The sequence below is a fragment of the Pseudomonas sp. LAMO17WK12:I1 genome, from assembly GCF_900177315.1.
Classification (GTDB): Bacteria; Pseudomonadota; Gammaproteobacteria; order Pseudomonadales; family Pseudomonadaceae; genus Aquipseudomonas; species Aquipseudomonas marginalis.
This window is the reverse complement of the sequence record NZ_FWZV01000006.1, coordinates 171,707-229,377: the sequence shown is the minus strand read 5'-3', so window position 1 is coordinate 229,377 and position 57,671 is coordinate 171,707. Positions and strand designations below refer to the sequence as shown.

Annotated in this window: 47 protein-coding genes and 1 pseudogene (2 of these 48 running past the window's edge); 16 read left to right on the top strand and 32 right to left on the bottom strand. The window is 62.9% G+C overall.

The window, feature by feature from the left end; translation table 11 throughout:
* The 19 genes from B9N88_RS13415 to B9N88_RS13325 form a co-directional block, all read right to left on the bottom strand.
* Positions 1 to 132, bottom strand: the start of a protein-coding gene (locus B9N88_RS13415; RefSeq protein WP_027604993.1) for a beta-ketoacyl-ACP synthase. It extends 1,095 nt beyond the left edge of the window; 132 of the gene's 1,227 nt are visible here — the first part of the coding sequence; the start codon lies at positions 130 to 132; the stop codon falls past the left edge of the window.
* A complete protein-coding gene (gene fabG / locus B9N88_RS13410) occupies positions 132 to 860 on the bottom strand; it encodes a 3-oxoacyl-ACP reductase FabG (protein ID WP_027604992.1) in 729 nt (242 codons plus the stop codon). Before fabG ends, B9N88_RS13415 begins: the two co-directional genes overlap by 1 nt.
* Entirely contained in the window at positions 857 to 1,318 is a 462-nt protein-coding gene (locus B9N88_RS13405) for a hotdog family protein (protein ID WP_027604991.1), read from the bottom strand. The genes fabG and B9N88_RS13405 overlap by 4 nt, the downstream gene beginning before the upstream one ends.
* Entirely contained in the window at positions 1,315 to 2,481 is a 1,167-nt protein-coding gene (locus B9N88_RS13400) for a beta-ketoacyl-[acyl-carrier-protein] synthase family protein (RefSeq protein ID WP_027604990.1), read from the bottom strand. Before B9N88_RS13400 ends, B9N88_RS13405 begins: the two co-directional genes overlap by 4 nt.
* Entirely contained in the window at positions 2,478 to 2,960 is a 483-nt protein-coding gene (locus tag B9N88_RS13395; RefSeq protein ID WP_027604989.1) for a hypothetical protein, read from the bottom strand. Before B9N88_RS13395 ends, B9N88_RS13400 begins: the two co-directional genes overlap by 4 nt.
* Positions 2,957 to 3,691 (bottom strand): class I SAM-dependent methyltransferase, encoded by a 735-nt coding sequence (locus tag B9N88_RS13390; RefSeq protein WP_027604988.1) that lies wholly within the window; start codon positions 3,689 to 3,691, stop codon positions 2,957 to 2,959. The genes B9N88_RS13395 and B9N88_RS13390 overlap by 4 nt, the downstream gene beginning before the upstream one ends.
* A complete protein-coding gene (locus B9N88_RS13385; protein WP_027604987.1) occupies positions 3,688 to 4,935 on the bottom strand; it encodes an NAD(P)/FAD-dependent oxidoreductase in 1,248 nt (415 codons plus the stop codon). The genes B9N88_RS13390 and B9N88_RS13385 overlap by 4 nt, the downstream gene beginning before the upstream one ends.
* A 33-nt stretch (positions 4,936 to 4,968) precedes the next feature.
* Positions 4,969 to 7,281, bottom strand: a complete 2,313-nt coding sequence (locus B9N88_RS13380; protein ID WP_027604986.1) for an MMPL family transporter — start codon at positions 7,279 to 7,281, stop codon at positions 4,969 to 4,971.
* The gene (locus B9N88_RS13375; protein ID WP_027604985.1) at positions 7,271 to 7,861 is read right to left on the bottom strand and encodes an outer membrane lipoprotein carrier protein LolA; all 591 of its coding nucleotides are present in this window, start codon (positions 7,859 to 7,861) and stop codon (positions 7,271 to 7,273) included. The genes B9N88_RS13380 and B9N88_RS13375 overlap by 11 nt, the downstream gene beginning before the upstream one ends.
* Positions 7,858 to 8,283: an acyl-CoA thioesterase gene (locus tag B9N88_RS13370; protein ID WP_027604984.1), complete on the bottom strand. Its 426-nt coding sequence runs from the start codon at positions 8,281 to 8,283 to the stop codon at positions 7,858 to 7,860. The genes B9N88_RS13375 and B9N88_RS13370 overlap by 4 nt, the downstream gene beginning before the upstream one ends.
* Complete coding sequence (hutH, locus tag B9N88_RS13365) at positions 8,276 to 9,817, bottom strand: HAL/PAL/TAL family ammonia-lyase (protein WP_027604983.1); 1,542 nt, start codon at positions 9,815 to 9,817, stop codon at positions 8,276 to 8,278. Before hutH ends, B9N88_RS13370 begins: the two co-directional genes overlap by 8 nt.
* Positions 9,801 to 10,736 (bottom strand): LpxL/LpxP family acyltransferase, encoded by a 936-nt coding sequence (locus B9N88_RS13360; protein ID WP_027604982.1) that lies wholly within the window; start codon positions 10,734 to 10,736, stop codon positions 9,801 to 9,803. The genes hutH and B9N88_RS13360 overlap by 17 nt, the downstream gene beginning before the upstream one ends.
* Positions 10,733 to 11,467 (bottom strand): glycosyltransferase family 2 protein, encoded by a 735-nt coding sequence (locus B9N88_RS13355; RefSeq protein ID WP_027604981.1) that lies wholly within the window; start codon positions 11,465 to 11,467, stop codon positions 10,733 to 10,735. Before B9N88_RS13355 ends, B9N88_RS13360 begins: the two co-directional genes overlap by 4 nt.
* Positions 11,468 to 11,688: 221 nt before the next feature.
* Complete coding sequence (locus B9N88_RS13350) at positions 11,689 to 13,359, bottom strand: acyl-CoA synthetase family protein (RefSeq protein ID WP_027604980.1); 1,671 nt, start codon at positions 13,357 to 13,359, stop codon at positions 11,689 to 11,691.
* Positions 13,356 to 13,901 (bottom strand): COG4648 family protein, encoded by a 546-nt coding sequence (locus tag B9N88_RS13345; protein WP_027604979.1) that lies wholly within the window; start codon positions 13,899 to 13,901, stop codon positions 13,356 to 13,358. Before B9N88_RS13345 ends, B9N88_RS13350 begins: the two co-directional genes overlap by 4 nt.
* Positions 13,898 to 14,152: an acyl carrier protein gene (locus B9N88_RS13340; RefSeq protein ID WP_003187949.1), complete on the bottom strand. Its 255-nt coding sequence runs from the start codon at positions 14,150 to 14,152 to the stop codon at positions 13,898 to 13,900. Before B9N88_RS13340 ends, B9N88_RS13345 begins: the two co-directional genes overlap by 4 nt.
* A gap of 9 nt (positions 14,153 to 14,161) precedes the next feature.
* On the bottom strand, positions 14,162 to 14,431 hold the full coding sequence (locus B9N88_RS13335; protein WP_027604978.1) for a phosphopantetheine-binding protein: 270 nt from the start codon (positions 14,429 to 14,431) through the stop codon (positions 14,162 to 14,164).
* Positions 14,409 to 15,221, bottom strand: a complete 813-nt coding sequence (locus tag B9N88_RS13330) for a lysophospholipid acyltransferase family protein (RefSeq protein WP_027604977.1) — start codon at positions 15,219 to 15,221, stop codon at positions 14,409 to 14,411. Before B9N88_RS13330 ends, B9N88_RS13335 begins: the two co-directional genes overlap by 23 nt.
* Positions 15,197 to 15,916 (bottom strand): beta-ketoacyl synthase chain length factor, encoded by a 720-nt coding sequence (locus B9N88_RS13325; RefSeq protein WP_027604976.1) that lies wholly within the window; start codon positions 15,914 to 15,916, stop codon positions 15,197 to 15,199. The genes B9N88_RS13330 and B9N88_RS13325 overlap by 25 nt, the downstream gene beginning before the upstream one ends.
* A gap of 337 nt (positions 15,917 to 16,253) precedes the next feature.
* On the opposite strand from B9N88_RS13325, the gene B9N88_RS13320 reads away from it, so the two are divergent.
* Positions 16,254 to 17,024, top strand: coding sequence for a ParA family protein (locus tag B9N88_RS13320; protein WP_027604975.1), 771 nt, complete (start codon positions 16,254 to 16,256; stop codon positions 17,022 to 17,024).
* Positions 17,025 to 17,101: 77 nt separating this feature from the next.
* On the opposite strand, the gene trxC is transcribed toward B9N88_RS13320, so the two are convergent.
* On the bottom strand, positions 17,102 to 17,536 hold the full coding sequence (gene trxC / locus B9N88_RS13315) for a thioredoxin TrxC (protein WP_027604974.1): 435 nt from the start codon (positions 17,534 to 17,536) through the stop codon (positions 17,102 to 17,104).
* Between the two features lie 235 nt (positions 17,537 to 17,771).
* On the opposite strand from trxC, the gene B9N88_RS13310 reads away from it, so the two are divergent.
* Both B9N88_RS13310 and B9N88_RS13305 read left to right on the top strand, forming a co-directional pair.
* Complete coding sequence (locus B9N88_RS13310) at positions 17,772 to 18,059, top strand: type II toxin-antitoxin system HigB family toxin (RefSeq protein WP_027604973.1); 288 nt, start codon at positions 17,772 to 17,774, stop codon at positions 18,057 to 18,059.
* Between the two features lie 6 nt (positions 18,060 to 18,065).
* Positions 18,066 to 18,467, top strand: coding sequence for a helix-turn-helix domain-containing protein (locus B9N88_RS13305; protein ID WP_027604972.1), 402 nt, complete (start codon positions 18,066 to 18,068; stop codon positions 18,465 to 18,467).
* 18 nt (positions 18,468 to 18,485) lie between these two features.
* On the opposite strand, the gene selO is transcribed toward B9N88_RS13305, so the two are convergent.
* The 5 genes and pseudogenes from selO to B9N88_RS33260 all read right to left on the bottom strand — a co-directional run.
* Entirely contained in the window at positions 18,486 to 19,949 is a 1,464-nt protein-coding gene (selO, locus tag B9N88_RS13300; RefSeq protein WP_027604971.1) for a protein adenylyltransferase SelO, read from the bottom strand.
* 48 nt (positions 19,950 to 19,997) lie between these two features.
* Entirely contained in the window at positions 19,998 to 23,381 is a 3,384-nt protein-coding gene (gene mscK, locus B9N88_RS13295) for a mechanosensitive channel MscK (RefSeq protein WP_027604970.1), read from the bottom strand.
* 52 nt (positions 23,382 to 23,433) lie between these two features.
* On the bottom strand, positions 23,434 to 25,176 hold the full coding sequence (locus tag B9N88_RS13290; protein WP_027604969.1) for a potassium/proton antiporter: 1,743 nt from the start codon (positions 25,174 to 25,176) through the stop codon (positions 23,434 to 23,436).
* 233 nt (positions 25,177 to 25,409) lie between these two features.
* Complete coding sequence (locus B9N88_RS33265) at positions 25,410 to 26,273, bottom strand: methyl-accepting chemotaxis protein (protein WP_371263357.1); 864 nt, start codon at positions 26,271 to 26,273, stop codon at positions 25,410 to 25,412.
* Positions 26,265 to 27,020 (bottom strand): annotated as a pseudogene (locus B9N88_RS33260) (MCP four helix bundle domain-containing protein); the annotation flags it as partial. The pseudogene B9N88_RS33260 and the gene B9N88_RS33265, both read right to left, overlap by 9 nt.
* A gap of 290 nt (positions 27,021 to 27,310) precedes the next feature.
* On the opposite strand from B9N88_RS33260, the gene B9N88_RS13280 reads away from it, so the two are divergent.
* Both B9N88_RS13280 and B9N88_RS13275 read left to right on the top strand, forming a co-directional pair.
* Positions 27,311 to 27,541, top strand: coding sequence for a hypothetical protein (locus B9N88_RS13280; protein ID WP_003187970.1), 231 nt, complete (start codon positions 27,311 to 27,313; stop codon positions 27,539 to 27,541).
* Positions 27,538 to 27,828, top strand: a complete 291-nt coding sequence (locus tag B9N88_RS13275) for a cell division protein ZapA (protein ID WP_017526490.1) — start codon at positions 27,538 to 27,540, stop codon at positions 27,826 to 27,828. The genes B9N88_RS13280 and B9N88_RS13275 overlap by 4 nt, the downstream gene beginning before the upstream one ends.
* Here B9N88_RS13275 and B9N88_RS13270 read toward each other — a convergent pair.
* Together B9N88_RS13270 and putA are read right to left on the bottom strand one after the other, a co-directional pair.
* Entirely contained in the window at positions 27,825 to 29,627 is a 1,803-nt protein-coding gene (locus B9N88_RS13270) for an acyl-CoA dehydrogenase (protein ID WP_027604967.1), read from the bottom strand. The two genes, B9N88_RS13275 and B9N88_RS13270, sit on opposite strands and share 4 nt — an antisense overlap.
* A gap of 153 nt (positions 29,628 to 29,780) precedes the next feature.
* Positions 29,781 to 33,734, bottom strand: a complete 3,954-nt coding sequence (gene putA, locus B9N88_RS13265) for a trifunctional transcriptional regulator/proline dehydrogenase/L-glutamate gamma-semialdehyde dehydrogenase (RefSeq protein ID WP_027604966.1) — start codon at positions 33,732 to 33,734, stop codon at positions 29,781 to 29,783.
* A 460-nt stretch (positions 33,735 to 34,194) separates the two neighbouring features.
* Between putA and putP the strand changes: the two genes are divergently transcribed.
* From putP to B9N88_RS13250, 3 genes are all read left to right on the top strand, one after another.
* Entirely contained in the window at positions 34,195 to 35,679 is a 1,485-nt protein-coding gene (gene putP, locus B9N88_RS13260) for a sodium/proline symporter PutP (RefSeq protein WP_027604965.1), read from the top strand.
* A gap of 203 nt (positions 35,680 to 35,882) precedes the next feature.
* Entirely contained in the window at positions 35,883 to 37,937 is a 2,055-nt protein-coding gene (locus B9N88_RS13255; RefSeq protein WP_051429331.1) for a type VI secretion system Vgr family protein, read from the top strand.
* A complete protein-coding gene (locus B9N88_RS13250) occupies positions 37,912 to 38,637 on the top strand; it encodes a DUF4123 domain-containing protein (RefSeq protein ID WP_027604964.1) in 726 nt (241 codons plus the stop codon). Before B9N88_RS13255 ends, B9N88_RS13250 begins: the two co-directional genes overlap by 26 nt.
* On the opposite strand, the gene B9N88_RS13245 is transcribed toward B9N88_RS13250, so the two are convergent.
* Positions 38,623 to 39,900, bottom strand: coding sequence for an O-acetylhomoserine aminocarboxypropyltransferase/cysteine synthase family protein (locus tag B9N88_RS13245; RefSeq protein WP_027604963.1), 1,278 nt, complete (start codon positions 39,898 to 39,900; stop codon positions 38,623 to 38,625). The genes B9N88_RS13250 and B9N88_RS13245 overlap by 15 nt on opposite strands.
* A 175-nt stretch (positions 39,901 to 40,075) precedes the next feature.
* Here B9N88_RS13245 and B9N88_RS13240 point away from each other — a divergent pair, with 175 nt between their 5' ends.
* Positions 40,076 to 40,912 carry a 23S rRNA (adenine(2030)-N(6))-methyltransferase RlmJ gene (locus B9N88_RS13240; protein ID WP_027604962.1) on the top strand — a complete coding sequence of 279 codons (837 nt, stop codon included), beginning with the start codon at positions 40,076 to 40,078 and terminating at the stop codon, positions 40,910 to 40,912.
* Positions 40,913 to 41,002: 90 nt separating this feature from the next.
* Here the strand turns inward: B9N88_RS13240 and msrA are convergent, their stop codons facing one another.
* The 4 genes from msrA to aceE form a co-directional block, all read right to left on the bottom strand.
* Positions 41,003 to 41,650: a peptide-methionine (S)-S-oxide reductase MsrA gene (gene msrA / locus B9N88_RS13235; RefSeq protein WP_027604961.1), complete on the bottom strand. Its 648-nt coding sequence runs from the start codon at positions 41,648 to 41,650 to the stop codon at positions 41,003 to 41,005.
* Positions 41,651 to 41,722: 72 nt separating this feature from the next.
* The gene (locus tag B9N88_RS13230) at positions 41,723 to 44,416 is read right to left on the bottom strand and encodes a putative bifunctional diguanylate cyclase/phosphodiesterase (RefSeq protein WP_027604960.1); all 2,694 of its coding nucleotides are present in this window, start codon (positions 44,414 to 44,416) and stop codon (positions 41,723 to 41,725) included.
* A gap of 303 nt (positions 44,417 to 44,719) precedes the next feature.
* The gene (gene aceF / locus B9N88_RS13225) at positions 44,720 to 46,369 is read right to left on the bottom strand and encodes a dihydrolipoyllysine-residue acetyltransferase (protein ID WP_027604959.1); all 1,650 of its coding nucleotides are present in this window, start codon (positions 46,367 to 46,369) and stop codon (positions 44,720 to 44,722) included.
* 11 nt (positions 46,370 to 46,380) lie between these two features.
* Entirely contained in the window at positions 46,381 to 49,026 is a 2,646-nt protein-coding gene (aceE, locus tag B9N88_RS13220) for a pyruvate dehydrogenase (acetyl-transferring), homodimeric type (protein WP_027604958.1), read from the bottom strand.
* A gap of 383 nt (positions 49,027 to 49,409) precedes the next feature.
* Between aceE and glnE the strand changes: the two genes are divergently transcribed.
* The 7 genes in view from glnE to B9N88_RS13185 are tightly spaced (at most 54 nt apart) and all read left to right on the top strand, a layout consistent with a single transcriptional unit that may run on beyond the window.
* Positions 49,410 to 52,349 carry a bifunctional [glutamate--ammonia ligase]-adenylyl-L-tyrosine phosphorylase/[glutamate--ammonia-ligase] adenylyltransferase gene (glnE, locus tag B9N88_RS13215; protein ID WP_027604957.1) on the top strand — a complete coding sequence of 980 codons (2,940 nt, stop codon included), beginning with the start codon at positions 49,410 to 49,412 and terminating at the stop codon, positions 52,347 to 52,349.
* A 54-nt stretch (positions 52,350 to 52,403) separates the two neighbouring features.
* Complete coding sequence (gene waaF / locus B9N88_RS13210) at positions 52,404 to 53,438, top strand: lipopolysaccharide heptosyltransferase II (protein WP_027604956.1); 1,035 nt, start codon at positions 52,404 to 52,406, stop codon at positions 53,436 to 53,438.
* Between the two features lies 1 nt (position 53,439).
* Complete coding sequence (waaC, locus tag B9N88_RS13205; protein WP_027604955.1) at positions 53,440 to 54,501, top strand: lipopolysaccharide heptosyltransferase I; 1,062 nt, start codon at positions 53,440 to 53,442, stop codon at positions 54,499 to 54,501.
* Complete coding sequence (locus B9N88_RS13200) at positions 54,501 to 55,625, top strand: glycosyltransferase family 4 protein (RefSeq protein WP_027604954.1); 1,125 nt, start codon at positions 54,501 to 54,503, stop codon at positions 55,623 to 55,625. Before waaC ends, B9N88_RS13200 begins: the two co-directional genes overlap by 1 nt.
* On the top strand, positions 55,622 to 56,428 hold the full coding sequence (gene rfaP / locus B9N88_RS13195; protein ID WP_027604953.1) for a lipopolysaccharide core heptose(I) kinase RfaP: 807 nt from the start codon (positions 55,622 to 55,624) through the stop codon (positions 56,426 to 56,428). Before B9N88_RS13200 ends, rfaP begins: the two co-directional genes overlap by 4 nt.
* Positions 56,428 to 57,162, top strand: a complete 735-nt coding sequence (locus tag B9N88_RS13190; RefSeq protein WP_027604952.1) for a lipopolysaccharide kinase InaA family protein — start codon at positions 56,428 to 56,430, stop codon at positions 57,160 to 57,162. The genes rfaP and B9N88_RS13190 overlap by 1 nt, the downstream gene beginning before the upstream one ends.
* A protein-coding gene (locus B9N88_RS13185) for a lipopolysaccharide kinase InaA family protein (RefSeq protein ID WP_027604951.1) crosses the window boundary here: on the top strand, positions 57,159 to 57,671 show its 5' portion. 240 nt of this gene lie beyond the right edge of the window; the window shows 513 of its 753 coding nt (coding positions 1-513); the start codon lies at positions 57,159 to 57,161; its stop codon lies off the right edge, out of view. Before B9N88_RS13190 ends, B9N88_RS13185 begins: the two co-directional genes overlap by 4 nt.

Genomic DNA, 57,671 nt, shown 5'->3' with positions numbered 1-57,671 from the left:
CTCGGTAAAACGCTCCCACTCGTCCATGCGTCGGATGCCGCTGCGGTTGGCGCGGAAGTTGGCGGCGATGGTGTCCCAGTCGCTGCCCAGGGAGGTCACGCCGGCCATGCCGGTGACGACGACGCGTTTCATCAGCACAGGCCTCCATTCACGGCCAGGACCTGGCGCGTGATATAGCCGGCTTCGGCCGACATGAGGAAATTCACCGCACCGGCGACTTCTTCCGGGGTGCCCATGCGTTGCGCCGGGATCATCTTCATCAGTTCTTCCACCGGTACGTTTTCATCCAGCATGGCGGTGTCGATCAGGCCGGGGGCGACGCAGTTGACGGTGATCCTGCGCTTGCCCAGTTCGATGGCGAGGGCCTTGGCCGCACCGATCAGGCCGGCCTTGGAGGCGCTGTAGTTGACCTGGCCACGGTTGCCGATCAACCCGGAGACCGAGGTGATGCACACGATACGCCCGGCTGCGCGACGACGAATCATCGGCATCATCACCGGGTGCAGCACGTTGTAGAAACCATCCAGGTTGGTGCGCATCACCACGTCCCAATCGTCTTCCGACAGGGCCGGGAAGGCACCGTCGCGGGTCAGGCCGGCGTTGAGCACCACGCCGTAATAAGCACCGTGTTGCTCAACATCGGCTTCAAGGATCTGCTTGCACGCGGCGCGGTCCGCCACATCGAATTGCAGCACCCGCGCCTGGCGGCCCAAGGCCTCGATCTCGACCTGTACCGCGCAGGCTTCGGCGTGACCGCTGCGGCAATGCAGCACGATGTCATGCCCGGCCTGGGCCAGGCGCAGGGCAATGGCGCGGCCGATGCCACGGCTGGAGCCGGTGACCAGTACGGGTTCAGTCATGGCGTTTCGTCCTTCGATTCATCTAAATAGTTGGCCGCCTGGGGCGGTCGAAATACATTCAGGCGCGCACTGGCCTGGATACCGCTACCGGTGAGGTGGCATTCGAACACACCCATGCCGTTGTCGTCTTCCAGGGAACGCAGGCCGTGGATGTTCAACTCGGCGCCGGCCGGGAAGTGTTCCACGTTGCACTCGAACTTGCGTGTGCCGAGCAGGAAGCCCAGTTCCACCGCTTCACCCTTTTGACGGGCACGGCAGCCGGCGTAGGCGGCGACGCTCTGCGCCATCAACTCGACGCCGACCCAGGCCGGCAGGCTGCCGTCAGGACGGTTGAACAGGCCGCCGGGCTTGACGGTGAGGCGGGTGTGAATCTGCTCTTCATCGAACGACAGCACCTGGTCGATCAGGATCATGTCGCCCGCGTGGGGCAGCAGTTCGGCGAGTGGCCAATCGGTCATGGGGCCTCTCCGATTATCAGGCTGACATTGTTGCCACCGAAGGCAAACGAGTTGCTCATCAGGCGGGGTTTTTCCAAGGTGTCCCCCGCCTGCGCCCATTGCAGGGCGGGCAGCGCGGGGTCGGCCTGGCCGTCCCACACATGGGGCGGCACCCGGCCGTGGGCCAGGCTCAGCCAGCAGAACGCGGCTTCCAGCGCGCCGGCCGCGCCCAGGGTGTGGCCGCTCATGGGTTTGGTCGACGAGCAGGCCACGCCGTCGGGGAACAGGCTGGCGACGGCCAGGCTTTCCATGGCGTCGTTGTGTTGGGTGGCGGTGCCGTGCAGGTTCAGGTAGCCGATCTGCCCGGGCTGCACTTTTGCGCTGGCCAGGGCCTTGCGCATCGCCTGCAACGCGCCTTTGCCGGTGGGTTCCGGCGCGGAAATATGGTGCGCATCGCAACTCGCACCGCTGCCGAGCAGGGCGATCGCCGCAGGCGTTTTAGTCATCAGGAACAGCACCGCCGCTTCGCCGATATTGATGCCGTTGCGGTTCACCGAAAACGGGTTGCAGCGTTCGTTGGACACCGCTTCCAACGCGCCGAACCCATTGAGGGTCAGCTTGCACAGGCTGTCGACGCCGCCGCAGAGCACCGCGTCGCACACTCCCAGGTCGAGCAGGCGTTGTGCGCTCATCAAGGCCCGGGCGCTGGAGGTGCAGGCGGTGGAAATCACATAGGCCGGGCCGCTCAGTTGCAGCCAGTCGGCGAGAAAATTCGCCGGGGCGCTGAGTTCCTGTTGCTGGTAGTCGTAGTCGCTGGGGAAGTGCTGATCGCGCAGGTACTGGGCGATTCCACGGCTGGCTTCGTCGATGCCGGAGGTGCTGGTGCCGAGCACCACCCCGACCCGCGAGGCGCCATAGCGGTGGATCGCCTGGCGAATCTCGCCCTCGATCTGCAGCGCCGCCTCCAGCAGCAGTTGGTTATTGCGGCTGCTTTGCTGGCCGAGCTCTGTCGGAATGGTCGCCAGCTCGCCGTGCACACTGCCTACCGGCAGCGTGCGCTCCGGCACCCAGCCGCTTTCGGCACGCATTCCCGAGCAGTCGCCGGCAAACAGGCTGCGACTGACGGCGGCCTGGCCACGGCCAAGGGCGCAAATCACGCCGAGGGCATTGAGGTAGGCGCTCATCGGGCGGCACCGAGTGGCGTGATGCGGTAGCTCAAGGGCTGGTCGCTCATGTTCACACTGAAGACTTCTGACGATTGGTAGACGATCTGCCAATGGCCCGGCAGGGTCCGCGTGAGGTCCATCGCCTGGGCGCCGGGGTAGAGCGCGCGTACGTCATCGGCCGAGGCCAAGGCAAACAACAGTGCGGCAAACAGCTCGCGCGCCTGGGGATTGGGCGGCAACAGACCGTCGGCCTGCCACTGGCCATCGATCAGTTTTTGCCGGGCCTGGGGAATGCCCAGGGGGTCCATCATCGACCAGCGGATTGCGCCGCCTTCGCGTTGGATCACCAGCAGCCAGTCCTGGCTCTGGCCGTCCGCCAGGCGCTGCACATGCAGCTGTAGCGGCAAGGCCAGGGCCGGGGTTTTTTCAGGCAGCGGCGCCTGGCTGGCGCAGGCGCTCAGCAGCAACAGGCAACCGATCAACAGGCTGCGCATCATGGTGTGGCGCTCGCCAGGGGTTTGCGCGCCACGCAGTTGACCAGGGTTTCCTCACGCTGGCCCACCGGCGGCGGGGTACGCAGGCCCCAGCGCTCCAGCAGGCCGAAGTCGCGGGAACGGCTCCACCACAGGTAGGGGTACGAAACGTTCTGCGGGCCGAACTCAAAGCCCTGCTCGCGGAGCATCTGCAGGTACTCTTCGGCGCTTTTCTGCACATGCATGGGATGGCGGAACAACCAGCGAATGACCCATGTGTCGATATAGGCTTCGGTGGATTCGGCAAACAGCAAGTAACCGCCCGGCTTGAGCACCCGGTAGAACTCCTTGAGTGCGCGATGCTGTTCAACCAGGTGATGGAAGGTCTGGTGGCAGAACAGGATGTCGACGCTGGCGTCCGGCACATCGAGGGTGGCGCAGTCGCTGCCGATCAATTCGATGGCCAGGCCCTGGCGCGCGGCTTCGGCCTTGCTCAGCTCCAGGCTGTGGGGGTCGGCATCCAGGCCGATCAGGCGCGCGGGGGCAAACACCTGTTGCAAGTACTGGAATGACTTGCCCTGGCCGCAACCGGCGTCCAGCAGCACCGGCGCCTCGGGCAACGGGTCGGTGAACAGGCTGCGCAGGTCGTTGATTGCCACGCGCAATACATGGTGCTGCCAGGTATGGCTGCGCAGGAACCAGAAGCCGAAGCGGGTTTCTTCGACGTAGTTTTTACTCAGGTATTGAGACGTCATACCGGTTCACTCGCACAAATTTCCGACAACATCCGCAAACGTCGCTTGGGCTCGCTGACAAACGGGTTGCGTTCGTCCCACGCGTAACCTGCGAGGATCGAACTGATCATCCGGCGAATGTCCGGTGAGCTGCCGGGGTGGAAAATCACATCTTGGAAGGTGCCTGCATACCAGCCCTCGACGTAGCAGCGGAAGGTGTCGACACCGCGCTTGAGCGGCTCGGCAAACTCGGTTTGCCAGTCCACGGTCTCGCCTTTGAGCTGACGATGCAGCACGCCGGCGGCCATGCTCGCCGAGCGCACGGCGATGGTCACGCCGGAGGAGAACACCGGGTCGAGGAATTCCGCCGCATTGCCCAGCAGCGCAAAGCCGGGGCCGTGCAGGGTTTTGACGTTGGCCGAGTAGCCGCCGATGGTGCGCGCCGGTGTGTCCCATACGGCGTTGTCCAGCACGCCGGACAAGCTCGGGGTTTCGTCGATAAAACCGCGCAGGCAGGCGTCGAGGTCCGCATCGCGCGCGTCGAAATGCTCCTTGGCCGCGACCACACCCACCGAGCAGCGACCGTTGCTGAACGGGATGGTCCAGAACCAGATGTCGCGTTTCGTAGGGTGCGTGGTGACCAGGATCTTGGTGCGGTCGAAGCCTGGGTGTTCGATGCGGTCTTCAACGTGGGTGAACACCGCCTGGCGCAGCGGGAAATTCGACGGCGCCTCCAGGTCGAGCAGGCGCGGCAGCACGCGGCCGTAGCCGCTGGCATCGAGCACGAACTTGGCCTTGATGTGGTACTCGCTGCCGTTCTCGCGGCGCACATGCAGGTAGCGGCACTCACCGGAGAAATCCACGCCGACGATGGTTTCGCCGTAGCGGATGTCGACGCCTTGCTGGGCGGCCTGATCGGCCAGCAACTTGTCGAACTCGCCGCGCTGCACCTGGAAGGTAGTGGGCTTGCCGTTGCTGAAGGTGTCACCGAAATCGAACGCGCTGTAACGCTCGCCCCAGGCAAACGCGGCACCGGTTTTTACCTGGAATCCCGCCGCCTGCACGGCGTCGAGCATGCCGGCCTCTTCGATGAAATCGATGCAGTGCGACAGCAGGCTTTCTCCGATCGAGAAGCGCGGGAAATGCTGGCGCTCGATGATCAATACATCATGCCCTTTGCGTTTGAGCAGTGCGGCGGCAATCGCGCCGGATGGCCCGGCACCAATCACCACCACTTGGCGACGTTCCATTTCAACTATGGGCACGAGGGCTCCTTGCCGCTTTGGCGATAACTACATTCATGAGGCGTGTTTCCGTTGGCCGGCCCAGGGGGCCAGCATAAAGCTGAATGCCAGGCCCAGGCTGACCGACAGGCCGAAATTACTCACTGCCGGGGTACTGGACACCGCCAGCAGGCCGAACGACAACCAGGTCGTCAGCGCTGCCAGCAGCGTCCCTAGAAGGCTGACAGCGGGGCCGCCGATCTGTTCGCGCATCAAAATCGCATAGTCGACACTGATGGCCGTGACCAGCAGCAACCCGAACAGGCTGAACAGGGTCAGCGGCTGGCCCAGCCAACCCAGGCTGGCCAGGCTGCACAGTGCAGCCAGCAACGGCAGGGCGACGATGCGCAAGGCCCCGCCGAAACCGAACGGCAGGATCAGTAACAGCACGATCAGCACGCACGACATCAACTTCAATTCGGCGGCGCTGATCTGCGTGTCGGCGAATACACGGTTCAAATCCCCGAGACGATCCACCAACTGCACGCCGGGCAGGTCCACGGCCTGCACCCGCAGCAGCGCCGGGTTGTTCAAGCCCTGCAGGCTGACCATGGCCGCCACGCCGCCGTCCACCGGGCCCAGCCACAGCGTGCGCCAGGGTTCGGCCAAGGGGCCCACCAGCGCAGCGTCGATGTCTTCGGTGGGCAGCGCTTGCAGTTGCGCGACTTCGGCGTGCAGGGCGCCGGCGGGCACGCCGAGGTCCAGCAGCGGCTGCCAATGCTGTGGAAGTGTGCTCAGGGCATCGCGCAGTTGCTGCTGTTCGGCGGGCAGGCTGACCAGTTGGTTGAGCGCCAGGTAACCCTGGAGCTTGTCCATATTCACCAGTTGGTCCAGGCGTTGGCCCAGGGCGGCTTGCCGCTCCAGCAACTGCGGCTGGTTGTCGGCCCGTATCAGGAAAAACTGGCTGGTGGGCTGGAAACCGGTAATGCGCGCCACGGCCTGTGCCTCTTGCAGCAGTTGCGGCGGCGCACCGATCCACTGGCGAATATCGTTTTTGCTGTCCAGCTGCCAAAGGCCGCCGGCGCAGAACAGCAGCACCCACACCAGCAGCACCGGACTGGGCACACGCTTGAGCAAGGTGGCCCGCACCCGCCACAGGCATTCGGCGACGCGCAGCGGCCATTGGGCCGGGCGCAGTTCGACACCCTTGAGCAGTGCCGGCAGCAGGCACACCGCTGACAGGTAGGCGCCGACCAGGCCCGCGGCGGAGAACACCGCGATTTGCGTCAAGGCCGGGAAGGGCGTCCAGGCCAGCGCCAGGTAGCCGATGCAGCTGGTGGCCAGGCTCAGGCTCAGCCCTGGCAGCGTCAGGCGCAATGCCGGCCAACTGCGCCAGGGGTTCATGCTCCAGCTTTTCGACAGGTAGTGCAGCGGGTAATCCACCGCGACGCCGATCAGGCTGGAGCCGAGCACCAGGGTCATCACATGCATATGGCCGAACAGCGCCACGCAAGCGACGGCACCAAACAGCATGCCCACCAGCACCGGTACAAACGCCAGCAGCACTCGCCAGCGGCGGAACGCCAGCAACAGCAGCAGCAGAATGCCGACGGTGGCGCCGCCGCCGACCCAGGTGATTTCCCGCGTGGCCTGCTGCTGGCCATTGGCGGCGTAAAGCAAACCGCTGGCGGCGAGCAATTGCGCGCCGTGTTCGCCGGCCTGCGTGCGGCTGGCCTGGAGCAGATCCGCCACCTGCAGCGGCAGTTTCATGTCGAAGGCATTGCCGGTGGTGCGCGCCCGCAGCAGCACCCAGCTCTTGCCGTCGGCATCGGCGATCAAGGCGCCGCTGCCGATGTCCAGTTGCACCGAGCCGCGTTGCGGCTGGCTGTTCTGGATGCGCCCGGTCAGGCCCAGCCAGTCGTCCTGGCTCGGCACCAGGCTGAAGCCGGTGAAGGGGTCGAACAGCGACTGCACCCGTTGCTGGATGAACGCGTCCGGGTGGTCGATCAGTTGTTCGCGGTCCTTGGTCGAGAGCATCGCCAGCCGCCCGCGCAGCAACTGTTCACGCAGTGCCGGCAGGTCGGCTTGCAGGTTCCATTGGACCTTCTCGAACAAGCCGCTGGCCTGCCAGCGCTCGCCCAATTGCTGGGCCACGGCCACCGCTTGCTGGCGATCGGCGTGCCCCACCAACACCAGCATTTCGCGGTTGAGCGGCTCCTGCATGCGCTGTTCGGCTTGCAGTTCCAGGGCGTCCGGCGTACTGCCCGGCACCAGCTCCATCAGGTTGGCCGACAGCGGTGCACCATCGCGCCACTGCCAGCCGGCCAGGGCCAGCACGGCCACCAGCAGGATCAGGAACAGGCGGGGCAGCAGGCGCTCACTGGGCAAAATCGTGTTGCTCCGCGTCGCTCAATGGCTGGCCGGCGCTGCTGTCCTGCATGCGCAGCACAGTGCTGTCGCCTTGGGTTTCCAGCAGTTCGATCTTCTGCACCAGTTCACCGCCGTCGATATTGATCTGGGTGAATACCTGCTTGAGCAGCAGTGAACGCGGGATCAGCGTGAGCTTCCATTGCCGGGCTTCGCCTTGCAGTTGCAGCTCGAAGTCGCGCTGCAAGCCGCTGCTGTCGCCCTGGAGCACGGCGAGGAACAGACGGTTCTGTTCGGCGCCGGCGCTCTTGTTCGGCAGCAGTTGCCAGCCGTTGGCGTCACGCCGGGCAATGCCTTGGGCGCTGATGCGGTAGTCCTGTTGCAGCGGGGTTTTCAGCAGCCACAGCAGGCCGTGGTCCTTGGCCAGGACGAAGGTGCCCTTGCTGACCAACGGCTGCGGCAGCGCACGCAGGTGTTTTTCCTGGATAAAGCTGCCGTGGATCACAGAGGGTTTGGCCAACTGGTCGCTGAGTTGTTGCAGGTCGAAGGCCTGGGCTTGAAGCGACAGCAGCAACGCGCCGAGGAAGGTGATCAGTTTCATGACAAGGCCCTGTCGACGGCGTCGGTGAATACTTTGGGGGACGCCAGCTGCATCTCGCGAGTGGCGATGTCCACCGCCACCTGCACAGTGCTGGCGCGGGTCAGGCGCTCGCCGCTGGCCAGGTCGGTGATCAGGTAATTGACCTTCAAGCGGTTCTCCCACTCCACCAGGCTGGCGCGCACGTTGATCGTCTGGCCGAACACCGCACCGCGCACATAGCGCAGTTGCATGTCGATCACCGGCCAGGCGTAGCCGGCTTCGAGCATCGCCGTGTAGTTATGGCCGATCTTGTCCAGCAGCGCGCAGCGTGCGACTTCCAGGTACTTCACGTAATGCCCGTGCCAGACGACGTGCATGGTGTCGACGTCAAAAAACGGCACCAGGATTTCGGTGTCGCTGTGCAATACGCCAGGGCTACGCATGCAGCCTCCAGTGTTGCTCGGCGATGCGTTGCAGGCACAGGCGCAGTTCGCCTTCGAGAGCACGGTCTTCGATGACCGGCGGGAAGTCCTGGGCCAGCTCTGCATGCATGGCCGCCAGCGCCGGCGGCAACGGGCGTGCGTCGTCGGCCTGGGCGCGCAGCCACACACCCTGGTTGGCGGCGAGCAGGGTGGCGGCGGCGACCTGTTCGGTCAGCTCCAGCACGCGGATCGCATCGCGGGCGGCGATGGTGCCCATGCTCACCTTGTCCTGGTTGTGGCACTCGGTGGAGCGCGAGAACACGCTGGCCGGCATGGTGTTTTTCAGTGCTTCGGCGGTCCAGGCGCTGGTGCCGATCTGCACCGCCTTGAAACCGTGGTTGATCATCGCGCGGTCCGCCGGTGCGCCGGACAGGTTGCTCGGCAGGCCGTGGTTGTAGCGCACGTCCACCAGCAGGGCGAGCTGGCGGTCAAGCAGGTCGGCGACGTTGGCCACCAGGGTCTTGAGGCTGTCCATGGCAAAGGCGATATGCCCGCCGTAGAAGTGCCCGCCATGCAGCACGCGTTCTTCTTCGGCGTCGATGATCGGGTTGTCGTTGGCGCTGTTCAGCTCGATCTCGATAAACGAACGCAGCCAGTTCAGGCTGTCGGCCAGCACGCCGAGGACGTGGGGCGCGCAGCGCAGCGAGTAGCGATCCTGCAGGCGATGCAGCGGCGCGGTCGGCGCGTCGATCGCCAGATCCTCGCGTAGCCAGGCTGCGACTTGCATCTGCCCCGGATGTGGCTTGGCGGCGAACAGGCGCTCGTCGAAGTGTTCCGGGTTGCCTTGCAGCGCCACCACGTTCAGCGCGGTGATACGGGTGGCCAGTTGCAGCAGGTAATCGGCGCGGGCGAAGGCCAGGCAAGCGATGCCGGTCATCACCGCGGTGCCGTTCATCAGTGCCAGGGCTTCCTTGGGGCGCAGTACCAGCGGCTCCCAGCCGAGTTCGCGATGCACGTCGGCTGCCTGGCGACGCTCGCCACGGAACAGCACTTCACGCTCGCCGGACAGGGTCGCGGCCACGTAGGACAGCGGGGTCAGGTCACCGCTGGCGCCCACCGAGCCTTCTTCCGGGATCAGCGGCAGCACGTCGTGTTCGAGGAACCCATGCAGGCGCTCCAGCAGTTCCACGCGCACCCCGGAGACACCGTGGCACAGCGACTGCAAGCGCGCCGCCAGCACCGCACGGGTGGCCTGGGCGTCGAGCAACTTGCCCAGGCCGCAACCGTGGAAGGTGTACAGGTGACGGGGCAGGGCCTCCACGTGTTGCAACGGCACCGCGACCACGCAGGAGTCACCGTAGCCGGTGGTCACGCCGTAGATCACGCCTTCCTTGTCCAGCAGCGAGTCGAGGAACTGCGCGCCCTTGGCAATGCGTTGGCGATACGCAGCATCGCCTTGCAGCTGGGTAGGCACCTGACGGTTGGCCAGGGCCAGCACGTCTTCGATGCGCAGGGGGCGTTCGCCAAAGGTTACCGGCTCAAGATGCGTCGTCATCGGTCTTCCAGAAAGGGTAAAAGTTGAACCATTGTTGGGGCGCTTCCAGGCAGAACCGGCCCAGGCGTGCGGCGTAGCGCGCAGTCCACAGGGCGATGACCTGCTCGCGGGTGCTGCGTTTCCATTCGATCAATTGCGCGAAGGGCTCGATGGTCAGGCGATAGCGGCCCTGGTGTTTCAGGCACATCAGCAGGTTGACCGGGCACTTCAGCAGGCCCGCCAGCAGCCACGGGCCTTGGGGGAACGCGGCGTCATGGCCGAGGAAATCCACGCGCACCGTGCGCCCGCCATGCAAGGGCACGCGGTCGCCGGCAATCGCCAGCCACTCGCCGTCGTCCAGGCGCTGGCTGAGCAGCAGCATGGTGGCCGGGTCCAGCTCGCTGACCTGGATCAGGCGCAAGTGGGTGGCACCGGCTTCGCCCAGCAGGCGGTTGAAGCGTTCGGCGTGCTTGGTGTGCACCAGCACGTTCATGGTGACCTGTTCGCCGATTTCCGCCAGCGCGCGGCACACTTCGAGGTTGCCCAGGTGGGCGCCCACCAGCATCTGCCCGCGCCCGGCGCGCAGTTGCCCGCGCAGTTTCGCCGGGTCGTTGATCTCGATCTGTTCCAGGCGCAGCTTGCCGTTCCACACGTCGAGTTTGTCGAGCAGGGCATCGGCGAAGGCCATGAACTGGGCAAAGACTCTGCGCTGGCTGGGGCGCAGTTCATCGCGCCCGCTCCAGTCGGCCAGGCGCTGCTGGTATTGCCAGGCGCTCTGGCGCGCGGTGCGGCCGAACAGGAAGAAGTACAGCACGATGCCGTACAGCACCGGGCTCAGCAGGCGGCGGCCGAGGACCTTGGCGGCGAGGGCGGTGAATTTCATCAGCCAGTAGCTGCCGCGTTCTTCGCGGTCGGCCCAGTGCTTGGTGCTGTCGCTCATGCCTGCCACCGTCGCCACAGGATCAGCGGCGCACGCACCAACATGCCGAAGAACAGGCGGGTGTGCATGGCACTGATGCGTACGTTGTCGCGGAACAGGCGGAAGTGCGACAGGCCGTCGGCGGGGTAATGCACCTGGGTCGGCAGCCAGCGCATCGGCTGGTTGCGCCAGGCCAGGCGCACCAGGATGTCGGAGTCGAAGTCCATGTGCGTGCCGATATAGGCCGAGTCCATCAGCGCCAGCACCGGTGCCAGCGGGTACACGCGAAAGCCGCACATCGAGTCGCGGATCTGCAGTGACAGGGTGTTGATCCACACCCACACATGGGTCAGGTAACGCGCATACAAACGGCCCTTGGGCACGCTTTCGTCGTATTCGGGGTAGCCGCAGATGATTGCGTGGGGCTGCCTGCGGGACGCGTCGATAAACGTTTCGACTTCACGCAGGTCGTGCTGGCCGTCGGCATCGACCTGCAACGCGTGGCTGAAGCCCAGGCGCGCCGCTTCGCGAAAGCCCGCCATCACTGCGCCGCCCTTGCCCTGATTGGTCGGCAGGGTCAGCAGGGTGACATTGTCCAGCCGCGCCAGTTGCGCCAGCACCGCTGCGCAGGCCGGGCTGCTGCCATCGTCCACCAACAGGCACGGCAGGCCACTGTTCAACAGGCTGTGGACCACGGCGGGCACGGCGGCTTCGTGGTTGTAGACCGGGATCAGGGCGCAGGGGTTATGCATGGTATCCCTCACCGTCTGGTAAATAACCTGTGGTGAGCGGGCTTGTTGTAGTGAACCGGCTTGTCGTGGCGAGCGGGCTTGTTGTGGTGAGCGGGCTTGCCCCGCGTTGGGCCGCGGAGCGGCCCCAGTAAGGTAACCGAGACGTGTCAGACAGACCTCCGGCGCAGGTTTTGGGGCCGCTACGCAGCCCAACGCGGGGCAAGCCCGCTCGCCACAAAAGCTTATGCATGGGCCGCTTCCAATTGGATGCGGCCGCTGGAGCAGGCGGCGACGCCGTTGCGGTAGGCGAAATACAACTTGCCGCGTTCCTGGTCAAAGCGCAGGTGCAGTTCGATACGGTCGCCGGGGCGCACCAGTTGCTGGAACTTGAGCACTTCCATGCCGGCAAAGGTGGCGGGCAGATCGAGCAGTTGTTGGCCGAGGTTGAACGCCCACTCCACCTGGACCACGCCGGGCAATACCGGAGTGACCGGGAAGTGGCCGCTGAAATAGGCCAGGTCTGGCGGCACGCTCAGTTGCAAGGTCCATTCGCCATCGACTTCGACTTGCTCCAGCACTTCCGGCGCCTTGGGCCGGGGCGCCAGCAGCAGCGCGGCCACATCGGCCTGGGGCAGTTTGCCCTGGGCATTCAGCGGCAGCTGGCGCAGCAGCCGCCAGCGACGTGGCAGCGCCAGGGCTTCGCAATGCTGGCTCAAATGCTGGCGCAGGGTCTGGGTGACAGTCCGTCGGCCCTGGTTGCGCAAGGCGTGCAGGCCGTCGGCACTGAGCACCACCAGCGCGCCGAGGGAGGCGCGGTTTTCCTGCACCACCCCCAGGCGCGTTTCGGCGACCCACGGGTGGGCCATCAGCGCCTGCTCAAGCATGGGCAGGGAGATGCGTTTTTCTTCCAGCTTGACGATACGGTCCAGGCGCCCGAGCAGTTCGAAGCGACCATCGGCATGGATGCGCGCCGCGTCAGCGGTTTGTTCTATGTGCCCGACCGGCAAGTACGGCGAGGCGATGCGCAGGGCACCGTCGGCGTCCTGGCTCAGGTGTACATCGGCGAACGGCTGCCAGGGTTGCGCCCCCTGGCGCCAGGCGATGCCGCCGGTTTCCGAGCTGCCGAGGATCTCGGTCGGCCATTGCTGCAAGCGCTCGTATAGACTGCCGGCCGCCTCGATGGGCAGGGCGCCGCCCGACGAGAACACCCGCGATACCTGGCTCAGCGCCGGCCAATCGAGGTTGTCGCCCATGCGCTTGAGCAGCGCCGGGCTGGCGACCCAGGCGAATTGCGGGTGTTCGCGGCTGGCGCGTTGCATGTCTTCCGGAAACGCCAGCTGGCGGCGCACAAAGCTGCGACCGGCGCACAGCGGCCACAGCACACGGAACAGCAAACCGTAGATGTGCTGGGTGGCGACACTGCCGATGATGCAGGCGTCTTTCAGGTCGGCGCCCCACAGGGCTTCCAGGGCCTGGACTTCATTGGCCAACTGGCGCAGGGTCTTGTCGATACGCTTGGGTTCGCCGCTGGAGCCGGAGGTGCACAGGCTCAGTTGGCAGGTGTCCAGGTCGAGGGCGGCCGGGCTCAACGGTGCTTGATACAGCGCGTCCAGGTCTGCCGCTTCAGTCAGCCAGGCGTCGACAACCGCGTCCCAGCGTTGGCGGGTCTGGGGTTGCAGATCGGCGGGCAGCAGTACGCTGGCCCCGGCGCGCCAGGCGCCCAGCAGTGCAATCGCCAGCAGGCCGGCGTCTTCCAGGTGCAGGGCCAGGCGCTGGATGCCACGGGCTTGCAGCCCGGCGGCCAGGCTCAGGGAGTGCTCCCACAGCTGGGCGTGATTCATCGCAGGTTCGGTGGTCACCAAACGCTGTTCCAGCGGCTCGAGCAACAGGTGCTCAAGATTCAACCCATTCATACGCGGCCTCGAACCCTTTGTCGTACCAGCCATTCCACGGCAAACAACAGCCCCATCAGCCCGTAGGCAATCAAGCCGTTGTACAACGTCCACCAGCTCAACGGCGCCCATAGGGTGAGGGCGGCGGCGAGCAGGCCATTACACAGAAAAAACACGCACCACACCACGGTGACCTGGCGCGTATACACGATCGCGTGCGGCGGCAGCACCGGGTCGGTCATGCGCGCCAGACGCTCCACCATCGGCGGGCCGTATTTCAGGCTCAGGCCGAACAGCGCCAACATGAACGCACTGACCAGGCTCGGGTACCAGCGCAACAGGTGCGGGTTGTCGAACCAGGCCAGGGCCAGGCAAAACACGATCACCGCCAACGCTATCCAGCGGCTGCCGGGGCGCGCCGCACCCGTGACCGCGCGCAGCAGCCACAGGCTGCCCAGCAGCAGGCCGAATTGCCAGGGCGCAAAGTGCTCGGTGCCGTAATACACCGCAAACGGGTACAACAGCCCCGCCAATAACAGGCCAAGGCCGATCAGCCGGCTCATGCGGCAGGCTGGACCAGACGGTACACCGCCTCAACCACGTCGTTGACGGTGCGCACGGCCTTGAACTCTTCGGCGGCGATCTTCTTGCCGGTCTGGCGCTTGATATGGTCGATCAGGTCCACGGCATCGATGCTGTCGATCTCCAGGTCCTGATACAGGTTGGCGTCGAGGGTGACGCGCTCCGGGGGCAGTTCAAACAGTTCCACCAAGGCATCGCGCAGGGTGTTGAAAATATCGTCACGAGTTTGCATGGTCCGGTCTCAAGCTGCCTGTCTGGCCGTGACGAACGCCGCAAGGCTGGCCACGTTGGTGAAGTGATTGCGGGTGTCCTTGGCGTCGGCATCGATCTTGATGCCGTACGTTTTCTGGATCGCCAGGCCCAATTCCAGGGCGTCTACCGAATCCAGGCCCAGGCCTTCGCCGAACAGGGTTTGGTCGCTGCCGATGTCATCGGCGCTGATGTCTTCCAGGCCCAGGGCCTCGATGATCAACAGCTTTATATCGTGCTCAAGGCGGTGTTGGTCGCTCATCTTCGGCGAGCTCCTTAATGAAATAATGGTGCAGGTAATCGTTGAGCTTGCGTGAGGCCTGGGGCGCGGGCCCCAGTGTTGCGAACGCCTGTGGTTCTATATCGGCCCCCACGCGCAAACTGAAGTGAAAACGGCATTTAGGGATGCGATACCAGGGTTCTGCCTTGGTCAGAGTGGTGGGGCTGACCTTGATCACTACCGGGGTGATGATTGTCGCACCGCGCAGGGCAATGGCGGCGGCCCCGCGATGAAAGGCGGGCGCCACGCCGGGGGTGGTGCGGGTGCCTTCGGGAAAGATGATCAGCGTCTGGCCGTTGCGCAGGGCGTCAGCGGCGGCGTCGAGCATGTCTGCGCTGCCGTCGTTGCTTATGTAACCCGCGTCGCGCACCGGGCCACGGGTGAACGGGTTTTGAAACAGGCTCTGCTTGATCACGCAATTGGTCTGGCGCATCAGGCCGATCAGGAACACCACGTCGATCAGCGAAGGGTGGTTGGCGATGATCATCTGGCCCGGCTGGCCGAGCCTTTCGGCGCCTTCGACGCTGTAGGTCAGCACGCCGGCGCGTTGCATCAGGCGGATAAAGAACCAGAACAGCTTGCTGATGGTATGGCGGGCGCGGCGCTGGTGCCTTTCTACGTTGCCCGGCAGGCAGCTGAGCAGGGGAAAGACCAGCAAACGCAGGCACAACCCGCCGACGCCGAACACGAAGAAGCTCGCGGCAGTGGCGAACAGGCGCCAGTAGTAGGCATCCCGTGGCTTATCGTTCACGACTTGCGTTGCCAGTTCCATACACGGTTCTTCCAGGCATGTTGGCAGGCGCCCTGTTCGGTAAGCAGGGTGCGCAGCAGGTTCAGGGCGTGGGGCCACTGGGTTTGAGTGGGTTGGACAGTGCCGGCGCTGAGTTCCAGTTGCCACTCGTCGCCTGGCGTCAGCAGCAGGCCGAGGGCGTAGGGAAACGGCACGTCAACGATCCAACTGGCGTAGGCCTCGGGCGGCTGTTCTTCGGTGATGACCAGCAATACCGCCGGAGCGCCTTCGTTGAGCAGGGCCGCGGCTTCGAGCATGCCGTGCTCCAGGCCATCGCCGGCGGCGGCGAGGGCTGTCATTTCGCTGGTTTCATTGCGCAGGATCGACCACAGGCCAATCACCGCGTTGTGCACCGACAGGCTGAATTGGGTCGGCGACAGCGGCTGGTCGTTGGCCAGGTCGCTGAGGATGTCGAGGGTGCGCGGGGTTTCGCCATGCCGGGAAACAAACACCAGCGGCAGGTCTTGCAGGCCGTCGGCCAGCGGCCAGCCTACGCTGAACGCCATGCGCGCCAGGCGGCTCAGGCGGCGGCGCTGCATGGCCGGCAGGAACGACACGTCGGGCGAGGCATCGCTGGCAGGCAGCAACACCGGGGCCTGGCACCAGGCGTGCCAGTCGTCCGCGCTTTCCAGGCCGGGGGCCCAGGCGCGCCATTGGGCGATGTTGAAGTTGATCACTGAGAAGTTATCCCGCCCCTGCGGGCTTCCATGTGCGGCTTTTGGCCCCGAATACCGGGACAAGGAGCAATCGCCGAGTGGCGCGCATTATCCCGGTGCTGCGGGGTTCTAGCAAACTTTGGTAAAGAATTGTGCAAGGCCGATTACAAATAAGTCGGGAAGGTTTACAGATTGTCCTTCAACGAGGGGCAACTTGGATCGTCGGACACTTCCTTTTCATTTGTACGCGACATATGACAGACCCGATGCAATGCAGCAATGCATCGATGAACGAGGTAGCTAACAGGCGCTTTTGCCCTCTACACTCGGACATTCATTGATACACGGAGGTTTTTCCATGCGGCGCGTGGTGTTCAATCAAAAAGGCGGTGTTGGCAAGTCGAGCATCGCCTGCAACCTGGCGGCGGTCAGCGCCAGCGAAGGCTATCGAACCCTGTTGGTGGACCTCGATGCACAGGCCAATTCAACCCAATACCTGACGGGGCTGACTGGCGACGACATCCCCATGGGGATCGCGGACTTTTTCAAGCAAACCCTGTCTTCCGGGCCGTTTTCGAAGAAGAACAAGGTCGATATCTACGAAACCCCCTTCGACAACCTGCACGTCATTACCGCCACCGCCGAACTCGCGGACCTGCAGCCCAAGCTTGAGGCCAAGCACAAGATCAACAAGCTGCGAAAGCTGCTCGATGAGCTGGGCGAAGATTACGACCGGATCTACCTGGATACCCCGCCAGCCCTGAACTTTTATGCGGTTTCTGCGCTGATTGCCGCTGATCGTGTGTTGATCCCCTTCGATTGCGACAGCTTCTCGCGCCAGGCCCTGTATGGCCTGCTGGCTGAAATCGAAGAATTGAAGGAAGACCACAACGAAGGCCTCGAAGTGGAAGGCATCGTGGTCAACCAGTTCCAGGCGCGGGCGAGCCTGCCGCAGCAAATGCTCGATGAGTTGATTGCCGAGGGCTTGCCGGTGTTGCCGGTGTACCTGGCCAGCTCGGTGCGCATGCGCGAGTCGCACCAGGAGAACAAGCCGCTGATCCACCTGGATCCACGGCACAAGCTCACACTGCAATTTGTGGAGCTGCATAACCTGCTGGAAAACGCCTGATTTTGCTGGCGACACAAAACCTCTGTGGGAGGGGACAAGCCCCTCCCACACTGTCCAGCATTGTTCTCCAGGTCCGATTACACCCCCTGGCTACGCAACCAGCTCATCAGCTGCGGCAACGGAAACGCTCCGCTCTGGCGCGCCACTTCGCGGCCGTTCTTGAACAGAATCAGACTGGGGATCGAACGAATCCCCAATTGTGCCGACAGCTGCTGATTGGCCTCGCTGTCCAGCTTGGCCAGCCTGCACTTGCCTTCCAGCTGCCCGGCCGCCTGTTCAAACACCGGCGCGAACGACTTGCACGGCCCGCACCAATCGGCCCACACATCCACCAGCAGCGGCAGGTCGCCCTTGATCTGACTGGCGTAGTCACCTTGTTTCAGCTCGAAAGGCTTGCCCAGTAGAACCGGTTGCTTGCAGCGCCCGCACTTGGGCGTATCACCCAGGCGTTCTGCGGGGATGCGGTTGAGGCCGTTGCAATGGGGGCAGGGGATAACGAGAGGTTCGGACATGGTGGGCTCCGTGGATGTGGCCAATGCTCCCTATCTGGAGTCAGGCATCAGCTTTATCAAGCTCGGGGGTGGCGACGCATGTGCTAACAGATTCGCAAATGTCGATTGGCGCATGCCTATCTAGGCTGGAAGTGCTTGTTCGAAATAGCACCATTGGTCCGTTCGGTGCCATAGCAAATTGCGATAGTCGGCGTTCGGGTTTAACCTTCATAGCAATATGCGATAGGGATGTTGCATGCGTGTAATCAGTGCGAAACAAATCCGAAGTGCCAAGTTGAAGTGGCCTCATTCAGCCACTGCTTTGGATGAGTGGTATCGGAAAGTCAAAGTCCTCAATCCCGAAGACTTCGCGGCGTTGAAATTGATTTTTCCTGCAGTGGATAAGGTGGGGGCATTACACGTCTTCAACATCGGTGGTAACAAGCTACGGCTCATTGCGATTGTGCGCTACCGAATGCAGCGGCTTTATATTCGGCATGTGCTGGACCATCGGGAATACGACAAGGGTAAATGGAAGGAGTGATTGAAAATGAGTGTGCTGATTGAGCAGGTGGCCGAGCATTGGCAATTCGTATCACCGCTGCTGCGCAAGCCCAAAACCGAGGCTGACTACGATGTGTTGGTGGAGGCGCTCGACGAATTACTGGATATCGTCGGGGATGACGAAGCCCATCCGTTGATGGGCGTTGTCGATATCATCGGTGACTGGGTCGAGGCTTATGACCTGGAGCATTGGCCGATGCCTGAGGCGAGCGGTGTCGACGTACTGCGATCAATGATGCAGGAGCATGGCCTGACTCAGAGTGATTTGCCGGGTGTTGGCGCTCAATCGGTGGTCTCGGAAATCCTCAGTGGAAAACGCCAGCTGAACGTGCGACAGATTCGTTGGCTGGCGGATTTTTTCAAGGTGCCGGTCGACCTGTTCATCTAACCGTGGGCATGGCGCGTATCACGACGAACAACTGATCTCCAAATGCTTGCCCCAATCCGGCGGTCGTTGCGCGTACTGTTCCATCCCCGCTTGCTCCTCGAACGGCTTGGAAAGCACCTCATGCAGTCGCTGCACTTCGCTGTAGTCGCCTGATTCGGCGGCGGCGATAGCGTTCTGTGCGAGGTAGTTGCGCAGGATGTACAGCGGGTTCACTGCATGCATCCGCTCACGGCGCTGCTCTTCGCTGTAATCCCCATCCCGCGCAACACGGGCCGTGTACAGCTCGGCCCAGGCATCGAACCCGGCGAGGTCGACAAAGTCATCGCGCAGCTTCGCCACCGCCAGCGCTGCCGATTCATCCCCAAGTCGCCGGAAGAACAGCGTGTAATCCACGCCGCTGTTCTGCATCAGCTTCAGCAACCGCTCCACCAGCTTCTGGTCGTCGTCTTCGGCAGTGGACAGCCCCAGTCGGCGGCGCATCAGGTCCAGGTAGTGGGCCTGGTACAGCGGCAGGTACAGGCCAAGGGCTTCTTTCAAGGCATCGACGCTGATAAATGGCGTGAGCGCCTGGGCCAGCGCGCTGAGGTTCCACTGGCCGATGGGCACCTGGTTGCTGAAGGAGTAACGTCCTTCATGGTCCGAGTGATTGCAGATGAAGTGCGCGTCAAAGTCGTCGAGAAACGCAAACGGCCCGAAGTCGAAGGTGATGCCGAGGATCGACATGTTGTCGGTGTTCATCACGCCGTGGCAGAAACCATAGGCCTGCCATTTGGCGATCATCTCGGCATTGCGCTCGACGATTTCGCGGAACATCGCCAGGTAGGGCTCGGGCTGTTCGCGGCACTCGGGGTAATGCAGGTTCAGCACGTGTTCGGCCAGCTCGGCCTGCTGTTCGGGCTTTTTGGTGTAGTAGAAGTACTCGAAATGACCAAAGCGGATATGGCTGGGCGCCAGGCGCAGCACCATCGCCCCACGTTCCTGCTTCTCACGCCAGACCGGCGTGCTGGAGCCGATCACGCACAACGCACGGCTGCTGGGGATGCCCAGTGCATGCAGCGCTTCGGAGGCCAGGAACTCCCGAATCGACGAGCGCAGCACCGCGCGGCCATCGCCCATGCGCGAGTAGGGCGTCATCCCTGCACCCTTGAGGTGCAGGTCCCAATGCTCGCCGGCCTCGTTGTATACCTCGCCCAGCAGCAATCCCCGACCATCGCCCAGCTGCGGGGTGTAGCCGCCGAACTGGTGCCCGGAGTAGACCATTGCCCGCGGCTCGGCTTCGGCCCACAGCTTATGGCCGCTGAACAGCTCGGCGAACACCGGCGTTTGCGCCACGGCAGGGTCGAGGTCGAGCAGGGCCATGGCGGCATTGCTTGCCACCACCAGGCGCGGTTCGTCGAGGGGCTCGGGCAATACGTGGGTTGAGAACGCGTCGCCCAGGCGTGCGAAGCGGTTGTCGAAGGTCAGTTCGTCGAGGGCTTTCACCGGCCATCTCCAGCAGAATGTCCGAGCATTCTGCTGGGGATAGGGCGTTTAGTCGAGTTTGCTGGGCGGTGGCTCGGGTGCATCCGCCACTTTGCCGTCCGGCGGCTCCGGCACATCTGGCGCCTCGGTCGGTCCGACGATGGTTCTCTTCTCGTCCTCCACCGGCACCAGCTTGTACTCCTGGCCGTGGAGGTTTTTCAGGTACACCTCCATCTGCCGGAACGAGATGTTGATGTGGTGGTTCTTGAACTCGCGGTTGATAAAGCGGTTCACTTCGTCGATCACCGGGTTGCGGTCACCGAGGTCGCGCACGTGCATGCGCAGTTCGTGGTCCAGCGTACTTTCGCCGAAGTTGAGGAAGTACACATGGGGTTCCGGTTCCTTCAACACCCTTGGGTTTTCTCGCGCAGCCTTGAGCAACAATTCCTTCACCAGGTCCAGGTCGGAGCCGTAGTCCACGCCCAGCTTGAGGGTCACGCGGGTGATGGTGTCGGTCAGGGACCAGTTGATCAGTTGCCCGGTGATGAACGTCTTGTTCGGGACGATGATGTCCTTGCGGTCGAAGTCGGTGATGGTGGTGGCGCGGATGCGGATCTTGCTCACCGTGCCCGACAGGTTGCCGATGGTGATGGTGTCGCCGATGCGCACCGGGCGCTCGAACAGGATCATGATGCCGGAGATAAAGTTGGCGAAGATCTCCTGCATGCCGAAGCCCAACCCCACCGACAGCGCGGCCACCAGCCATTGCAACTTGTCCCAGCTCACGCCGAGGGTGGACAGGGTCGAGACAAAGCCCACGCCGGCAATGATGTAGGACAGCAAGGTGGTCGTGGCGTAGGCACTGCCCTGGGCCAGGTCAAGCTTGGACAGCACCAGCACTTCCAGCAGGCCGGGCAGGTTGCGCGCCAGGGCAAAGGTGATGCCGATGATAATCAGCGCGCCGAGCAGGTCGCCGATGCTGATCGGCACCATGCTGATATTGGCACCGGTGCCGCTGGTGTATTCGTACAGGGTGACGTTGTCCAGGTAGGAAAATACCGAGATCAGGTCCGACCATACCCAGTACAGCGCCGCGATAAAGCCGCCGAGCAGCGCCAGGCGGATCAGGCGCATCGATTGTTCGTTGACCTGTTCGATATCCAGGGTCGGCTCTTCGATCACCGCTTCGCCTTCGCCGGCTTCCTTGGCGGCCTGGCGTTTGGCCAGGGCGCGGGAATAGGCCAGGCGTCGGGCGGCAACGCCCAGGCCGCGGACGAAGGTGGCTTCGATGACCAGCCAGAACATCAGCAGGTACAGGGTGTTGATCAGCCGATCGCTGAGCTTGAGGGCGGTGTAGTAGTAGCCAAAGCACACGGCAATGAACAGCGCGATAGGCAGGGCGGTAAACAGCAGGCCCACGGCTTTGCGGAACAGCGAGGCTTTTTCGTGGGTCGGGCTGTGCAGCAGCAGGCGTCCCAGCAGCCAGGCCATCAGGGCGTAGCAGGTCAGGACCACCCCAATGCCCAGCACGTCGTCGGCCAGCGCCGCCGGTTGATGCTCGGCAATCGCCACCACGGCCACCAGGGCCAGCACCACCAGCCCGAGCTTGCGCACCCAGCCCTGGAGGAATTCGACCTGGGGCTTTTCCCAGCGGAAGTGCAACTCGGCCACGCCACCCGGCGCCAGGATGCGGTAGGCGGTGTAGAACACCAGCCACGCCTGGGCAATCTGCAACAGGGCCGCGCCGAGGTTGGCGTTTTGTCCACGGGCATCTATTTGCAGTGCGTAGCCGCACAGCGCCAGGCCCAGTGCTACCGGCATCGCCAACAGGATATTCACCAGGATCGCCTGGGGCGTGTGCCATTGGCTGTCGCGTTTGAAGTGGCCGATGTCCAGATGGACTCTTTTCAGGCGCGCGTACAGCGCGTTGCGGCGCCACAACAGGGCACCGATCAGCAGCAGCAACGGCAAAAACAGCAGCGGACGCTGGGTCAGGCCGTCGTACAGCTCGCTGACGCTGGAGGCCCAGGGCAGGGTGGTGACCTGCTTGCTCAGGTGCGCCGGCACGGTTTCCAGCCACTCGGTGTCCAGCGGCTTGTTGCTGGGGATCCAGAACATCTGTTCATCGAGCGTCGCGCGCAGGGTGGTGGCGGTGCTGAGCAGTTGTTTCTGGTTCAGTTGCAGGGTGATGGATTCGTTGAGCAGCGCGCTCAGCTCGCGGCTCAGGCGCTCCAGCAGGTCGCTGCGGGTGATCGCCAGTTCCAGCAGGGTGCGCCGCAGTTGCGGGGTGACGTCGGCCGGCGGCTGGTTGGCCAGCAGGTTATCCACATAGGTGCTGGGGGAGCTGATCAGCTCGCGCTGTTGGTTGACCTCGAACTGGTACAGGCGAATGTTGGCGATATCGTCCGCCAGGTCGCGGTCCACCGTCAGGCGGGGCAACGCTTGTTTCTGCTTATACAGAATCTTCGACAGGAGCAGGCTGCCCTTGAGCACATTGATCTGCTCGTCCAGGGCCGAATCGCTCTGGGTCACGGTGTCCAGCTGTTGCTTGGTCTGCAGGTTCTTCTGGGTCAGGTCGTTGAGGCGGTCGGTGCTCTTGAGCAGGTAGTCGGACAGTTTCAGGTTGGCCGCGCTTTCCGTGGCCAGCAGGCTGCTGCCGCCGGCTTTCTGCGCTTCGATGGACTGTTGGGTGACGGTCTGCTGGGACTGGGCCAGGCGCTTCTGGTTGATCAGGGTTTGCAGGTCCTGGATCTCCTGTTCCAGGCGCGCGGTTTTTTCCTGGATCAGGTCGTGCTGGCTGTTGCCCAGGTCCTGCAGCTGGCTGTTGCCGGCCAGCTCCTGGCGGCGCAGGGGGATCAGGGCATTCAGGGAAGCCAGTTCGGCATTCAGTTGGTTGCGCTGGTCGCCGCTGAGGGCTTTGCCATTGTCCTTGCCGGCCTTGAGGGTGGCATTGATCTGCTGGATACGCGTCTGGCTGCTGCTGATTTCGGTCTGGGCGCGCTCGGGACGGGTCTGGGCGGCGATGGTCAGGCTGTTGGCGTCGGCCAGTTCCTTTTGCAGGTCGCCTTGCTGGGTGCTGCGCTGCACCAGCAGTTGCTCAAGCTGCGGCACCGGCAGGGTGGCGTAGCGTTGGGCCACCGGAATGACCTTGGTGGCCTTGAGTCGGGTCAGTTCGCGCTGGTTCTCGCTGGTCTGGCGCGGCGCGTCTTCCAGCTGGCGCTTGAGGTCGACCAGGCGCTGCTCGTAATCCTGCTTGTTGCCCAGGTAGGTCAGGGTCTGTTGCAGGATCGACTGCAGCGCCTTCATGTCGGCGTCGGGCAGTTTGCGATCCGGCAGCTTGTCCAGGGTTTGCTGGATGGCGTCGGCGCTGGGCGGGTCGGCGGCGTAGACGCTGCCGACACAAAGGGTCAGGCCCAGCAGGGCAGTGGCGAGAAAAGTGCGCAGGGTTGGCATAGAGACCGATCGAGCAAGGTGAAGAATCGGGGGCGTGCTGTCGCCCCGCAGTTTAGAGGAAGAGTCCGGGGCCCGGGCGACTTCCTTCGGGGAATCTGACGCCGACTTTGCCAATCTTGTTCCCGTCCATGACCGCGACGGTCCAGATGGTGTTGTTCCACTCCACCTGGTCGCCCACTACCGGCGCGCCGCCGACTTTCTGGGTGATGAAGCGGCTCAGCGGCATGTCCGGGTCGATCCCTTCGAGCTTGAGGCCATACAGCGCCGAAACCGCGCCCAGCTGGGCGTCGCCTTCGAGGACGAAGTCGCCGAAGAAGCGCAAATCGAGGCCGCGTTGCGGTGCCTGGCTGAACAGTTTGCCCAGGGCCGGCAGGTTGTGTTCATGGCCGATCACACAGAGCAGATCGCCGACTTCCAGCACCGTACTACCCGACGGATGGAGCAGTTGCTGGCCACGGAACAGGGCCGCGATGCGCGTGCCTTCGGGCATTTTCAGCTCACGCAGGGCCGCGCCGATGCACCATTTTTCTGCGCCGAGGCGGTAGACGAACAGCTCCCACTCGCTGGTGACGTGCACTTCCAGCGCTGCGCGGGAGATCGGCGCCGGGTCCGGCGGAACGGTCACTTTGAGCAGCTTGGCCACCCACGGCAGGCTGGTGCCCTGTACCAGCAGCGACACCAGCACGATAAAGAACGCCAGGTTGAAGTACAGCTGCGCATGGGGCAGGCCGGCCATCAACGGGAACACTGCCAGGATGATCGGCACCGCGCCGCGCAGGCCGACCCAGGCGATAAAGGCCTTTTCGCGGCCATGGAAGGCTTTGAACGGCAGCAGGCCGACCATCACCGACAGCGGCCGCGCAAACAGGATCATCCACAGCGCCAGGCCCAGGGCCGGCAGGGCAATCGGCAGCAAATCATGGGGCGTGACCAGCAGGCCCAGCACCAGGAACATACCGATCTGCGCGAGCCAGGCCATGCCGTCGAGCATATGCAAAATGCCATGACGGCTACGCACCGGGCGATTGCCGATCACCAGGCCGCACAGGTACACGGCGAGGAAGCCGCTGCCATGGAAGGCGTTGGTCAGGGCGAACACGAACAGGCCGCCGGCGATCACCAGGATCGGGTACAGGCCGGTGGCCAGGTTGATGCGGTTGACCATCTGCAGCATCAGCCAGCCGCCGCCGAGGCCTACGATGCCACCGATGCCGAACTCGCGCACCAGGTGGGTCAGCAGGCTCCAGTGCAGGCCGGTCTGGCCGCTGGCGAGCATGTCGATCAGGGTGACGGTGAGGAACACCGCCATCGGGTCGTTACTGCCGGATTCGATCTCGAGGCTGGCGGTCACCCGTTCGTTCAGGCCCTTGCCGCCCAGCAGCGAGAACACCGCTGCGGCGTCGGTCGAGCCGACAATCGCACCGATCAGCAGGCCTTGGATAATATTCAGGTCAAACAGCCAGGCCGCCGCCATGCCGGTGAGGCCGGTGGTAATCAACACCCCCACGGTGGCCAGGGACAATGCCGGCCAGAGTGCCACGCGGAAACTCGCCACCCGTGTACGCAAACCGCCGTCGAGCAGGATCACTGCCAGCGCGAGGTTGCCCACCAGGTAGGCAGTCGGGTAATTGTCGAAAATGATGCCGCCGCCATCGACGCCGGCCACCATGCCCACGGCCAGGATGATCACCAGGATCGGGATACCCAGGCGCGAGGAAAGAGAACTCACCAGAATGCTCGCACTCACCAGCAACGCGCCGATCAAGAACAGGCTGTTGATGGTCGTCGCATTCAAAGGCAGTACTCCATGGGCAAACAAGACGGGACGCAAACTGACCATGCAGTCTGCGTGCCAGGGATTCTAACCTGTTGAATTGCGGTGCTGTCAAAAAGCTTTTAACGTCGGGCGCAGATCTGAATGTGGGAGGGGGCTTGCCCCCGATGGCGGTATGTCAGTCAGCTTGTCTTTAACTGATCCACCGCTATCGGGAGCAAGCCCCCTCCCACATTTCAAGCCAGTGCAGGGCGTTAGAGGCGGAAGCGGCCTACCATCCCGTTCAGGTCTACCGCCAGGCGTGACAATTCGCTGCTCGCGGCGCTGGTCTGACTGGCGCCCGTAGCGGATTGCACCGACAGATCACGAATGTTCACCAGGTTGCGGTCCACTTCCCGCGCCACCTGCGCCTGTTCTTCCGCCGCGCTGGCGATCACCAGGTTGCGCTCGTTGATCTCGACAATCGCCATGTTGATGGTGTCCAGCGACATCCCGGCGCCTTTGGCGATGTTCAGCGTCGACTCCGCCCGTTCGGTACTGTTGCGCATCGAGTCCACCGCGTGCTCGGTGCCGGCCTGGATACTGCCGATCATCCGCTCGATCTCGCTGGTGGACTGCTGGGTGCGATGGGCCAGGGCCCGCACTTCATCGGCGACCACCGCGAACCCGCGACCGGCTTCACCGGCGCGTGCGGCTTCAATCGCCGCGTTCAGGGCCAGCAAATTGGTCTGGTCGGCCAGGCCGCGAATCACGTCCAGCACTTTGCCGATATCGCGCGACTCATTGGCCAGTTCGCCGATCAGGGTGGCGGTAGCCTGCACATCGCCGCTCATGCGCTCGATGGCGCTGACGGTTTCCTGCACCAGGTCGCGGCCGTCGCCAGCAGACGTGGTGGCGTTGCGCGAGGCTTCCGAGGTGCTCACCGCATTGCGTGCGACTTCTTCCACGGCGCTGGTCATCTCGTTGACGGCGGTGGCGGCTTGCTCGATTTCGTTGTTTTGCCGGGTCAGGCCACGGGCACTTTCGTCGGTGACGGCGTTCAGTTCCTCGGCGGCGGAAGCCAGTTGGGTGGCGGAGCCGGCGATGCGTTGCAGGGTGTCGCGCAGTTTGTCCTGCATCTTGGCCATGGCGGCGAGCAGGCGCCCGGCTTCATCGTTGCCGTCGACTTTGATCGGCCGTGTCAGGTTGCCTTCGGCGACTTCTTCCGCCGCTTCCAGTGCCTGTGAAATCGGCAGGGTGATGCTGCGGGTCAGCAGCCAGGCAAACAGCAGGGTCAGCAGCGTGGCGATCACCAGCAGGCCCACGACCAGGTTGAAGGCCGCGTTGTACTGGTCTTCGGCCTCCTGATTGGTGGCCAGGGCCATCTTGTTATTGAGGTCCAGCAGGCGCGTCAGCACGGCGTTGACCTGCTCGGAGTTGCTCAGCAATTCGGTGTTAAGCAGGCTGCGCAGCTCATCCACCTGGTTGGCCCGTGACAGGCTCTTCATGCGCTCTTCAATCTGATGGTACTGGCCCAGCAGGCTTACATATTCGTTGTAGGTGCTACGTTCTTCGCTGCTTTCGATCAGTTTCTCGTAGACGCCCTGGGCGGCGCGAATCTGCTGGTTGCGCAGTTCGAAGGCTTCCAGGGTCTTTTGCTGCACATCCGGCTCGCGGTTGGTCAGCAAGCGGTAAGACAGCACGCGCAGGCGCAGGGTCAGTTGGGTGAACTCATCCAGGGCACGGATGCTTGGCACGCTGGACAGGGTGATGTCTTCGGTGGCGCCACGGATCTTGCTCATCTGGTTCAGGGCGAACACGCCTAGAAACAACATCAACGCGCCAATAAACGCGAAGCCGAGGAAGGCCCTCGGAGCGATATTCATATTACGAAGCGACATGCGGAAATCCTGGGAGAGGCGCAATCCGTGCGGTCATGAGACGGGGTGTGCCTCTCTATCGGGCGTACGACTAAAGTCTAGAGGGGGCTGTGCGTTTTTGTCGCATCTGACGAGGGGTTGCGCGGATTCAGGAACCAGATGGGGGAAATGCAGTCACTAAGGCTCGAAAGCGTGGCCCGGCCCTTGAAAACGGGCTGCGCGCCAGGGATAACCCTGGCATCCGAGGTGAATTTTCTTTATCGTCACCGCCCTTTGAAAAAGCCCGAGAAATCAAAATGTTAGAAGCATCCCTCAGCCAACTGGAACAACTGGTCAGCGACCTGGTACAGCAGAATCAGGAGCTACTGGGCAGCAACGAATCCCTCAAGGCCGAACTGGCTCGCGCCAAGGATGAGAACGACAGCCTGCAACTGAACCTGATGGAGCAGGAAGAAAAGCACGGCGCCACCGCAGCGCGGATCCAGGCGCTGGTTGAGCGCGTGAGCGCAGGCCCTGTCAGCGCATGAATGAAGGCATAAAGGTCGTTTCGATTCTCGGAGAGGATTACTCGATCAAGGCCCCGGCCGGGGAAGATAAAACTCTGATGCACGCCGTGACCATGCTCAAGGCCTCCCTGGCCACCACCAAGAAAAAGTACCCGACCCTGATCGGTGACAAGCTACTGGTGCTGGCGGCGCTGAACCTGTGCGCCGAGCAGATCGAAATGCAGCAGGCTCACCAGCAGGAACTCGACCGTTACCAAGAGCAAGTCAGCGCCACGGTCGAGGTGATTTCCAAGGCGATCCAGCCCTAGAACCACTCATCCTGCATCCCCAGGCACGTATCATCCCGTGCCTCCAGAATCGCCAGTTCATGATGGCAGCCCGGAATCTCCCAAGTCAGGAAGTACCGGGCAGCCTGGAGCTTGCCTTTATAGAAGGCGACATCGGCCACATTGCCCTTGGCCAGCCCTTCTTCGGCGCGAATCGCCTGTTCCAGCCAGCGCCAGCCAATCACCGTATGCCCGAATACCTTCAGGTACAGCGCCGAGTTCGCCAGGCTGCTGTTGACCTTGCCCTGGGCGAGATCCGTCAGCAGGCCGATGGTCACGCTTTGCAGGCGGCTGACCAGGTGCTCCAGCGGCTCTCTCAATGCCGTCAGGCCTGGATATTCCTGTGCCCGTGCGCCCGTGTCGGCGATCAGCCGGATCAGTTGCTTCAGGCCCGCGCCGCCGTTCTGCGCCAGCTTGCGCCCCAGCAGGTCCAGGGACTGGATGCCATGGGTGCCCTCGTGGATCGGGTTCAGGCGGTTGTCGCGGTAGTACTGCTCCACCGGGTATTCGCGGGTATAACCGTGGCCGCCGAGGATCTGGATCGCCAGTTCGTTGGCCTTGAGGCAGAACTCCGAGGGCCAGGATTTGACGATGGGGGTGAGCAGGTCCAGCAGTTCATGGGCCTGTTTGCGTTCGGCCTCGGTTTCCAGTGTGGTGGTGTCATCGAACAGCCGCGCGGCGTACAACCCCAGGTCGAAGGCACCTTCGACGTAGGCTTTTTGCGTCAGCAGCATGCGCTTGATATCGGCGTGCTGGATGATCGAGACCGGCGCGGTGCCTGGGTCCTTGCTGTCGGGCAAGCGGCCTTGCGGGCGTTCGCGGGCGTATTCCAGCGAATAGAGATAGCCGGCGTAACCGAGCATCACCGCGCCCATGCCGACACCGATGCGTGCCTCGTTCATCATCTGGAACATGCAGCTCAGGCCTTGGTGCGGTTTACCCACCAGATAGCCGACGCAGTTGCCGTTATCGCCGAAATTCAGTGCCGTGGAAGTGGTGCCACGCCAGCCCATCTTATGAAACAGCCCGGCCAGCAGCACGTCGTTGCGCGCGCCGAGGCTGCCGTCGTCGTTGACCAGGAACTTGGGCACGATAAACAGCGAAATGCCCTTCACCCCGGCGGGCGCGTCCGGCAGCTTGGCCAGCACCATGTGCACGATGTTTTCCGACAGCGGGTGGTCGCCGCCGGAGATGAAGATCTTGTTGCCTTTGAGGCGATAGCTGCCGTCAGCCACGGGCTCCGCGCGGGTACGAATATCCGACAGCGATGAGCCGGCATGGGGCTCGGTCAGGGCCATGGTGCCGAAGAAGCGGCCTTCGATCATCGGTTGCAGGAAGCGCTGTTTTTGTTCCTCGGTGCCGAAGCTTTCGATCAGGTTGGCGGCGCCCATGGTCAGGAACGGGTAGGACGTCGAGGCCGCGTTGGCAGATTGGAAATGAGCGAAGCAGGCTTGAGAGAGCAGGGTCGGCAACTGCATGCCACCGGCTTCGAAGCTGCGGGCCGCATTGAGGAAGCCGGCTTCCAGGAACGCATCCACCGCCGGTTTGACTTCCGGAATCAGGATGGCTGCGCCGTTTTCGTAGCGCGGTTCGTTTTCGTCGTTCTTACGGTTGTGGGGGGCGAAGTGCTTTTCGGCGATGCTGCGCGCCGTGCTGATCGCGGCATCGAACGTTTCGCGATTGTGCTCGGCAAACCGCTCGCGCTGGGTCAGGCCCTCGGCATCGAGGACTTCATACAGCTCGAAAGCCAGATTGCGGGAACTGAGCAGCGTCTCGGACATGGCGGCTTACCTTTGGAGGAATTGGCCTGAGTCTAAGTGCGCGAATAAAGACTGGATAGCAAGATTGATCTGGGTGATGAAGAGGCAGAACGCGGGGAGGGGAATTGAAATGCGATCAAATGTGGGAGGGGGCAAGCCCCCTCCCACATTCAGTTAGCCGATGGTCATCAGGCTGGCATTACCGCCTGCCGCTGCGGTGTTAACGCTCAACGCACGCTCGATCACCAGCCGCTCCAAGGCAATTGTGGTCTCGCCTTGGGACAAACCATGCACCCCGACAATCGCCCCGCCACGCTGCGCCACTTGCTGGCACACCCCACGCAGTTGGTCGGAATCGCCGTGGTGCAGGACGGCGTCAAACACCACCTCGTCCTTGGTCCAGTCGGCCACGCGCTTGATTTTCGCCTGAATCTCCTTCGGCAGGCGTGGGAACACGGCCTTGGTCAGGTCGGTTTCCGGCCATACCGCCGAACCGCCGACGGCCAATACCGCCGCCAGTTGAGTCAACAGATCGCCTTCCACGTCCGCCAGGCACAGTACGTGCTCGCGGGGCAGGATGGCGTAGCTGTTGCGCTCGCCGGTCGGGCCGGCCAACTGACGGGTGATACCGCTTTGGGATTGCGCGGCGAACTGGCTGCACAGCGCACTCAGTTCGCTGAACTTATTGCTGTTGGCCCAGGTTTTCAGGGCGGTCAGCGGTTGGCTCATGGCGTCGCGCAGGCGTACATCCGGTGCCGCCAGCTTGTCGCCACGTACGAAGGATTGCTCGATCGCATCGGTAGGACGGGTCGACAGCAAGCGGTACAGGTACAGCGGGCCACCGGCTTTCGGGCCTGTGCCCGACAGGCCTTCGCCGCCGAACGGCTGCACGCCGACCACGGCACCGACAATGTTGCGGTTGACGTAGACGTTACCGGCATTGACGTTGTCGATCACCTTGGCGATGGTCTCGTCGATACGGGTGTGTACGCCCAGGGTCAGGCCATAGCCGGAAGCGTTGATCTGGCCGATAAGCTGGTCGATCTCCTTGCGCTTGTAGCGCACCACGTGCAGCACCGGGCCGAAGATCTCCCGTTGCAGTTCGTCGAAGCTTTCCAGCTCGATCAGGGTGGGCATCACGAAGGTGCCGCGCTTGATTTCTTCACCGTCGGCAATCGCCACCTGGTACACATTGCGGCCTTTGTCGCGCATGGCCTGGATGTGTTTCTCGATGCCGGCCTTGGCTTCGGCGTCGATTACCGGGCCGATGTCCACCGACAGGCGCTCCGGGTTGCCCAGGCGGCATTCAGCCATGGCGCCCTTGAGCATTTCGATCACGCGGTCTGCCGAATCTTCCTGCAGGCACAACACGCGCAGGGCCGAGCAACGTTGACCGGCGCTGTCGAAGGCCGAGGACACCACGTCGATGACCACCTGTTCGGTGAGTGCCGAGGAGTCGACGATCATTGCGTTCTGGCCGCCGGTTTCGGCGATCAGCGGGATCGGACGGCCCTGGGCATCCAGGCGTCCGGCGACATTGCGTTGCAGCAGGCGCGCGACTTCTGTGGAGCCGGTGAACATCACGCCCTTGACGCGATCATCACCCACCAGGCGCGCACCGACGCTTTCACCCTGGCCCGGCAGCAATTGCAGCACGCCTTGGGGAATACCGGCTTCGAGCAGGATGCGCACGGCTTGTGCAGCCACCAGCGGGGTTTGTTCGGCTGGCTTGGCCAGTACCGGGTTACCGGCGGCCAGTGCGGCAGCCACTTGCCCACTGAAAATCGCCAGCGGGAAGTTCCACGGGCTGATGCACACCACCGGGCCCAGTGGGCGGTGGGCGTCATTGGTGAAGTCGTTGCGTGCCTGCACCGCGTAGTAGCGCAGGAAGTCCACGGCCTCACGCACTTCGGCGATGGCGTTGGCGAAGGTCTTGCCGGCTTCGCGGGCCAGCAGGCCCATCAGCGGCTGGATCTCGCCTTCCATCAGGTCGGCGGCACGTTCCAGGATCGCGGCGCGTTCGGCGGGCGGGGTGGCCTGCCAGATCGGGCCGGCGCTGATGGCGCACTGGATCGCGTTGTCGACGTCTTCGACAGTGGCTTCTTGCACGTGACCGACCACGTCACGCAGGTCGGACGGGTTCAATACCGGTGCCGCCGCTTGATCGCTGGCGGCGCAACCGAGCATCGGCGCGGCCTTCCAGTTGTTGTGCGCGGTGGCGAGCAGGGCGCAGGACAGCGATGCCAGGCGGTGTTCGTTGGCCAGGTCGATACCGGCCGAGTTGGCACGGTCGCCGCCGTACAGGTCACGGGGCAGCGGGATACGCGGGTGCGGCAGGCCGAAGCCGCCTTCCAGCGTCGCCATCTGCTCGATGCTGGCCACTGGATCGGCCACCAGCTCCTGGATCGAGATGGACTGGTCGGCGATGCGGTTGACGAACGAGGTGTTGGCGCCGTTTTCCAGCAGGCGACGCACCAGGTAGGCCAGCAGTGTTTCGTGAGTGCCGACCGGTGCGTACACGCGGCACGGACGGTTCAGCTTGCCTTCGGAAACCTTGCCTACTACCTGCTCGTACAGCGGTTCACCCATGCCGTGCAGGCATTGGAACTCGTACTGGCCGGGGTAATAGTTCTGACCGGCGATATGGTAAATCGCCGACAAGGTATGGGCGTTGTGCGTAGCGAACTGCGGGTAGATGACTTCCGGTACCGACAGCAGCTTGCGTGCACAGGCAATGTAGGAAACGTCGGTGTACACCTTGCGGGTATACACCGGGTAGCCTTCCAGGCCTTCGACCTGGGCGCGCTTGATCTCGCTGTCCCAGTACGCGCCTTTTACCAGGCGGATCATCAGGCGATGGCGGCTGCGGCGTGCCAGGTCGATGACGTAGTCGATCACATACGGGCAACGCTTCTGGTAGGCCTGGATCACGAAGCCAATGCCGTTCCAGCCGGTCAACTGCGGTTCGAAGCACAGGCGCTCGAGCAGATCCAGCGACAGCTCCAGGCGGTCGGCTTCTTCGGCGTCGATGTTCAGGCCGATGTCGTATTGCTTGGCCAGCAGGGTCAGGGACAGCAGGCGCGGGTACAGCTCATCCATCACGCGCTCGTACTGTGCACGGCTGTAACGCGGGTGCAGGGCCGACAGCTTGATGGAGATGCCCGGGCCTTCATAAATCCCACGGCCGTGGGAGGCTTTGCCGATGGAGTGAATGGCTTGCTCGTACGAGGCCAGGTATTTCTGCGCGTCGTGTTCGGTGAGGGCGGCTTCACCGAGCATGTCGTAGGAGTAGCGGAAACCCTTGGCTTCGAATTTGCTCGCGTTGGCCAGGGCTTCGGCGATGGTTTCGCCGGTCACGAACTGCTCGCCCATCAGGCGCATGGCCATGTCGACGCCCTTGCGGATCATCGGCTCGCCGCTTTTGCCGATGATGCGGCTCAGGGATGAGGTGAGGCCGGCTTCGTTATGGGTAGCGACCAGTTTGCCGGTCAGCAGCAGGCCCCAGGTGGCGGCGTTGACGAACAGAGACGGGCTGTTGCCCAGGTGCGGATGCCAGTTGCCGGTGCTGATCTTGTCGCGGATCAGCGCATCGCGGGTGCCTTTGTCCGGGATCCGCAGCAGCGCTTCGGCCAGGCACATCAGGGCTACGCCTTCCTGGGACGACAGCGAGAATTCCTGCAGCAGGCCCTGAACAATCCCGGCACGGCCGCCGGCACTCTTCTGATTGCGCAGTTTTTCCGCAATCGACGCGGCGAGCTTGTTGGTGGCTTCGGCCATTTGCACCGGCAGGCGGGCCTGTTCGATCAGCATCGGCACCACTTCCGGCTCGGGGCGACGGTAAGCGGCGGTGATCGAAGCGCGCAGTACGGATTGCGGCAGGATGCTCTCGGCGAACTCAAGGAAGCACTGGTGGGCGTGGTCGCTCTGGACTTCGCCTGCGTCGTCAGCGTCCTTGCTGCTCAAGCCGTTGAGCTCGGTCAGGGTTGCACCACCCTCGAGTTTCTCCAGGTAATTGAAAATCGCCTGCTTGATCAGCCAGTGCGGCGTGCGATCAATGGAGGTCGCGGCCGCCTTGAGGCGTTCGCGGGTCGGGTCGTCGAGTTTGACCCCAAGGGTGGTCGTAGCCATTTTCTTATCCTCATGGGTGCCACTACCGAGTGGCATCAGCTGGCGGCAAGATTAGCTTTGCTCAGGGAGAGGTGCAACCGGGTGCAACCCATTTTGTCGATGAATTTTTCGTCGCTTGATCGGAAAAAAATTGGCCGGCGACGGAATCCGCTTCGGCTTGGTGCATTTGCTTCTGAGATCGGCTGTTCTTGCTCCGAAAAGGAGCAAAAAAGGGGCGTTTTGCGGGTTTTACACTTGGGTGCAACTTATTCCCAAGAAACTGGTTGCACCTTATTTGCTTTGTTGAATAGCATTCGCGCCCAAGGTGCAACCGGCTTTAGGGTTTGGTTCATCGGCTGGCGGCTTTCCTGGGGAAACGTCAGTCATAAATGCGCGGCACGCAGTTACGTTTACCTACTTCCAGTAGGTGGCCGTCTGACAGACCGCCGCTACATAAAAACAAAGCCAGGGCGTCACTCCTATGAGCGTTAGTAATCCAACCCTGATCACGTTCGTGATCTACATCGCAGCAATGGTGCTGATCGGCTTCATGGCCTATCGCTCCACCAACAACCTTTCCGATTACATCCTCGGCGGTCGCAGCCTTGGGAGCGTGGTGACTGCCTTGTCAGCCGGTGCTTCCGACATGAGCGGCTGGTTGTTGATGGGACTGCCGGGCGCGATCTACATGTCCGGCCTGTCGGAAAGCTGGATCGCCATCGGCCTGATCGTCGGCGCCTACCTCAACTGGCTGTTCGTGGCCGGTCGCCTGCGGGTACAGACCGAGCACAACGGCGACGCCCTGACCCTGCCGGACTACTTCTCCAGCCGTTTCGAAGATAAAAGCGGCCTGCTGCGGATCATCTCTGCGGTCGTGATCCTGGTGTTCTTCACTATCTACTGCGCGTCCGGCATCGTGGCCGGTGCCCGCCTGTTCGAAAGCACCTTCGGCATGTCCTACGAGACCGCGCTGTGGGCCGGCGCTGCGGCGACGATTGCCTACACCTTCGTGGGTGGTTTCCTGGCCGTCAGCTGGACCGACACCGTACAAGCCACGCTGATGATTTTCGCGCTGATCCTTACGCCGATCATCGTGCTGCTGGCCACCGGTGGCGTCGACACCACGTTCCTGGCCATCGAAGCCAAGAACCCCGACAACTTCAACATGCTGAAAAACACCACCTTCATCGGCATCATCTCGCTGATGGGTTGGGGCCTGGGTTACTTCGGCCAACCACACATCCTCGCGCGCTTCATGGCGGCGGATTCGGTGAAGTCGATCGCCAACGCGCGTCGCATCTCCATGACCTGGATGATCCTGTGCCTGGGCGGCACCGTGGCCGTGGGCTTCTTCGGCATCGCCTACTTCTCGGCGCACCCGGAAGTGGCGGGCCCGGTCAACGAGAACCACGAGCGCGTGTTCATCGAGCTGGCCAAGTTGCTGTTCAACCCATGGATCGCGGGCGTATTGCTGTCGGCCATCCTGGCTGCGGTCATGAGCACCCTGAGCTGCCAGTTGCTGGTGTGCTCCAGCGCCCTGACCGAAGACTTCTACAAGACCTTCCTGCGCAAAAGCGCTTCCCAGCTTGAACTGGTGTGGGTCGGCCGCCTGATGGTACTGCTGGTGGCCTTGATCGCTATCGCCATGGCCGCCAACCCGAACAACCGCGTCCTGGGCCTGGTGAGCTACGCCTGGGCCGGTTTCGGTGCTGCGTTCGGCCCTGTGGTGCTGATCTCGGTGATCTGGAAGAACATGACCCGCAACGGCGCACTGGCCGGGATCCTGGTCGGCGCGATCACCGTGATCGTGTGGAAGCACTTCGAACTGCTGGGTCTGTACGAAATCATCCCAGGCTTCATCTTCGCCAGCCTGGCGATCTACGTCGTGAGCAAGCTGGGCGCACCGACAGCCGGTATGGTCGAGCGCTTTGATGCGGCGGAAAAAGACTACAACCTCAACAAGTGATTTGCCGGGCGCTGAGCGCTCGATGAATTAAAAGAAGGCCCGCGTCCTACGGATGGCGGGTCTTTTTTTGCGTGCGATTCGAGCTGGACTGAGTAGGACTCCTACGTACACATGTAGGGTTTTACTGATTTATTTGGGCTGTGCCCGGCAGGGTGAGGCAGTGGTGCAGAATCTCCCGCCTACCCCTCGCAGAGAAACACCGGATGTTCGCTCCTGCCAATCAAAGTGCCTTTACCCTGACCCTCGACGGTGTGTCGAGTGAACTCAAGGTGTTTGAGTTCCGGGGTAGCGAAGCCATCAGCCAGCCGTATCGTTTTGATCTTGAACTGGTCAGCGAACAGCCCGACCTGGACCTGGAAAGCCTGCTGCATCGCCCGGCATACCTGGGCTTCGACGCTCACGGCCGTGGTGTCTACGGCCTGGTTTATCGGGTCGCGCAGGGCGATTCCGGGCGGCGGCTGACGCGTTACCAGATCAGCCTTGTGCCGCAGTTGGCCTATCTCGCGCACAGCAGTCGCCAGCGGATCTTCCAGCACAAGACGGTGCCGCAGATCATTGCGCAGGTGCTGGCGGAGCAGCAGCTCCATGCCGACCAATTCGAATTTCACCTCAGTGGCGCCTATCCCGAGCGCGAGTATTGCGTACAGTTTGGCGAGAGCGACCTGGCCTTCATTCAGCGCCTGTGTGCCGAACAGGGGATTCACTATCACTTCCAGCATTCGCCCGAAGGACACCTGCTGGTGTTTGGCGATGACCAGACCGTTTTCGCCCCGCCCGATCAGCCTACGTCCTACATGCCGGGCTCCGGGATGGTGGCGGATACGCCGGCCATCAAGCGCTTTGCGCTGCGGTTGGAAACCCGCACCACCGCGGTCAACCTGCGTGACTACGACTTTCTCAAGCCGAGCCTGGTGCTGGAGAGTGGCGTGGTCGGCGAACAGCTTCCACGGTTTGAGGCGCAGGCCTACCCCGGTCATTTTTCCGATCGCCCCCACGGCAAATACCTCGCGCAACGTGGCCTGGAGCGGCACCGTAGCGACTATCGAATAGCCCGTGCCAGCGGCGATGACCCTGCATTGAGCAGCGGCCGGTTCTTCAAGTTGACCGGGCATCCGCGGGACGAATGGAATGACGTGTGGCTGGTGACGCAAGTGACCCACGAAGGCAGGCAGCCCCAGGTTCTGGAGGAGGCTGTCACCGAGGTTGGCGGTGGAGATTTTCTTCAGGGGTATCGCAATGAATGTGTGGCGACTCCGTGGGACGTGATCTTCCGCCCGCCCTTGCCGGAGCAGGCGCGGCCGGCGTTGTCGGGTTATCAAAGCGCGGTGGTCACCGGCCCCGTCGACAGTGAAATCCACTGCGACGAATACGGCCGGGTCAAGGTGCAGTTGGCCTGGGATCGCGCTGGGGCGCATGACGATCATTCCAGCTGCTGGCTGCGGGTGGCCAGCGGTTGGGCCCATGACCGCTATGGCTCGGTACTTATCCCGCGAGTGGGCATGGAAGTACTGGTGGGGTTCGCCAATGGGGATATGGACATGCCGCTGGTGATGGCCTGCCTGCCGAACGCGGCGACCCCGGTCCCCCTCGACCTGCCGGCAGACAAGACCCGCAGTATCTTCCGTAGCCAGAGCAGCCCCGGTGGCGGTGGCTACAACGAACTGCGCATCGAAGACCGCAAGGGCGCCGAGGAGATCTACCTGCGCGCCCAGCGGGATTGGACCCAGCATGTGCTGCATGACCAGCAGGTGCAGATCGACCATCAGCGCCGCATCAGGGTGGGCGGTGAGTCGCACCATGAAGTACAAGGCGAAGAGCAGCGCATCACCCATGGCAACCGTTTGACGGAACTCAAGCAGGACGACCATCTGGTGGTCGGCGGTTCGCAGCAGATGCGGGCCGGGCGGGCCATCCGGATGGGTGCCGGGCAGAGTGTTGTCATTGATGCGGGCGCGAGCGTGACAATCCAGGCCGGTGGGCAGTCGATCACGCTGTCGGCAGAGGGGATTTTCAGCAGCACGCCCATTCAACTGGGAGGCGCGCCTGCTCCGGCGGCGTCGCCATTGATGCCTGGGGTGAAAGCGGCGTTGCTGGCGGTTATACCTGCACCGCTGAGCCGGATACAGGTCGCCAGCCTGAAACGGAGCGCGCCGTTTTGTGAAGAGTGCCAACGCTGCAGTGACGGGCAGTGCGCTCTCCCATTCCATTCAACCTTAAAAGGAATTTACCCTGATGTCCCAACCCTTGAGCCCCGATGACTGGCTGGCACAATGCCCTCTACTCCCCAATGAGCGGCTTTACGTGGTACTGAGCAGTGCCAGCGACGCGAAGCCGCTGGCTGCGTGGCAAGTCTCGGCCGGCGGGATGTTGCCTCAAGCGCTCTGGGCAGGTACGGCCTATGCCGGGTGGGATGAGGTGATGCCCTACGCAGCGGTTGTCGAGCCCGACAGTGCCTTCCTCGATTGGATCGCAACCACTGAAGCCTCGGACTGGGGTTGGCTGGCGGTATCGTCCAGTCCGCTGGAAGTCGTCGTTGCTCACCTGCAAGGCCTGACCAAGATAGTGCTTCCCGATGAGCGGAGCGTGTTCCTGCGCTTCTGGGATGGCGCCCAGTTTCTGCCGATTGTGCAGAAACTGGACGATGAAATCGGCGCAGTACTGCCCGTGTTCCAGCGCTATCTGATCAATGGCCAGCCGTTGAGCGTGGCGACGCCATCGGTCACTGCGGCCAAGGCCAGCCCTTGGTGGCGCGTGCCTGACGCGTTATTGGCGCACTTGGCCGCGCAGTCGCCGCAGACCCTGATCGACAACCTGCTGCAGTGGCTGGAAGAGCAGCGCCCCGACCTGTATGCCGCTTTTACGCCGGCGACCTTGCGGCACAAGGTCGCCTACTTCGCGCGCAGTACGGACATCAGCGCTGAAGCGCTGGCGGGCTACCTGGACTCAGAGTTGAGTTGAGGCCAGCGCCTGTTGCAGGTCGTCGATCAGGTCTTCGACCGCTTCGATACCCACCGACAGGCGAATCATTTCCGGCTTTACGCCGGCCTTGGCCTGTTCCTGCTCGTTCATCTGTCGGTGAGTGGTGGAAGCCGGGTGGCAGGCCAGGGACTTGGCGTCGCCGATGTTGACCAGGCGCTTGAAGATTTGCAGGGCGTCGTAGAAGCGCACACCGGCATCAAAGCCGCCTTTCAAACCGAAGGACAGGATCGCCGACGGTTTGCCCTGCATGTATTTCTGCGCCAATGCGTGGTGCGGGTGGTCCGGCAGGCCGGCGTAGCTGACCCACTCCACCTCGGCATGGCCTTGCAGGAATTGCGCGATTTTCAGGGCGTTTTCGGTGTGGCGCTCCATGCGCAATGCCAGTGTTTCCAGGCCTTGCAGCAACAGGAAGGCATTCATCGGCGCCAACGCTGCACCGGTGTTGCGCAGTGGCACGGTGCGGGCACGGGCGATGAAGGCGGCGGGGCCGAATTTTTCGGTATAGACCACGCCGTGATAGGCCGGCTCGGGCTGGTTGAGGCCGGGGAATTTATCCGCGTATTTCGTCCACGGGAACGTGCCACTGTCGACAATTACACCGCCCAGGGAGTTGCCATGGCCGCCGACGTACTTGGTCACCGAGTGCACCACGATGTCGGCGCCGAACTGGATCGGCTTGCACAGGATCGGCGTGGCCACGGTGTTGTCCACTACCAGCGGCACGCCGCGGGCATGGGCGACGTCGGCCAGGGCTTCGATGTCGATGATATTGCCCGCCGGGTTGCCGATGCTTTCGCAGTACACCAGCTTGGTGTCGTCGTCGATCAGTTCGGCGATGGCGGCGGCGCTGTCGTCCCGGGCGAAACGCACCTCCACGCCAAAGCTCGGCAGCAGGTGGGCGAACAGCGTGTAGGTGCCACCGTAGAGTTGCGGTGTGGTGACGATATTGTCACCCGCACGGGTCAAGGTCTGGATGGCATAGTGAATCGCCGCGCTGCCGGCCGAGACTGCCAGCGCCGCGATACCACCTTCAAGGGCGGCAATGCGCTGCTCCAGCACATCGTTGGTGGGGTTCATGATGCGCGTGTAGATATTGCCGGGTACGTCCAGGTTGAACAGGTCGGCGCCGTGTTGGGCGTTATCGAATTCGAAGGCGACGTTCTGGTAGATCGGCACGGCGACGGCCTTGGTGGTCGGGTCCGACTTGAAACCGTGGTGCAGCGCGATGGTGGCGTCTTTCATGATTGTTATTGACCTCCCTGGAGTGGTGGATGGCCACAATAAATCCGCCTCGCCGTCGACATTTAGATTTTTTTCAACGGGCTGCCTGCGTTTGCGGCATAAGCGCCGCCCGGCATGCGGCCCTGCACCTTTGCGCCGGTAGAAGGTAAACTTCGCCCCCTGCGCAGGAGCAACCATGAATTATCGTCACGCCTTTCACGCCGGCAACCACGCCGATGTCTTCAAACACCTGACCTTGACCCGCCTCATCGCCCTGATGTCGCGCAAGGAGCAGCCGTTCGCCTACCTCGACACCCATGCCGGGATTGGCCTGTACGACCTGCAAGGTGACCAGGCCAATCGCACGGGTGAGTACCTGGAAGGTATCGCGCGCTTGTGGGGCGCCGCCGACCTGCCCGCGTTGACCGCCGACTACATGCGCGTGCTGCACGAGATGAACCCCGATGGCCAGTTGCGCTACTACCCGGGCTCACCGGAGCTGGCGCGCCGCCTTACGCGCCCCCAGGACCGCGTGCTGCTCAATGAAAAACACCCGGAAGACGGCGTGTTGCTCAAGGACAACATGAAGGGCGATCGTCGGGTCAAGGTTCATTTGGGCGAAGGCTGGCATGTGCCGCGCGCGCTGTTACCGGTGCCGGAAAAGCGTGCGTTGATGTTGATCGATCCGCCGTTTGAAAAACTCGACGAAATGCAGCGCTGTGCTGCGTCCCTCAAGGAAGCCGTCAGCCGTATGCGCCAGACGGTCGCGGCGATCTGGTACCCGGTGAAGGACCAGCGCATGCTGCGTCGCTTCTACCAGGACCTGGCCGGCACCGGTGCGCCGAAGTTGCTGCGCGTGGAATTGCTGGTGCATCCGCTGGACACGCCCAACACCCTGACCGGCTCGGGCCTGGCGATTGCCAACCCGCCGTGGGGCCTGGAAGAGGAGTTGCGCGAGCTGCTGCCGTGGCTGTCCAAGCAGCTTGGCCAGACCCAGGGTGGGTGGCAGATGGATTGGCTCATCGCTGAGTAGTTGTAAGTTGCAAGCTTCAAGCCTCAAGCTGCAAGTGAGAGCAGAAAACACCACTTGCAGCTTGTAGCTTGAAACTTGCAGCTCTGATCTTCAGATCGGGCAAGTCACGCCGGTACCGCCGATCCCACAGTAGCCCTGTGGATTCTTCGCAAGGTACTGCTGGTGATACGCCTCGGCGAAGTACACCGTTGGCGCCTCGTCGATCTCGGTGGTAATCACACCCAGGCCCGCTTTGGTCAGTTCAGCCTGATACGCCTCGGCACTGGCCTGCGCCGCCGCCAGTTGCTCAGGCGTGGTCGCATAGATCACCGAGCGGTACTGGGTGCCGATGTCATTACCCTGGCGCATGCCCTGGGTCGGGTTGTGCAGTTCCCAGAACATCTTCAGCAGGTCTTCGTAGTTCACCTTGGCCTGGTCATACACCACCAGCACCACTTCGCTGTGGCCGGTCAGGCCCGAGCAGACTTCTTCATACGTCGGGTTCGGCGTGAAACCACCGGCATAGCCGACCACGGTGCTGACCACGCCATCGCGCTGCCAGAACTTGCGCTCGGCGCCCCAGAAACAACCCAGGCCGAAGATCGCGAAGCCGACGTCGTCGACGAATGGGCCCAGCAGCGGGTTGCCGTTGACGAAGTGCGTCTGCGGCAGGTTCATCGGGGTTTCACGACCGGGCAACGCTTGTTCTTGAGTAGGCAGCACGTTTTTGTTCACCAGAATTTCCGAGCGCAAGACCATGAGCAGTCCTCTCGTCAGGTTGGGTTAGCGGTAAATTTCAGACAGCCAGTGTGCCCGAGTGTTACAGCGCTGTCAGGCGATTGGCCCGCGCGGGTAGCGTCTAAGCTTCTCGAGCAGCTCTGCACCGGGGATCGGCCGGTCGAACAGGTAGCCCTGGCCAACGTCGCAACGGTGCCGACGCAGGAACGCCAGTTGCTCGGCGGTCTCGATGCCTTCGGCCACCACCTTGAGCTTGAGGTTGTGGGCCATGGCGATCACGGCCGAGGTGATTTCCATGTCGTCCTGGTTGTCCGGGATTTCGTGGATAAAGCTGCGGTCGATCTTGATGATGTCGATGGGGAATTTTTTCAGGTAGCTCAGTGACGAGTAGCCGGTGCCGAAGTCGTCCATGGCCAGGGTCAGGCCGAAGCTCTTGAGCTGGTCCAGTTGCAGGCGCGTGTCTTCGGTCGCTTCCAGCAGCAGGCCTTCGGTCAGCTCCAGTTCCAGCAGGTTGGCCGGCAGCTGTTCTTCCTTGAGGATCGTGGCGATCGAGGCCACCAGGTCCGGGTCGGAGAATTGCTTGGGCGACAGGTTGATCGCCACCTGCAGATTGCCCAGGCCGGCGGCGCTCAGTTGCTTGCTCATGCGGCAGGCCTGGCGCGCGATCCATTTGCCGATCGGGATGATCAGGCCGGTTTCTTCGGCGACGCTGATGAACTGATCGGGGCGGATCATGCCCTTTTCCGGATGGTTCCAGCGCAGCAGCGCTTCCATGCCCAGCAAGCGGCCGCTGCGCAGGCACAGCTTGGGCTGGTAGAACACGTCCAGTTCGTTCTGGGTCAGGGCACGACGCAGGTTGTTCTCCACAAACAGCTTGTAGCTGGCCTCGGCGTTCAAGGCTTCGGTGAACACCTGTACCTGGTGTTTGCCGTTGGCCTTGGCCTTGTGCAGGGCCAGGCCGGCGTTGCGCATCAGGGTCTGCGGGTCGCGGCCGTGCAGCGGCGCGCAGGCCAGGCCCACCGAGCCGGTGACGCTGATCAGTTGGTTGTCGACGAACATCGGTTTGTCGAGGGTCGCCAGCAGTTGGCTGGCCACCTGTTGGCCGCTTTCCAGGTCAGTGTCGTCCAGCAGCACCGCGAATTCGTTACTGGCAAAACGCGCCAGGCTGCCGCCGGCACTCAGGCTGTTGCGCAGGCGGCGGGCCAGGCTGATCAGCAGCTTGTCGCCGGTCTGGTGGCCGAGGCTGTCGTTGATGCGCTTGAAGTTGTCGATGTCCACCAGCAACAGGCTGATCGGGCTGTCGCTGTCGCGGGCAAAGCGCTCATCCAGATTGCGGATAAATGCCGGACGGTTGCCCAGGTTGGTCAGGTTATCGGTGTAGGCCAGGCGTTCGATGCGCTGCTGGGCCAGTTTGTTCTGGGTGATGTCTTCGTAGATGCCGATGTAGTGGGTCAGCTCACGGTTGTCGCCATACACCTTGGAAATCGACAGCTGGCCCCAGTAGGGCTCGAGGTTTTTACGTCGGCTCTTGAACTCGCCCTGCCAGCTGTTGCTCTTGGCCAGGCTCGACGGTGCGTCGAACAGCAGCTCGCTGAGGTTTTCCAGGGCCGGCAGTTGGGCCAGGCGGTGGCCGTGGACTTCTTCGGCGCTGTATTGGGTGATCGCGGTAAAGCTTGGGTTGACGTATTCCACCACGCCGTCGCAGTTGACCAGCAAAAAGGCATTGGCACTTTGCTCCACGGCACGCTGGAACAGGTGCAGGGCGCTGGTGGCGGTACGCCGGTTGTGGTTGTTGATCACTTGCGCGAATTGGTCGGCCAGTTCGCCGGCAAAGGCAATCTCATCGGCCTGCCAGGCACGCGGGCTGCCGCCCTGTTCCAGGCACAGCACACCGACCACCTGGCCATCGACGCGGATGCTCGCATCGAGCATGGCGTGGATATCCTTGGCGCGCAGGTTCTCGGCCATTTCCCGGGTGCGCGGGTCGCGCATCGCGTTGGTCGCGTCGATTGCCCGGCTGGTGTGCAGGGCTTCCAGGTAATCCGGAAAGCAACTGGCGTCGATGGGCTCAGGCAGGTGGTGCTGCTGGTCATCGCGGTGGTAGGCCGAGATCGGTACCAGGCGCTGGCCTTCGAGGTTCCAGATGCTGGCGCAGTCGATCTGGTAGATGTCACAGGCGCTGCGGGTGATCAGCTCTGCGGCTTCCTGCAGCGAATTGTTGGCGGTGTAGCGCTGGCGGGCCAGCAACAGGATCAGCTCCTGCTGGGCGCGCACCCGCTCCAGGTGCTGCAGTTGTTCCTGCTGGGCGCGCTGGTTGAGCTCCAGGGCGATCTGCAGGCGGCTGTTCTGGCTTTCCAGGTCCTCCGTCGGGGCGGGCAGGGAGATTTCGTTGAACAGGCCGTCGACCACCATCAGGTAGCCGCGCAGCAGGTGGCGATTGTGTTGTTTGTAGGCTTCGCCCATTTCCAGCAGGCTCAGGGGGCCATCGTTGGTGTGCAGGGTGTAGCGCACCAGGTAGTGAGGGCTGTCGCTCAGTTGCTGTTGGATGGCGTCGTGCAGTTGATAGCGAGCCTGAGGCTCCATCAGGCTGGCGAAGGGGGTACCGAGCAGTGCACACAGCTCGACCGCCGACAGGCCGAATTGGCGCTCGCAGTTAGGGTCGAGGTACAGAAGGGCCCAGCTTGCCTCATTAAGCCGCTCGAAACGCAGCATACCGAGGCGCGAAGGCACCGGTAACTGCGTCACTACCTCGGCCGCCATACGGGCGACATCGGGTTGGCTTTTCATGGGGGGGAACTCACTTCAAATAACGCGCACGGCGCCGGGCTCACGCCCTCTTTACTGTTGCCTGCGGCAAGGTTGCATCATGCGGCGCGGGCTGACAAGAGAGGATGAAGGCTAAGTGCTATAAGGGGGTTATCGGCCGGGCGGGGGAATTCTTCAGTCAGGATGACAGAAGGTGTACAACCCTGTTCTGTCTGTAGAGAAAAGCAAAAAAAGCCCCGCCAAATTGACGGGGTTGAGGTACGAGCGTGGCGCTCGGAAATCGGTGCAACCAGGCCTCCCCGATGAAAGGGAGGCCGCTGTGGCTTACAGCAGGATGGTGCGGATGTCGTTCAGCAACTGGCTCAGGCGCTGGGTGAAGCGTGCAGCGGCCGCGCCGTTGATCACACGGTGATCGTAGGACAGCGACAGTGGCAGCATCAGCTTGGGCTGGAACGCTTTACCGTCCCAGACTGGCTGGATGGTGGCCTTGGAAACGCCCAGGATCGCCACTTCCGGCGCGTTGACGATTGGCGTGAAGCCCGTACCGCCAATGTGACCGAGGCTGGAGATGGTGAAGCACGCGCCTTGCATGTCGTCTGCGGTGAGCTTCTTGTCACGGGCTTTGGCCGCCAGTGCAGCAGCCTCGGCGGCAAGCTGCAGCAGGCTCTTCTGGTCGACGTTCTTGATGACCGGTACCAGCAGGCCATCCGGCGTGTCGACGGCAAAGCCTACGTGCACGTACTTCTTGCGAATGATCGCCTTGCCGCTTGGCGCCAGCGAACTGTTGAAGTCCGGCAGCTCCTTGAGCAGGTGCGCGCAGGCCTTGAGCAGCAGCGGCAGCACGGTCAGTTTCACGCCGGCCTTCTCGGCCACGGCTTTCTGCGCAACGCGGAAAGCTTCCAGGTCGGTGATGTCGGCCTGGTCGAACTGGGTCACGTGCGGAATGTTCAGCCAGCTGCGGTGCAGGCTCGACGCGCCGATTTGCATCAGGCGGGTCATCGGCACTTCTTCGGTCTCGCCGAAGCGGCTGAAGTCCACCACCGGGATCGGTGGAATCCCCGCGCCGCCAGTAGCAGTGCCGGCAGCCGGAGCTTCCTTGGCTTTCTGCATCATGGCTTTGACGTAGACCTGCACGTCTTCCTTCAGTACGCGACCGTGGGGGCCGGTGGCCGACACAGCGTTCAGCTCGACGCCGAATTCACGCGCCAGTTGGCGAACCGCCGGGCCTGCGTGAACCTTGGCACCGCTTGGCGCCGGTGCGGCAGCCGCAGGGGCCGGAGCGGCCTCGGCTTTTGCAGCAGGCGCAGGGGCGGCAGCGGCCGGAGCGGCTTCAGCCTTGGCCGCCGGAGCAGCAGCCGGTGCTGGAGCAGCGGCAGGCGCAGCGCCTTGTACTTTCAGCTTGAGGATGAAGTCGCCCGTGCCGACTTCGTCTTCCAGCTTGACCGCGATGCTTTCCACAACGCCGGCAGCCGGCGATGGGATTTCCATGGAGGCCTTGTCGGACTCCAGGGTGATCAGCGACTGGTCGGCTTCGACGGTGTCGCCGACCTTGACCAGCAGCTCGATGATCTTGGCCTTGCCCGACGAGCCGATGTCCGGAACATGAATGTCCTGGACAGTCGCTGCGGCTGGAGCAGCAGCCGGGGCTGCAGGAGCCTCGGCAGCAGCGGCAGGTTTTTCCGCGGCAGGCGCCGGTGCAGCAGCGGCAGCAGGAGCCGCCGCAGGGGCCGCATCAGCGGCACCTTCGATTTCCAGTTCCAGCAGTTCGTCGCCTTCTTTCAGGCGGTCGCCCAGCTTCACTTTCAGGCTCTTGACCACGCCGGCCTTGGGAGCAGGGATTTCCATGCTCGCCTTGTCCGATTCCAGGGTCAGGATGCTTTGGTCGGCTTCGACGGTGTCGCCGACCTTCACAAACAGCTCGATTACTTCACCTTCACCGCTGCCGATGTCAGGTACGCGAATGAGTTCGCTCACAAAAAGTCTCCTCAGCAGTCCAGTGGGTTGCGTTTTTCCGGGTTGATCCCGAACTTGACGATAGCGTCAGCTACCACCTTGGGTTCGATCTCACCGCGGTCAGCCAAGGCTTCCAGGGCTGCCAACACCACGAAGTGACGGTCGACTTCGAAGAAGTGACGCAGCTTCTTGCGGCTGTCACTGCGGCCGAAACCGTCGGTGCCCAGGACTTTGAATTCCTTGGACGGGACCCACTGGCGAATTTGTTCAGCAAACAGTTTCATGTAGTCGGTAGAGGCAATGACTGGACCTTTACGGCCGGCCAGGCACTCTTCGACATAGCTCTGCGCCGGCTTCTGGCCCGGGTGCAGGCGGTTGTTGCGCTCTACGGCCAGGCCGTCGCGACGCAGTTCGTTGAAGCTGGTAACGCTCCAGACGTCAGCGCCGACGTTGAACTCTTCACGCAGGATCTTCGCCGCTTCACGGACTTCACGCAGGATGGTGCCGGAGCCCATCAGCTGCACGTGGTGCGCCGCTTCCTTGGTGTCTTCTTCGAGCAGGTACATGCCCTTGATGATGCCTTCTTCCACGCCGGCCGGCATGGCTGGCTGCTGGTAGGACTCGTTCATCACGGTGATGTAGTAGAAAACGTCCTGCTGCTCTTCGGTCATCTTCTTCATGCCGTCCTGGATGATCACCGCCAGCTCATAGCCGTAGGTTGGATCAAAGGTGCGGCAGTTCGGGATGGTGGCAGCCAGGATGTGGCTGTGACCGTCTTCGTGTTGCAGGCCTTCGCCGTTCAGAGTGGTACGGCCGGCGGTACCGCCGATCAGGAAACCACGGGTACGGCTGTCGCCCGCTGCCCAAGCCAGGTCGCCGATACGCTGGAAACCGAACATCGAGTAGAAGATGTAGAACGGCAGCATCGGCTGGTTGTGGCTGGAGTACGAAGTACCGGCAGCGATGAAGGAACTCATGGCGCCCGCTTCGTTGATGCCTTCTTCGAGGATCTGGCCCTTCTTGTCTTCCTTGTAGAACATCACCTGGTCTTTATCGACTGGCTCGTAGAGCTGGCCGACGGAGGAGTAGATGCCCAACTGGCGGAACATGCCTTCCATACCGAAAGTACGGGCTTCGTCCGGGATGATCGGCACGATGCGCGAGCCGATTTCCTTGTCCTTGACCAGCTGCGCGAGGATCCGCACGAAGGCCATGGTGGTGGAGATTTCACGGTCGCCCGAGCCGTCCAGGATCGCCTTGAGGGTATCCAGCGGAGGTGTCGGGATGTTGAAGCTCTTGGCGCGGCGCTGTGGCACGAAACCGCCCAGTGCGGTACGACGCTCGCTCAGGTAGCGGGCTTCGGCGCTGTTCGCCTCAGGCTTGAAGAACGGCAGGTTCTCCAGCTCTTCGTCCTTGACCGGGATGTCGAAGCGGTCGCGGAACAGCTTCAGGCTGTCGACATCGACTTTCTTGGTGTTGTGCGCGGTGTTTTTCGCTTCGCCGGCACCGGTGCCATAACCCTTGATGGTCTTGGCCAGGATGACGGTCGGTTGTTCTTTGTGGTTGACCGCTTCGTGGTACGCCGCATAGACCTTGTACGGGTCGTGGCCGCCACGGTTGAGTTTCCAGATCTCGTCGTCGGACAGGTCGGCAACCATCGCCTTGAGTTCAGGCGTGTTGAAGAAATGTTCACGCACGAACGCGCCGTCTTTGGCCTTGTAGTTCTGGTACTCGCCGTCGATGACTTCGTCCATGCGACGTTGCAGGATACCGTCGACGTCCTTGGCCAGCAGTGGGTCCCAGAAACGGCCCCAGATGACCTTGGTCACGTTCCACTGGGCACCGCGGAACACGCCTTCGAGTTCCTGGATGATCTTGCCGTTGCCGCGAACCGGGCCGTCGAGGCGCTGCAGGTTGCAGTTGATGACGAAGATCAGGTTGTCCAGCTTCTCGCGGCCGGCCAGGGAGATGGCACCCAGGGATTCCGGCTCGTCGCACTCGCCGTCGCCCAGGAAGCACCAGACTTTCTGCTTGCCTTCCGGGATGAAGCCACGGGCTTCCAGGTACTTCATGAAGCGTGCCTGGTAGATCGCCTGGATCGGGCCCAGGCCCATGGATACCGTCGGGAACTGCCAGAAATCAGGCATCAGCCAAGGGTGCGGGTAGGACGACAGGCCCTGGCCGTCGACTTCCTGGCGGAAGTTGTTCATTTGCTCTTCGCTGATGCGACCTTCCATGAACGCACGGGCGTAGACGCCCGGCGAGGTGTGGCCCTGGAAGTAGATCAGGTCGCCGCCGTGTTCTTCGGTCGGGGCCTGGAAGAAGTAGTTGAAGCCGATGTCATACAGGGTTGCGCTGGAAGCGAAGCTGGAGATGTGACCGCCCAGGTCAGAATCTTTCAAGTTCGTGCGCATTACCATCGCCATGGCGTTCCAACGTACCAGCGAGCGAATGCGGCGTTCCATGAACAGGTCGCCAGGCATGCGTGCTTCGTGGGTAACGGGGATGGTGTTGCGGTATGGCGTGGTGATGGCGTAGGGCAGTTGCGAGCCGCTGCGGGTCGCGAGTTCGCCCATACGGGTCATCAGGTAGTGAGCACGGTCTTCGCCTTCTTTGTCGAGAACCGATTCCAGGGCGTCCAGCCATTCCTGGGTTTCGACGGGATCGAGGTCTTGCATGGCTTGCTCCAGGGCGGAAAGGCTACCAGAATCGGTTGCCTGAAGTTTGCGACTGGCCTTGTGGGCAGACGACATAAATTCTTGGATGGCCGAAGGTTGCTTCGGCGTCCTGTAGTTTTACTACAAATCGTCGGCCATTTCAGCCTTTCGAATGTATATACGAGTAGTAAAACTACACAAGACCGAGCGGATTGCTCGGTCTGGCTGGTGAGCATAATCGTTATTGTTGATCTTTTGCGAACAAGAAAAGGTAGAAGTTTAATGTTGCCTGCCAAAAATTACATATTTTCAGCTATTTATCACCTTTGTTCGACAGTCCTTCATCGAGCGCGGCGCCTGCCTTCACAGCAGCAGGCCATTTACACGCCGACCAAGGATAGACCATGAGCCTTCCAACGCTGGCCGAACTGCCGGCCATTCTGTTGCCAAAAGCCCAGCGGGCCGAGCAGTCATTTCGTGACGCCGTGGCCGCGCTGGACGACGATCATGGCCTTTCTGCGTGGACGCCGCAACGGTGGGCCGACTTCGCCCGCGTGTGCGCCGCCAGTGATTTCGTCATTGAACAGAGTGTTCGTGACCCTTTGATGTTGCTCGAGCTGGCCGCCTGGGGCGAGCTGGATCGCGGCTTTGCGCCGGGCGAGCTGTGCGGGCAGATTGCCGGTGCCGTGCAACAGGCCGAAACAGAAGATGAGCTGGGCCGCGTACTGCGTCGCCAGCGTACCCGCCAGCAAGTGCGCATCATCTGGCGCGACCTGACCCGCCAGGCCGACCTGGTGCAAACCTGTCGCGACCTCTCCGACATGGCCGACGCCAGCATCGACCAGGCCTACCAATGGCTGTACCAGCGCCACTGCGTGCAGTTCGGCACGCCGACCGGGCGGCGCAGCGGCGAACCGCAGCACATGGTCATCCTCGGCATGGGCAAGCTCGGTGCGGTGGAGCTTAACCTCTCGTCGGATATCGACCTGATCTTCGCCTACCCCGAGGGCGGCGAAACCGTGGGCGTGAAGCGCTCCCTGGATAACCAGGAGTTCTTTATTCGTCTTGGTCAAAAATTGATCAAGGCCCTCGACCCGATGACCGTCGACGGCTTTGTGTTCCGTGTCGACATGCGCCTGCGCCCCTACGGTTCGGCCGGTGCCCTGGTGCTCAGCTTCAATGCGCTGGAGCAGTACTACCAGGACCAGGGGCGCGACTGGGAACGCTACGCCATGATCAAGGCGCGTGTGGTTGCCGGTGACCAGGTGGCCGGTGCGCAACTGCTCGATATGCTGCGGCCGTTCGTGTACCGCCGTTACCTGGACTTTTCCGCCATCGAGGCGCTGCGCACCATGAAGCAGCTGATCCAGCAGGAAGTCCGGCGCAAAGGCATGGCCGACAATATCAAGCTGGGCTCGGGCGGCATCCGCGAAGTGGAATTTATCGCCCAGGCGTTCCAACTGATCCATGGCGGCCGCGACCTCAGCCTGCAGCAACGGCCGCTGCTCAAGGTGCTCGGCACCCTGGAAGGCCAGGGCTACCTGCCGCCGGCGGTGATCGCCGAGTTGCGCAATGGCTATGAATTCCTGCGTTACACCGAACATGCGATCCAGGCGATTGCCGACCGCCAGACCCAAATGCTGCCGGACAGCCTTGAAGACCAGGCGCGCATTGCCTTTATGCTCGGCTTTGCCGACTGGGCGGCGTTCCACGAGCGCCTGATGTACTGGCGTGGCCGCGTGGACTGGCACTTCCGCCAGGTGATTGCGGATCCTGATGAAGAAGAAGGCGCGGAAAGCGAGTTGGTCGTGGGCGGAGAATGGCTGCCGCTGTGGGAAGAGTCCCAGGATGAAGAGGCCGCTTGCCGTCAATTGGCTGAAGGTGGCTTCACCGACGCCACCAAAGCCCTTAAAGCCTTGGCCAGCCTGCGCAACAGCCCGCAACTGCGGGCCATGCAGCGCCTGGGGCGTGAACGCCTAGATGCCTTTATCCCGCGCTTGCTGGCCCAGGCTGTCGAGCACGCCAACCCGGACCTGGTGTTGGAGCGCGTACTGCCATTGGTGGAAGCTGTCGCCCGGCGTTCCGCCTATCTGGTGCTACTGACGGAAAACCCCGACGCCCTGCGCCGCCTGCTGACCCTGTGCGCCGCCAGTCCATGGATCGCCGAGCAGATCACGCGCTTCCCGCTGCTGCTGGATGAATTGCTCAACGAAGGCCGCCTGTTCAAGCCACCGCTGGCGCCGGAACTCGCCGCCGAGTTGCGCGAACGCCTTACGCGCATCCCCGAGGATGACCTTGAACAGCAGATGGAAGCCCTGCGGCACTTCAAGCTGGCCCACCGCCTGCGCGTGGCCGCGTCGGAAATCGCCGGCAGCCTGCCGTTGATGAAAGTCAGCGACTACCTGACCTGGCTCGCCGAAGCCATCCTCGAACAAGTGCTGGCCCTGGCCTGGCGCCAGACGGTCGCGCGCCACGGCTCGCCGCAGCGCTTGGACGGTACCTTGTGCGATCCTGGGTTCATCATTGTCGGTTATGGGAAAGTCGGCGGCATCGAACTGGGGCATGGTTCGGACCTGGACCTGGTGTTTATCCACGATGGCGACCCGCAGGCCGAGACCGATGGTGCCAAGCCGATCGACGGCGCGCAGTTCTTCACGCGCCTGGGCCAGCGGATCATTCACCTGCTGACCACCCAGACCAACTCCGGCCAATTGTATGAAGTCGACATGCGCCTGCGACCATCCGGCGCATCCGGGTTGCTGGTCAGTTCCCTCGGGGCGTTTGACCGCTATCAACAAAATGAAGCATGGACCTGGGAGCATCAGGCCCTGATCCGCGCGCGGGTGCTGGTGGGCAGCCAGGATGTGGGCCAGGCATTCGAGCAGGTACGGGCTAAGGTGCTGGGGCGTGAGCGCGACTTGGCGAAGTTGCGCCAGGAGGTCAGTGAGATGCGTGCCAAGATGCGTGACAACCTGGGGACCAAGGCCACGGCGGCCGGCACCGGCGCCAATGCCTTCGACGCCACGGTGCTGTTCGACCTCAAGCAGGACGCCGGAGGTATCGTCGATATTGAATTTATGGTGCAATACGCGGCTTTGGCGTGGTCTGCGCAACATCCATCGTTGCTGCGCTACACCGACAATATCCGCATTCTGGAAGGCCTCGAGCAGGTGGGCTTGATGCCCGCCGCCGATGCCCATCTGCTGCGCGAGGTGTATAAGGCCTACCGTTCCGCCGCGCATCGCCAGGCCTTGCAGAACGAGGCCGGTACGGTACCCGGTGATCAGTTCGCTGACGAACGGCGCCAGGTGATGCGAATCTGGCAGGCGCTGGGGTTGGGTTGAAACACTATTAGGGCGGGGAGGCATAAGCCTCCCCGCATCGTTTGTGGAAACTACATGAATATTCTGATCGTTGGGCCCAGTTGGGTCGGTGACATGGTGATGGCGCAGACTCTGTTCCAGAGCCTGCGTATGCGCTACCCGGACTGCCAGATCGACGTGCTCGCCCCCGAGTGGAGCCGGCCGATCCTCGAGCGCATGCCCGAAGTGCGCAAGGCCTTGAGCTTTCCGCTCGGCCACGGCGCCTTGGAACTGGCGACCCGCCGTCGCATCGGCAAATCCTTGGCGGGCCAGTACGACCAGGCGATCCTGCTGCCCAACTCGCTCAAATCGGCGCTGGTGCCGTATTTTGCCGGCATTCCCAAGCGCACCGGCTGGCGCGGCGAGTTTCGCTATGTGCTGCTTAATGATGTACGCACGCTGGACAAGGCGCGCTACCCGCTGATGATCGAACGCTTCATGGCCCTGGCCTATGCGCCGGGCGCCGAGCTGCCCAAGCCGTACCCGCGCCCCAGCCTGCAGATCGACCCGGTGACCCGCGATGCGGCACTGGCCAAGTTCGGCCTGGCCCTGGATCGTCCGGTGTTGGCCCTGTGCCCCGGGGCGGAGTTTGGCGAGTCCAAGCGCTGGCCGTCGGACCACTACGCCAAAGTCGCCGAGATGAAGATTCGCGAAGGCTGGCAGGTGTGGTTGTTCGGTTCGAAAAACGATCACTCGGTGGGTGAAGACATTCGCCAGCGCCTGATCCCGGGCCTGCGCGAAGAAGCGGTGAACCTCAGTGGCGACACGTCCCTGGCCGAGGCCATCGACTTGCTGTCCTGTGCGGACGCCGTGGTCTCCAACGACTCCGGCCTGATGCATGTGGCCGCTGCGCTGAACCGCCCGTTGGTGGCGGTGTACGGCTCCACCTCGCCGGGCTTCACCCCGCCGTTGGCCGACCAGGTCGAAGTGGTGCGCCTGGGGCTGGAGTGCAGCCCGTGCTTTGATCGCACCTGCCGCTTCGGCCATTACAACTGCCTGCGCCAATTGCTGCCGCAGCCGGTAACCGATGCCTTGCAGCGATTGCAGGGCGACGTGGTCGAGGTTCACTGAGTTGCGGGTACTGGTAATCAAGACCTCATCCCTGGGCGACGTGATCCACGCCTTGCCGGCCCTGACCGACGCGGCACGGGCGATCCCCGGCATTCGCTTCGACTGGGTGGTGGAAGAAGGCTTTGCTGAAATCCCCACCTGGCACCCGGCGGTGGACAAGGTGATCCCGGTGGCGATCCGCCGCTGGCGCAAGAACCTCTGGCAAACCTTCAAGAGCGGCGAGTGGCGGCGCTTCAAGCAGCAAGTCCAGTCGACCAAGTACGATCTGGTGATCGATGCCCAGGGCCTGTTCAAAAGCGCCTGGCTGACCCGCTACGTGCGGGCTCCGGTGGCTGGTTTCGACAAACACTCGGCCCGTGAGCCGATTGCGGCGCGCTTCTACTCGCGGCGCCTGGCCGTGGCCCGTGGGCAGCATGCGGTGGAGCGTTTGCGCCAACTGTTCGCCGTGGCCCTCGGCTATGACTTGCCCAAAGGCCTGGGCGACTACGGCCTCAGCACCGAAAAACTGCTCGGCCTGCCGCCGAAAAAGCCCTTCGTCCTGCTGCTGCACGGCACCACCTGGGACACCAAGCATTGGCCCGAAGCCTACTGGCGCGAGTTGGCTGAACGCATGGGCCGCCTGGGGGTGGACGTGAAGTTGCCCTGGGGCAACGCCGCCGAAAAGGCCCGGGCGGAGCGCCTGGCCCAAGGCCTGAACAACGCCGAAGTGCTGCCCAAGCTGAACCTGGCCGGCGTGGCCCGGGTATTGGCCGGCGCCCGCGCCTGTGTGGCGGTGGATACCGGACTCGGGCATTTGGCGGCGGCATTGGATGTGCCGACCATTTCCCTGTTCGGCCCCACCAATCCCGGCCTGACCGGCGCCTACGGCAAGGGCCAGATTCACCTGGCCAGCGACTTTGCCTGTGCGCCGTGCCTGCAAAAACAATGTACCTATCAACCGACGGCCGACGACCTGCGTCGGTTCGACATCAAGCGCGAGTCGCCCCTGTGTTTCACGCGCCTGAACCCTGAGCGTGTGGCAACCCGGCTGAGCACGTTGTTACTGGCTGAGGAGCTGCACTGATGCAACTGGCTTTTGTTCTGTACAAATATTTCCCCTTCGGCGGCCTGCAGCGCGATTTCATGCGCATCGCCCTGGAGTGCCAGCAGCGCGGCCATCAGATTCGTGTCTACACGCTGATCTGGGAGGGCGACATCCCGCCCGGCTTCGAAGTGCTGGTGGCGCCGGTCAAGGCGTTCTTCAACCATCGGCGCAACGAGAAGCTCAGCGCCTGGATGGAGGCCGACCTGGCCAAGCGCCCGGTGGACCGCCTGATCGGCTTCAACAAGATGCCCGGCCTGGACGTGTACTACGCCGCCGACGGCTGCTTCGAAGACAAGGCACAAAACCTGCGCCATTCGCTGTACCGCAGTTTTGGCCGCTATCGCCACTTTGCCGAGTACGAGCGCGCGGTGTTTGCCAAGGACGCCAAGACCGAAATCTTGATGATTTCCGAAGTGCAGCAGCCGCTGTTCATCAAGCATTACGACACGCCGCTGGAGCGTTTCCACCTGCTGCCACCGGGCATTGCCCAGGACCGTCGCGCGCCGCCGAATGCGGCCGAGATTCGTGAAGGCTTCCGCAAGGAGTTCAACCTGGGCGATGACGAGCTGCTGCTGGTGCAGATCGGTTCCGGCTTCAAGACCAAGGGCGTCGACCGCAGCCTGAAAGCGCTGGCCGCATTGCCGGCTGAGCTGAAAAAACGCACGCGCCTGTTTGTAATCGGCCAGGACGACCCCAAGGTATTCCAACTGCAAAGCGCCACCCTCGGGCTGGGCGATAACGTGCAGTTCCTCAAGGGGCGCAGCGATATTCCGCGTTTCCTGCTGGGCGCCGACCTGTTGATCCACCCGGCGTACAACGAAAACACCGGCACCGTGTTGCTCGAAGCCCTGGTGGCCGGGTTGCCGGTGCTGGTCTCGGCCGTATGTGGTTATGCCCATTACATCGCCGAAGCCGACAGCGGCCTGGTGCTGGACGAGCCGTTTGAACAGGCTCAGTTGAACCAGTACCTGGCGCAGATGTTGACCGATTCTGCACAGCGCGCGGCCTGGGGCCGCAATGGGTTGGCCTTCGCCGAGACGGCCGACCTCTACAGCATGCCGCAGCGCGCTGCGGATGTGATCCTGGCGGAGCCAAAACGATGAAGTTGATTCTTGCCGAACCGTTCAAGACGTTATGGGCCGGGCGTGACGCCTTCGCCGAAGTCGAGAAACTACAAGGCCAGGTATTCCGTGAACTGGCGGCGCGTCGCACGTTGCGCACCGAGGTGGATGGCCGCCCGTATTTCGTCAAAATCCACCGCGGCATCGGCTGGGCGGAAATCTTCAAGAACCTGATCACCGCCAAGCTGCCGGTGCTCGGCGCCGGCCTGGAATGGGATGCCATTCACCGCTTGCAGGCGATCGGCGTGCCGACCATGACCGGCGTGGCTTTCGGCGAAAAAGGCAGCAACCCGGCGGACCAGCACTCGTTCATCATCACCGAAGAGCTGGCGCCGACCATCAGCCTTGAAGACCTGACCGTCAACTGGGTCGCCGAACCGCCCACACCTGCACTGCGCCATGCGCTCACGGCCGAACTGGCGCGCATGGTCGGCGACATGCACCGGGGCGGCGTGAATCACCGCGACTGCTACCTGTGCCACTTCCTGCTGGACACGTCCAGGCCGATCGATGCACGCAACATCAAGCTCTCGGTGATCGACCTGCACCGGGCGCAAATGCGCACCCATCTGCCGCTGCGCTGGCGCGACAAGGACCTCTCAGCGCTGTATTACTCGGCGTTGGACATCGGCCTGACCCGGCGCGATAAATTGCGCTTCCTCAAGGGCTACTTCCGCCAGCCGCTGCGCCAGGTCCTGGCCGAGCAATCGGCGTCCCTGAGCCTGATGCAGCGCAAGGCCGACAAGCTCTACGCGCGCAAGCAACGTTATGGGGATGCGATCTGATGGCGGGTTGGAACCTGGAGCCTGCCTACGCCGCCCTGGCGGATGATTTTGGAAGCCTCGAAGCGGTATTTGCCCTGCAAGGCGAGCGGCTGACCCGCGACCCGCTGTCGGAAGTGATCCGGGTGGAGCGTGGCGGGGTCAACTACTACGTCAAACGCTACACCGGCGCCGGCAAGGGCCTGCGGCGTTACCTGGGCAAGCCGCGGGTCAAGTCCGAATGGCAGAACCTCAAGCGCTTCGCCAAGTGGGGCATTCCCACCGCCGATGTGGTTGCCTGGGGCCTTGAGCGCAGCGGCCTGGCCTATGATCGTGGCGCAATGATCACCCGCGAGTTGCCGAGGACCGAAGACCTCTCGGTCCTGGCCGAACGTAAGGATGCGCGCCTGCGCGACCCCAAGTGGGTCAACGCGGTCAGCCGCCAGCTCGCCGAATACACGCGCACCATGCACGATCATCGCTTTACCCATAACGACTTGAAGTGGCGCAACCTGCTGATCGACGACCAGGCCACCCTGTACCTGATCGATTGCCCCAACGGCGATTTCTGGCGCGGTTTCTGGCTCAAGTATCGCATCACCAAGGACCTGGCCTGCCTGGACAAGGTGGCCAAGTATCACTTGTCGGCCACTCAGCGCCTGCGCTTCTACATGCAGTACCGTGGGTGTCGGCACCTGAGTGAGTCGGACAAACGGCGGATTCGCCACGTAGTGAAGTTTTTCGAGGGACGTGAATGAGTGATTTCCTGGCGGCTGAAGATCGCGCCCTGCTGGAGCGCCACGGCCTTGCGACCTTCGACGCCCTGTGGGCCAGGCAACTGGACGCGGTGGACGAGCCGAACACCAGCCGTGGCGGCTGGAGCAGCGTATTTCGCCTGGAACTCGACGGCCACGGCTATTACCTCAAGCGCCAGAGCAACTACCTCACGCGCAGCTTGCACCGGCCATTGGGCGAGCCCAGTTTCTCCCGCGAGTTCCGCAACATCAGCCGTTACCGCAAGCTCGGGATCCCGGCGTTGCAGGCGGCGTTCTACGGCGAGCGCAAAGTCGCCGGTGAGCACCGCGCGATGCTGCTGACCCGTGCCCTGGACGGCTGGAATGACCTGGATTCGTTGCTGGAGCAATGGGCGCAACTCAGCGATGCCCAGCACCGCGCGATCCTGCTGGCCTGCGGTCAACTGGCGCGCCGGTTGCACAGCGTCGGCCAGGTGCATGGCTGTTTCTACCCCAAGCATATTTTCCTGCAG

Excerpts from the sequence above, each read along its gene's own strand:
- B9N88_RS13200 (WP_027604954.1), top strand. The coding sequence starts at position 54,501 with ATGCAACTGGCTTTTGTTCTGTACAAATATTTCCCCTTCGGCGGCCTG.
- glnE (WP_027604957.1), top strand. The coding sequence starts at position 49,410 with ATGAGCCTTCCAACGCTGGCCGAACTGCCGGCCATTCTGTTGCCAAAA.
- B9N88_RS13305 (WP_027604972.1), top strand. The coding sequence starts at position 18,066 with ATGAGTGTGCTGATTGAGCAGGTGGCCGAGCATTGGCAATTCGTATCA.
- putP (WP_027604965.1), top strand. The coding sequence starts at position 34,195 with ATGAGCGTTAGTAATCCAACCCTGATCACGTTCGTGATCTACATCGCA.
- B9N88_RS13240 (WP_027604962.1), top strand. The coding sequence starts at position 40,076 with ATGAATTATCGTCACGCCTTTCACGCCGGCAACCACGCCGATGTCTTC.
- B9N88_RS13275 (WP_017526490.1), top strand. The coding sequence starts at position 27,538 with ATGAATGAAGGCATAAAGGTCGTTTCGATTCTCGGAGAGGATTACTCG.
- B9N88_RS13230 (WP_027604960.1), bottom strand. The coding sequence starts at position 44,416 with ATGAAAAGCCAACCCGATGTCGCCCGTATGGCGGCCGAGGTAGTGACG.
- B9N88_RS13400 (WP_027604990.1), bottom strand. The coding sequence starts at position 2,481 with ATGAGCGCCTACCTCAATGCCCTCGGCGTGATTTGCGCCCTTGGCCGT.
- B9N88_RS13270 (WP_027604967.1), bottom strand. The coding sequence starts at position 29,627 with ATGTCCGAGACGCTGCTCAGTTCCCGCAATCTGGCTTTCGAGCTGTAT.
- B9N88_RS13340 (WP_003187949.1), bottom strand. The coding sequence starts at position 14,152 with ATGCAAACTCGTGACGATATTTTCAACACCCTGCGCGATGCCTTGGTG.
- putA (WP_027604966.1), bottom strand. The coding sequence starts at position 33,734 with ATGGCTACGACCACCCTTGGGGTCAAACTCGACGACCCGACCCGCGAA.
- B9N88_RS33265 (WP_371263357.1), bottom strand. The coding sequence starts at position 26,273 with ATGCAGGACAAACTGCGCGACACCCTGCAACGCATCGCCGGCTCCGCC.
- mscK (WP_027604970.1), bottom strand. The coding sequence starts at position 23,381 with ATGCCAACCCTGCGCACTTTTCTCGCCACTGCCCTGCTGGGCCTGACC.
- B9N88_RS13370 (WP_027604984.1), bottom strand. The coding sequence starts at position 8,283 with ATGCGTAGCCCTGGCGTATTGCACAGCGACACCGAAATCCTGGTGCCG.
- msrA (WP_027604961.1), bottom strand. The coding sequence starts at position 41,650 with ATGGTCTTGCGCTCGGAAATTCTGGTGAACAAAAACGTGCTGCCTACT.
- B9N88_RS13330 (WP_027604977.1), bottom strand. The coding sequence starts at position 15,221 with ATGGAACTGGCAACGCAAGTCGTGAACGATAAGCCACGGGATGCCTAC.
- B9N88_RS13255 (WP_051429331.1), top strand. The coding sequence starts at position 35,883 with ATGTTCGCTCCTGCCAATCAAAGTGCCTTTACCCTGACCCTCGACGGT.
- B9N88_RS13395 (WP_027604989.1), bottom strand. The coding sequence starts at position 2,960 with ATGATGCGCAGCCTGTTGATCGGTTGCCTGTTGCTGCTGAGCGCCTGC.
- B9N88_RS13405 (WP_027604991.1), bottom strand. The coding sequence starts at position 1,318 with ATGACCGATTGGCCACTCGCCGAACTGCTGCCCCACGCGGGCGACATG.
- B9N88_RS13280 (WP_003187970.1), top strand. The coding sequence starts at position 27,311 with ATGTTAGAAGCATCCCTCAGCCAACTGGAACAACTGGTCAGCGACCTG.
- B9N88_RS13360 (WP_027604982.1), bottom strand. The coding sequence starts at position 10,736 with ATGAGCGACAGCACCAAGCACTGGGCCGACCGCGAAGAACGCGGCAGC.
- B9N88_RS13350 (WP_027604980.1), bottom strand. The coding sequence starts at position 13,359 with ATGAATGGGTTGAATCTTGAGCACCTGTTGCTCGAGCCGCTGGAACAG.
- hutH (WP_027604983.1), bottom strand. The coding sequence starts at position 9,817 with ATGACGACGCATCTTGAGCCGGTAACCTTTGGCGAACGCCCCCTGCGC.
- B9N88_RS13245 (WP_027604963.1), bottom strand. The coding sequence starts at position 39,900 with ATGAAAGACGCCACCATCGCGCTGCACCACGGTTTCAAGTCGGACCCG.
- aceE (WP_027604958.1), bottom strand. The coding sequence starts at position 49,026 with ATGCAAGACCTCGATCCCGTCGAAACCCAGGAATGGCTGGACGCCCTG.
- B9N88_RS13345 (WP_027604979.1), bottom strand. The coding sequence starts at position 13,901 with ATGAGCCGGCTGATCGGCCTTGGCCTGTTATTGGCGGGGCTGTTGTAC.
- B9N88_RS13355 (WP_027604981.1), bottom strand. The coding sequence starts at position 11,467 with ATGCATAACCCCTGCGCCCTGATCCCGGTCTACAACCACGAAGCCGCC.
- B9N88_RS13310 (WP_027604973.1), top strand. The coding sequence starts at position 17,772 with ATGCGTGTAATCAGTGCGAAACAAATCCGAAGTGCCAAGTTGAAGTGG.
- B9N88_RS13190 (WP_027604952.1), top strand. The coding sequence starts at position 56,428 with ATGGCGGGTTGGAACCTGGAGCCTGCCTACGCCGCCCTGGCGGATGAT.
- B9N88_RS13335 (WP_027604978.1), bottom strand. The coding sequence starts at position 14,431 with ATGAGCGACCAACACCGCCTTGAGCACGATATAAAGCTGTTGATCATC.
- waaF (WP_027604956.1), top strand. The coding sequence starts at position 52,404 with ATGAATATTCTGATCGTTGGGCCCAGTTGGGTCGGTGACATGGTGATG.
- trxC (WP_027604974.1), bottom strand. The coding sequence starts at position 17,536 with ATGTCCGAACCTCTCGTTATCCCCTGCCCCCATTGCAACGGCCTCAAC.
- B9N88_RS13250 (WP_027604964.1), top strand. The coding sequence starts at position 37,912 with ATGTCCCAACCCTTGAGCCCCGATGACTGGCTGGCACAATGCCCTCTA.
- B9N88_RS13375 (WP_027604985.1), bottom strand. The coding sequence starts at position 7,861 with ATGAAACTGATCACCTTCCTCGGCGCGTTGCTGCTGTCGCTTCAAGCC.
- B9N88_RS13390 (WP_027604988.1), bottom strand. The coding sequence starts at position 3,691 with ATGACGTCTCAATACCTGAGTAAAAACTACGTCGAAGAAACCCGCTTC.
- fabG (WP_027604992.1), bottom strand. The coding sequence starts at position 860 with ATGACTGAACCCGTACTGGTCACCGGCTCCAGCCGTGGCATCGGCCGC.
- B9N88_RS13320 (WP_027604975.1), top strand. The coding sequence starts at position 16,254 with ATGCGGCGCGTGGTGTTCAATCAAAAAGGCGGTGTTGGCAAGTCGAGC.
- rfaP (WP_027604953.1), top strand. The coding sequence starts at position 55,622 with ATGAAGTTGATTCTTGCCGAACCGTTCAAGACGTTATGGGCCGGGCGT.